Below are 47,441 nucleotides of genomic sequence, written 5' to 3'. Positions count from 1 at the left end.
TGCGAAGCGTTAAATCGGCAAATGGAATGACATAGCGACCCGCCGCAGTGAATTGCTTGCGGTGCTCTTGAAGGTCTACCAAATCTTGACCTGTCAGGTTGTACACTTCCTTGCCGTTTAGCGTGATACGCACACGCTCAATATCGGCAGGGTCAGTAATACTCGTGACCAGTTCAATGGATTGGTAAGTAGGACCACTCACCAAGCGAAGGCTTGCTTGGTTGCCCCAATTCACACCCTCAACAGGGTCTAAATCCAGTGGACGTGGGTTAAATGGTGTATTGAGTAGTTCCATAGCTTAAAACCACCCTGAATCACCGTTAACTTGCTCTTTAAGCGGCTTAAGCGCGCTCACGTTGTTGATGATTGCCAGCGCAACGAGTACCGCGAATACGGTCATCAACATAGTTTTGTGTTTTGCTTGCATGGTTTCCCCTGTTTCGCAACGTTAGAAATAAGTGTGCAAGCTCAAGCTATAAGGGAATATATAAAGAGAAAAGAAGGTGAAACCTATAGGTTAACCCATAACCTATAGGTTAAATGTAACGCTTTAGTATTCTTCTAGGAAGTCACTGAGTACTCTCTGATAGAAGACACTATCCGATGTGTATTCATCCATTTGTCTTTTGTAAACGTGTGACTGAAGGTGTATTTTTAGAGGAGAAATAGGTGCTGAGGCTGACTCGTAACGCTCTACTATTAAATCTAATATTTTTTCCAAAGGTAGACTTTTGTTATCAATAGAAGCATCAAACTTAGTTAGATTTATGTACGCCTTTAAGGAACTAGCTACGGCAGCTAAAAGGTACTCTAAGCTCCAAACCTCCTGATTTCTGTGAGACTCCAAAACTTTCGCCATATCATCTATAGACCCAAGGCTATTATCTAGTGTTGTCATACTGCAAATATTATAATTAAGAACCCAGTATTTGCTCGCTAAGAGAATATTTATCTCCTCTTCTCTAGTAATTGATTCCTCGGTCTTGTCAAATACATCTTGAAGTGACTTGGCAAAACTTCGTAATATATCTTTATCTATCGTGAAACAACCGTTGTTAATTTGATTGGGAAATAACTTTGAATGAACAACCCTAATATCTCTATATCTATTTCCTTCTGACAATCTACTAACATACTTTTCAAACTCTTCTAGGTGCCTGAAATGATTGGTAAATCTATCTTGAGCTTTTGACAATTCCATTTGCTCTCTCATTGCAATCACTTGTTGCAATGAGACATCTATTTGATTCTTTGTCTGCTCTGAGCGGTGGTTTAAGCTAACAAGGCCAATTACAGCGAGATAAGCTGCAAAAATCTTAGACGGGATGTCATACCAATTTAGGAAGGTTTCCCAACCTTCTTTTTGGAAATTAAAGCTAACCCCCATTTTCTCATAATATTCCATAGTGATAGAACATGTCGGAATAAGAAAAACTAATAAAAAAACAATTGTTGTGTATATGAATGGCTTGGTTTTAATGAAACTTGAGTTTTCTTTTAACATGTAGCCTCCTGATTTATGAATCATTATACCAAGAGGTTACAGATTATTGTATTTTCTAGATAGCTTTCTTCCTGTGACACAGTTCAAAGCCGCTCGCTCTACATTTCCTATACCGTCTCGAATCACTAGATATTCTGCTATGGGCTTACCAATACGAGCTTTGTTAACCTTGGCAGATTTAAGCGCGGTAATTTCATCTACCCTCACACTCTTTCGCTCGGCTACCCACTTTGCATCATTCACGGAGTTGACCGACCCTACCCACCACACACTTGATTGGTCGGTGATGGTTTTCGGGACTTCTTGACCACGTTGAAACACGGTATGAATCACTAAGCCATATTGACGGCCACCACGAAGCAACTCGCCCGTTTTACCTTTGAGTTTTGCAGAGGTTTCCGCGCAACTGGCTAACTCTTCAATCACAACATAAAGCTTAGGTGCTAGGCCATTGCCTAGCGCCCACGCCACTGCTGAGAAGAATTCCAATTCATTCATACAAGCCCCCTGCTTAGGAACGTACGCCACCTTAAACGGTTTGCCACTTTTACGAGCGTTCACCGCAGCGCGGATAAACTCAGACCGAACCGAGTAGCCATGGCATTGCTGGCCGTGAAACTTCGCCCCTGCATAGTTGCGGTACGGGTCAAAGAATAAAGCTTGTGCCCCTTTTGGCACTAAGCCTAAGTACTTAACGGCTGAGGTTTTGCCGCCACCCGTACCCGCTAGGTAAAGCGTATGCTCGGCATCCAGTGACGGATTCGAGTTAGTGGGATTTGGAAAGCGCGGTAGCGGTTGTGCTTTCATTCGTCTTGCCCTCCACTGATTTCAATCGTTTTACTTGAGTGACCGACACGGCCAACAAGGTCATTAAGGTGATAATCAGCGTTGCTTCTTCAACGTAACCACCAAACAATGCGCCCTTATCTTGTTTCGCCAGTACTGGATACGCAGCTTCAACTACCGCATCTTTGCAACTTGGTTCAAACTGGAAAGGTACGCCAGCAATCGCAGCCGTCATTTGCTCTAAACCCGCAAACAACGCATTAAGTAGCATCGCACTTGATACCTTTTCCCCTTCAATTTGCTCTGGTGTTTTGGTTTCGTATGAGTCATCCGAAGTTTGACCAGGCAACGAAGATTCACCCTCAAGCGGCTGTGATAGCGCGTCCTTTTCTGCTTGTTCTATAGCTTGTGTTTGCTTGAGCGAGTCTGACCATGCATCAATATCAATCGAATCAAAGCTTGCGGCACTTTCAACATTACTCATGTGCGTTAGCCTCCTGTTGCTCCGCTTTGGTCTTAAGCGCTACATGCAAACCAATAATGATGAGTAACACCACCACAAAACCAATGGCGAGTTTCATTCCTAACTTTGTCGGTGCGGGTTTCGGTGCGCTTGCCTTTGGTGTTTCGGACACAGCGGTTTCGTCATTGGCTGCAACGGGTAACGGGCTTAAATCATCGTTAGCAGCGCTGATTAATGGCGCTTCAATAGTGCTTATCGCGTTATCATCAATAACAGTTTGTGCCTTATCAGCATGGGTTTCGAGCGTTACCGATGCGCTTGCCGTTTCGGGCTCATCCTCGCTCATATGGTCGGTAATGTATTGGTTAACGCTTTTCGACATTTGACTGTTACCGCAGTTCGGACAACGGTAATACAGCAAGCCAAGATTGCGCGGGTTTTTAGGCGGTTCACCTTCGGCTAAGAGCTTTCCTTCACCAATCATATGAACCGTTGCGGTTTCACTGCATACTGGACAAGTGACATAACCGCGAACAGGATTAGGCACTTTACTCATCGCTTACCACCTCCGCGTTTTCGATTTCATCGACGAGTGAGGCTTTTTCTTCCATAACAAACGCTCGGCACTTATCGCGAGCGATACGATTAAGCATGGTAAGCCGTTCAACTTGCTCGAATAGCTTAGGGTCTAAGCCTAATGCCGCGAACGGGTCACCGCCACCAAGCAATAAACGCGGTAACGTAGACGCGATTTTACTTAAGTCCATATCTTTAATTTTCGTAATAGCCTCAGTGACCTGTGTTTCTAGGTTTTCAGCAAGGTCGAGTGCTTTTAAATCGCTGTTACATGCAGCTTCGGTGCGTTTCATAATGTGTTACCCCTGTTTCTCAACGTTGGTGTGGTTTAGTTAGTGTGTTTAAGCGCCCTTTTCCAAACGCTCTAAACGTTCATCTAGATTCTTGAGTGTGACTAATAGCATTCGAAAGAATGCCAACGGCTTTTTGAGTGCGTTTCCGTTTTTCACTTCACTCTGCATTTCCGAAATGATTTTGTTATCCATTGTTTCCCCCTAGCCATGGCGTTAAATAAACTCATGCGTCATAGCGCATGAACTGACAAAACTCTAAGCGTTCGGCCATTGCCTCACTGCGTACATAATCCAAGTCATAATCAATAAACTCATGTTGAAGCAGCGCTCGCCAGTAACAGCGCTTATCAAGGTAAGCCTGATACGCATCGCTGTATTTCTCTTTGGCGTAGTCTCTTAGCTCATTGATTCCGTCAATGTCTTTGCTTTGCATAAACCAACCGCGAGCGCCAGCCGCCCACACTAAGAAACTATCAAGACGCGTAGCCGCATCGTCACCACTGAACGTGAGAGCAAAGTGTTGGCGCGAGCTGGCAAACAAACCACGCTCTTTGATTTTGGTTTTAGCTTCACGGATTTCTAGCGACAACTTATCAATAAGACGCTTAAGTTTGATTTGCTTAACGGCCTGCTGGTTATTCTTGGCAATATCAAGGCCGCGTATCGCTTGCTGTTTAGCCTGTTGCTTTCTTCGTATCATTCGCTCAATCGGTTTTCGCCATTGTTCCAACTTGTAGCCACACTCTTTGATAATGGCGTGCATGTTGTCGGTATCGAATGACGCTAAGACCTCCCAATTTGGCGCACGAGAAGCACGAGCAATGTTGTAGCGGTTACCACGTATGAGCCCTTGATTGGCGTTACCACCTTTGGCCGCGTAACCCACCGCTTTGATAATGTATGAGCTGGCCGCTTCGGAATACTTGATTCGCTGTAGGTTCGCCATGCCATGCCCCCATAAACTTTCTATGCGTTTTGCCCACGTATCAAACGCCCAGCGAGGCACAGACCAATTAAGCAATACATGCACATGGGGATTAGGTTCACCGTCTTCGTTAGCGGGACATTCGGCCACCCAAATGTAATGAAATGGCGTGTCATGCCCTTCAATTTCACGGCATTCGGCGCATTCTTCAATGTGACCTTGTAACGCATTGACGCTTTCACTTTCAACAACCACATCAAAGCCGCGCTGATACAGTTTCTTAGCACCACTCAAAAAGCGTGACACTTCACTACCAATCGTAATCTCGCCCGTAAAAAGTTGCGCTCGCAGCTCTGGCGAAAACGTTAAGGTCAAAAACGTAGTAAACCCACCATGCACCGCCGCTACATAAGCCCCCGACTCAAAGATTTTCTTCACCGCTCTTGGTGTGAGATTGTCGGTATAACGTTCACCGTCATTGGCGTTCGGCGCTTCACTCGGCGCAGGTTTATATACGGTTTGCACTTTGTATTCGTTTGACCAGTCTCTTTGCATCAAATACACGCGAGATTGACCGTTATCATGCAGCCCTGACACGTCGAATAACTGGCCGCTTTGCGTCACATGGTCTTGCTCACCGACTTCCACTACTGAGCGCGTGCGTCGTGTATGGTTCGCCAACACGCCATTTAAGCGGTCAATCCGGTGTTTACCTGTTGTCCGACTTTTGCGCCCTTTGACGAGCCTAGTACTTTCGGCTTGCGCCGCCGCTTCGCGCCCGATTTCTCGAAGGTGTTTAGTGCGAGCCACATGAGCTTGTTCGAAATTCTTAAGTTTCCGTTGTTCGTCGTGTGGCCATTCGTTATCAACCGAACCAAAAAAACCGCTATCAAGAGCGGCGATATTGTTTCTTGTTTTGTCAGCGCCCTGAACCACGGACGCTGCAAAGATAATGTCTTTGTCAGTAATCATAAGCGCTCAAGGGAAACGTACTTCCCGCTTTGGGTGTCTCGAAGCGTGTTAAACGTCAAATGACGAAACTCACAACACGCGTCAGCTAACATTTTGAACTCGGATTCTCTGGAATCTGGCACCCAAAGCGTCACCTTGACTAAGCCTTGAGCGCGTTTCCTTGCCTCATAACGTTTGTTGCGACTCATACAAACACCTTTGCGCCCGATACGACACGTTTTGCCGCTTCGCTTTGGCAACCATCACAACCACACAATTGACCGCCACAAGTGCAAAACTCATCTTCGTTATGGCGTTCATCTGTATAGTGCATGACCTTTAAGCAATCTTGGCAAAGGACAAACGCTTTCATTGAAGAATCCGCGCCCATTTTGGGCGCTTCATCTTGCTTGCGGATTTGGTGGCTTTCTCGAATCTGCTTACGAAGTCCTGATAACGAACTATCACCCGTTTCATTTCGGTTACGCTGTTCTTTGATAAGCGTTCGTAGGCGGTGACTAACTTTCAAGTCCGCACGCTGCTCAAACGTTAAATACCCACTACGGTTTTGAATGATACGTTCGATAACACTGCAAAGGTTCACAGCACGAAAATGATAGGTTCCGAAGGTTTTATTAATCTCATCCAGAATATTCCATGCGCCATTAAGTGAGCCGGATTTGCATTGATTTTCGGTGTATAGCACCGCTTTTCTAAATGCTTTTGGTGAGTCAATCATAAATCACCCCCTTCAACATCGTGACCGAGTGCTTTAACTTCATCACGGCTACACGCTTGATTGAAACGAGATGGAATAGTGGTTTTTCGCTTTTTAGGGAAAGATGGTGCGAACTTAGCTTTAAGCTTTGCGACCATGTCGAGAGAATTTTTGGTTAGATTAGGGTCTGGATTCACGCACCCTGCCATATCAGGACAAGGCAAATGAATGGGGTCAGTAATGAGTCTTTCCATGGTCTAGCCTCCGCAAGCCGTTTCACATAAACACGAAAAAACAATACGGCAAATAATTTACTACCGCAAATGACTTACGGTACTGCAAGTTACAATATGTAGCGCTACAATTTAACAATTAGCATTCGGGGAACCATGACATGACGAACTACACCAATGCACTTTTGGACAGGGTCAAAGCTAGGTATGAATTGACCTCTGAGTACAAACTCGCTCAAAAACTTGAGGTTGGCGAGGGAAGACTGAGACATTGGCGAAAAGGTAGATGTTCTATGGATTGGGATATAGCTTTTCGAATTGCTGACCTTCTTGAGGAAGATGACCAAAATGTTGTGTACGGTTTAATCGAAGATAAGTACACAAACCCTCGCCTTATCAATGCATTACAAGAAGCGAGAGCTTCTTAGAGCAGATTTACCGCTTTATACATAATGCGCACTAAGGTTGTAATCGTTTAGTATCAATGAGATACAAAAAAGCCCGCCATATAGCGAGCTTCTCACGTTTCACGCTCTTTACCTAGTCATTGAATTTTACGCCTGATGAAGCTTTTATCAGTGTTATGAAGTTCGAAGCCTCTAGTGCGTTGTGCAGTTCTTCACTTTTGTCCATCAACACAGCACTTAGCTCTTCTTTAAAAGAACGTGTAAATGAATCGTTTACGAAATTTTGAAAATCAGCCAGTCGTTTACGTCTTGGGCTAAATCTACAATGTCTGTCATGGAATAATTTTGTGCAGTCATAATCAACTCTTCATTTGATACCTTGCTTGCATAGTCCAGCCAACTATATAACCAACCATCATCTAACTTTTCGTCACTTGCTGGTACTGGGTTTGGGTCATCTACTATGAACTGTCTTCCTCTATAGGCACTGATTTGGATCCATTCACCTCTATTCTTGTGGTCTTTAAGGATATCGCGCATCCATTTGATATCGACCTTAAGAGCAATAACGGTAGCCATGGCTGACGCACCGCCAGTCAGCGCCGATAATAAAAGTGCTTCTACTATAGCCATTATTTACCTTTGGACTCATTGCGAAGCGTTTCTCACACCCCAATGACCGCAATAACTGCCGCGCCAATAATAGCGCTAAGCCTTTATTTACTGATGCTTGTGATAAATCAATACATAGAAATTTCATATAACAACCCTACCATTTGTAATGCAGCTATGCACTTAACAACGTGATAATTGTAACCCAACACCTTTCTTTTTTATGCGAGTGTAACGCCCTAATTTTTTTAATTAATCCACTATTTAAATAAATTCTCTATATATTGACGATTATAAATCGGCTGCAATTATATTTTTAAATTAACTGAGAACTTAACATTTAATTTAAATCACTGGAGTATTTAAAAGCACATATCACCATAACTAGTGTCATACAGCGCCATTATTGCTCTAATTTATATTTAAACCACGAAAAACGATTAGATTCAGCAATGATAAAGGGAGATTATATATACGTACTTATACTTCACGCCACTTTGAATTCATTACATGCCACAGGACTGGAGACAATGGTAGAAACGAACCATTGACTGCGCAAATTCAATATCGAAAGCAATAGCGAAAAATGGCAAATTTAAATATAACAACACTATTATAAATAGAATCTGGTTATAGATTCAGATATTTATAGATTTTTATTGTGTTTTCCTAAGATATTCTCTTTACAAAATGATTTAGATGTTTAATTCTAATTTCACCAACGAGAGCAACTAAAATTATTAGAAAAGGAATATTCTATGTCTTTACCTATTGAGTGGTTTACAACTAGCTATACACGAATTCAAAAATGGGATATCGAAGGGTTATCATTATTGGAGGCAGAAGCTGCCTTAGAAACCTACCTAACAGATAACAACCCTATCTCACTAGAGATGGCTGATTACATTGCGGAGAACTGGACTTGTCGCCGTATACAAATGCTAGATTCTGAATCAAGGCGTACCCTAATGAAAATCTGGGATGAACGAGAAATAGCGGCGCACGGATAATTGTTTATCTTTATCGAGCCAAATTAAATTAGTTATAGTGCATTAGATGGGTTAAAATTAAGGCGCTACTTATAGCGCCTACACTTAAACCGATTGGATCTCATCGAGATTTCTTTTTGCCTTTTGACTTGAATCCTTGATGTGGGAATACATTTCGAATTCGTTGTTGGCATGCTTTCGCTACTGAGTCGCTAAATTTTAGCTTCATACCGGTGCGGGTTTGGTAGACTTTTAAAACACCTGTCGCTTGGTCACGCTCAACAATATCTTTAAGGTTATGCCGAAAAGATGGAGGAATATGACCTTTTACGTTACCTAGCTCACCGTTATCAAACTTTACAGTTAACACTGGGCGGTCAACAGCAACAAGCCAGAAAACAACAAGTGCACCTATCAGAACAACATATAACATCGCAACTACTCCCTATTCCCTGACTAATCAGACAGTAACTTACTTAAGTCCTCTTTCAGGCTACTCACTGTCTTAGTCGCTTTCTCACTGCGCGACGCTTCACTTAACAAGTACTCGATCGCTTCGGATAATGTACATCCGAGCTCGTTTGCTCGGTAAGACAGCTTTTCCCAGACTCGGTAGTCAAGATCGATAGACTTTTTCTTGGTATGAACTTGTTCTGCATTATAGTGACGCTTGCGCTTGGCACGAATTGCCTGCTTGAGTTTATTATCAAGCTCTGCAGACATATGCTCATCAATCCAATCAAGAACCAGAGTAGGTTCGTGTTCTAATGATTTAAAAGTCGCAACGGCCTGCTCGATTTCACTGGTATCAATATAGCGAGTGATGTTTTCACCCTCGCGCCACTTTTTAGATAAATACTGCCACTTCCAACCACATTCTAGGTTTTCAAGCTGTTGGTATTTCATTGGTTTGCGTCCCTACTCTGTTTACAGTGACAGCGTAACCCAAGTCACGTAACAACTCAATAAAAGAACACGAAATCTGAGAATCTGCTCCCGATTAACCGTGCTCTATTACTAACGTTACTTCGGGTTTCGTTGTATACTCCTTCCAAATTTTAAATAAGTAGCATCTTAATGAATCTAGTCCCTTGGCAAGACGTTTGTCCGCAGTACAACAACTATCAAACCACTATTGAACAAGCACCGAACATTGCACCTGCATCGCTGCTTGATTTGCAACCTCGTTTACAAGCCGCCCTTAAATTCTTCACATCACAAGCTTGTAAATCTAAAGTGTTAGTCGTTAAAGATGGTGACAATTTAAAGTACCGTGAACTAATAGCTGATTCACTCAAAGCATTAGGCAAACATGTTGTCGTTACAAAAGATACAAGCTCAGCGCTACTGTTTGATCATTACGCAAAGGTAGATAACCAACTTGAAGTTTCCGCTGGATTGATTTCTCAAGCCAATAACGGATTTCTTGTGGCTTCAACCCAAGCTTCATTAAGCACGTTAAGCGCTTGGGGCAATATTAAGGCTTTGCTATCAGGAGCTTCACTCAACAGTGTGGCCATTGATAAACAGTCAACTGTTTTATCTCCACCGCAATTCCAATCTGATTTTAAATTGATCATTCTTGGTGACCGAGACCAACTAGCGGAATTTGATTATGCTGATAATGATTTTCGTTCTGGCTTTATGCAATACACAGAACTGGAGAGTGACTTAAAGGTATCCGAAAAAACTATCTCAACTTACTTCGGTTTTGTAAACGGTCTACTAGAGAAGCAGCTTCCCGAGTATAGCCTAGATAGTTCAGCCTACCTTCGCCTTCTTCAAGCTGGAGCTCGTGAAACAGAAGATAAACAGTACCTTCCTTTGTCCATCGATTGGCATTCAGCACTGCTTGGCGAAGCGTCATCTTTTAGTCATGACAAAGTAATAACATCCGCTCATATTGAGGAAGCGATTTGTGCGAAACGAAGCAGAGAAGCCTATCTTCCTGAACGTGCAATTGACGATATTCTCGAGGGACAAGTTGTTATCGAAACTCAGGGACAACAAGTTGGCCAGGTCAACGGATTAACTGTTATCGATATACCTGGGCACCCAGTATCCTACGGTGAACCAGCTCGAATTTCTTGCGTAGTGCACTTTGGCGATGGTGATGTCTCTGATGTCGAGCGAAAAGTCGATCTCGGCGGTAACATCCACGCAAAAGGCATGATGATTATGCAGGCGTTCGTTTCTTCCGAGTTAGACCTTGATGCCCCGCTCCCTTATTCTGCCTCTATTGTGTTTGAGCAATCTTATTGCGAGGTTGATGGTGACAGTGCTTCGTTAGCTGAGTTGTGTTCTCTTGTAAGTGCATTATCAGGTTATCCTATCGACCAACAAATTGCGGTCACAGGTGCTGTCGACCAATTTGGCCGCGTTCAAGCCGTCGGTGGCCTCAATGAGAAAGTCGAAGGTTTCTACAGCGTATGCAAACACCAAGGTTTTACTGGTAAACAAGGTGTTGTACTTCCGAAAACCAATCTTCAACACCTAGCACTCAGTACTGAGGTAGTCGAGAGTATTAAGCAAGGTGAGTTCCATATTTGGTCAGCTACACACGTTGACGAAGTGGTTCCTCTACTTCTTAATAAACCTTTCAAGAGTGAAGATGAAGATAGCGTTATTGGAAAGATAGCCGAACGTATTGAAAATTTTGAAAAACTTGAACTACCGGAAACTTTGTTAGAAAGGGTTAAAAACTGGTTTGTCTAGTCGTGGTCGGACTTGTCTAGCGTACACCTGTTCACTAAGATGCTCATACCAAAATTTGGAGTAATTTAATAATGCAAAACAGACGTGAATCTTATAGCCGTGAAGATCTTCTAGCCTCTAGCCGTGGTGAACTATTTGGCGAAGGCTACCCTCAGTTACCAGCACCAAACATGCTGATGATGGATCGTGTAACTAAAATGTCAGAAACCGAGGGTGACTTTGGTAAAGGTTTAATTGTTGCAGAATTAGATATCACCCCTGACCTATGGTTCTTTGATTGTCACTTTATTGGTGACCCAGTAATGCCAGGCTGTCTTGGTCTAGATGCAATGTGGCAGCTAGTTGGCTTCTACCTTGGTTGGATTGGTGGCGAAGGTAAAGGTCGTGCTCTTGGTGTAGGTGAACTAAAATTCACTGGTCAAATCCTTCCTACAGCGAAAAAAGTAACCTATGAGCTACACATGAAACGCGTTGTAAATCGCAAGCTTGTTATGGGTATCGCTGACGGACGCGTTCTAGTAGATGGTAAAGAGATCTATGTTGCTAAAGACCTAAAAGTTGGCCTATTCAAAGACACATCAACTTTCTAAATCGAAGTTTTCAATAAACGACTCTCCGGAGTCGTTTATTTTACCCATATATATTTAGTTATAGTGCATTAGAAGTAACAACCACAAAAAAGACCTCAATATGAGGCCTTAAAGTACTTCAATTTTGCTCCCGACTTACTTGAAGAGTCCTGAATGTTTGTCATCTCGGGCATCACGCCAACCGCCTAGCCAATAAGACTTAGCATCCATTTGTTGATAGGGACAGGTTTCCATCGATCGACCATTCAATCCAGCTTTATAACCCTGTGATTGAGCTCGCTCTAGACGATCACGTTTTTGTCTCTTCATAGTACGGTCCTCATTATACAAAGCCAGTCTCCCAGACTTTCTACCATTAAAGATTTGTGGAGCTTTTGTTACTCCTCTTTAATAATTGCGCATTATTCCGCTGATCACAAGGCACAAAAAATCCCAGATTCAGAAGTGTGAACCTGGGATTTTTGTCACTTGTGACTATTTGTTACGGCGTAACCCTAAGAACCCTAGGAAAATCATTGCCATCCAACCGAGACTACCACCCTTACGCTCTACGGGTGCAGCTTCTAATGCGCGAGTCTGGATATCAGCAGATGTTGCATTTGCGATCGGGATCAACTTAACTGCTACTACTTTCTCACGTTTTTGACCACTGCCGCAGTATGAGTTGTGACCAGTAGTATCATAGCCGCCTTCACATTTTAATGCCGTACCAGAAATAATACCATCATCATTGATATCAGTGGCATCAACAACTCGGTACTGGTTATTTCCACCTTTTTGTCCGTCATTAGTCAAATCATCTAGTAACCAAGGCTTACCATCAAATACATCTAGGCGAGACTGCTTGCTCCCATATTCGAGATTATTGTATGGGTAAATAAAACCTCTTTGACGACGCTGCTTACCAAAATACTCTGTAGATTGTTCGGCGTCTACACGGCCAACTATTTCGTTATAGTTGTTTATAGCACCTGTCACACCACCAGCACCTCGAAAAAATATGCCGTTGTTATTGTTCAGTTCATCAAAATACAAAGCGGAAGCCTTGCCGTCAGCATCGACAGTAGCTAGGAACATTCTGTTAGGAGCAGCACCATTTTCTCGTTTATCACCACGCCTTTTGGCCTCACCAATTAACACCAAATTTTTGTTTATGCCTGTGGCTAAAGAGTTGCTATACACGAAATCATCGCCACTTTTAATCGTAGCTCGTGAAATTGTTTCACTTTTCCAATCGTCTGGGTTTGTCAGACTAGGGTTTTGGTTAGTAGGTGTAAATACTGTAGCTTGTAGAAACGAGTTTGAACTTCCATCTTTAGTGGTATTTATTCCAACGAATACAGGCAAGTTTTTAAAACTAATTGTATCTGACACTACTCCCGCTCTAAAACTACCTTGTCGAGCCTTTTTATCGATATTGCTTTCATCAAAACTATTTTTCCAGTTAAGCACCATTGAAGGATTAATTTGTTCAATCGCACCTGTTGTATCCCAGATTGCAGCTTTGGTTGCAAAGCCGAAGTTTTGGCAATCAGCGTACGCTGCTGGATCTGCGCTTATTGTTGAATCTTTTAGGCAGTTCGATACTGATCCTCTGTAATTCTTATCAGAATCGGTATCAAAAGGAGCAACAGAGGCACTTCCAAATACATAAGTCGTACCTTGATAGAGCAACGAACCATATGCCATCGTCCTGCCCATCAGCTTGGTAATGTTGTGAGTATCACTTACATTTGTTTGTAAGGGGTTTAGGATGATTGGGTTATCATCATTACCCCAGAAACCTCTTTGACGATATACAAGCGCACTATTTTTACCATTCCCGTAGTATCCACTACTAGTTATACCTATGGCGTTTCCAGATACGGCATCAAAAGCAGTAACTACCACGTTGCTAGAGGTATTCTGATAGCTAAAACCACTCGGTACATAGGCGGTATTGGGCTGCCCTAGTGCCATCATACTTGAGTTTATGAAACTTTGCGCGTTTGAACGGTATTCTGGAAAAAGCCAAGCATCTCGCTCACGCTCGAGTCCGCCATGATCACTGTAACTTAACCACATTTTATCTATCCAACCTGGTGAACAGGTTTGATAGCCAAGTTGACCAGAGCAATAATCTTTATTTCTGCCTTTACTAGTCAGGAAAAAGCTTTGATCGTAATTGAAAGGCACTTCTTGCGAATATGAATGACCTTCGGATCCTGCTCTAGTATCACCGGCTAAGACATAGTTACCACTATTACACACTTCACCAAAACAACCTTTCTCATTCGAAGTTTCGGTGTTGTGACCAATAGCCGACCCGTAGAATTCGGTGACATCTACGTTATTAGCAAACCCTTTTTCATACCCACTAGCAGGACCAATCTCAACAACCTTATACAACGCTGCCTGACTTGAAGTTGCAGCCATAACACTGGCTGCAATTAATGAAATTTTGAAATTAATACGACTCATGAAGACTAACTTTCCTGTTGCATTGCTTCGAGCTCTTCCCATCGCTCAAAGGCAATTTCCAGTTCCTGCTCTTTGGCAGACAAACTGTCTAAAATTGGTTGTGTCTCAGTCACAGGCTTGGTGAAAAACTCAGGGGTATTCACAGTTTCCTGCAGCTGTTCTAATTCTTGCTCTAGCTGCTCTAGTAACGCAGGTAGTGCCTCTAATTCCCTTTGCAGCTTATACGACAGCTTTTTAGGCTTAGAGTTCACAGCAGTTGTTTTCTTTTCGGGCTCAACTGCTTGCTTTTTAGTCTCTTTCACAGGTTCATAAGCTTTTCTTGCCTCGATGACCTGCATTCGTTGTTGTTGGGCATCATGATAACCACCAACAAACTCTTCTATAACCCCTTCACCTTCAAAAATCCAGCTTGTAGTCACAGTATTATCAACAAATTGACGATCGTGACTCACTAAAAGCAGCGTGCCCTGATAATTAGCAAGTAATTCCTCGAGCAACTCTAACGTTTCGATATCTAGATCGTTGGTTGGTTCATCAAGCACCAATAAGTTGTTCGACTTAAGGAATATACGCGCCAATAATAAGCGGTTTTTCTCGCCACCAGATAAGGCTTTAACCGGAGTTCTGGCACGTTTTGGGGCGAATAAAAAGTCTTGAAGATAGCTCAAAGCATGTCGTTCCCGACCGCCTACCATGACTTCTTGCTTACCGTCAGCAAGGTTATCAATCACCGTCTTCTCTGGGTCAAGAGCTTCACGATATTGATCGAAATAAGCCACTTCTAGCTTAGTACCACATTTCAACTTTCCAGATGTCGGCTGTAATTCGTCGAGGAGAAGCTTGATTAGAGTACTCTTCCCGCAACCATTAGGACCAATAAGCGCAATTCTGTCACCACGCTGGATGTTAAAGGAGAAGTTCTTAACTATGGTTTTGCCTTCAATCTGATAATTGAGATCATTAGCTTCGAAAACGATTTTTCCGCTACGAGCACTGTCATCCAGTTTAAGGTTCACTTTACCCTGAACTTCACGACGACCTTGGCGTTCCTCTCGCAGCTTTTTAAGCGCTCTTACTCGTCCTTCATTACGCGTTCTACGTGCTTTAATGCCTTGACGGATCCATACTTCTTCTTGCGCAAGCTTCTTATCAAATTCGGCATTTTGCATTTCTTCAACGCGTAATGCTTCCTCTTTCTCAACCAAATAGGTTTCATAACTACCTGGATAAGAAACTAATTGACCACGGTCAAGGTCAACAATGCGAGTCGCCATCGAGCGAATAAAGGCGCGGTCGTGCGAGATAAAGATAATTGAGCCACGAAAATCTTTTAGGAAAGTTTCCAGCCACTCGATTGTGGTTACATCTAGATGGTTGGTAGGCTCATCGAGTAGTAAAACATCAGGATCACAAACCAGAGCACGGGCTAACGCTGCTTTACGCTGCCATCCACCAGATAAGTCAGTTAACAGTGTGTTGCCATCTAACTTCAAAGCCCCAAGAATATTCTTAATACGGTCTTCAAAGCGCCATGCTCCAGCAACTTCTAAGCTCTCTTGAGTTTTCGCCAATCGATTTATGTTTCGCTCAGACGGGTCTTGCGCGACCAAATCCAGTTGAGCATGGTAAGTTTTTAATAACTCACCGACTTCTGCCAGTCCTTCGGCGACGTAATCAGCTACCGTACCGGCCTGATCACGCGGAGGATCCTGTTCAAGTCGTGATACCACGACATCTTGAGTGATCTGCAGTTTGCCATCGTCCATGACGATTTCACCCGCAAGCACTTTCATTAACGTTGATTTGCCCGCTCCATTGCGGCCAACCAAACACACACGTTCGTTTTCTTGAAGTGCGAAATCAGATTTGTCTAGCAATGGATGATCACCAAATGCTAGTTGCCCATTATGAATGGTAAGTAATGCCATTAGCTGTTAACCATTGTTTCAGTTGAGAAAGGTCAAAAGGCCAGTTAATTTCAGATTGTTCGCTTTTTACAACTGGTATAGTGACGCCGTAACGAGAAAATAGCTCATCATCAAAAGCAATATCAATCACTTGTAATTGCTCAGTTAATCCAACATGAGATATGAGCTCAAATGCCATCTCGCAGAGATGGCATCCTTCAGTACTGTATAGAATAAGTTCCTTTTCCATAATCCTTTACTTTTGGTGAGTAATAACCCAACAGTTATGAATATGTTTGTTACGAGCAAAATCAAGTGGCAGAGTTTTATCTGAAATGTTCTCGGCTTTAAGGCCAAGTTCTTCCAGCGCTTTCAAGTCCATCTTGAAGTGTCGTTTGTTGTTCGAAAATACTATCGTACCTTCTTCGCGCAGTAGTCGTTTCAAGTTCGTCATTAGCGTTACGTGGTCACGCTGAACATCAAATGATTGTTCCATTCGCTTAGAGTTCGAGAAAGTCGGTGGATCAATAAAGATAAGGTCGTAACTACCGTTGGCTTTTTCTAACCATTGTAAGCAGTCTGCTTGAATATATTGATGCTGACGGCCAACTTGGCCATTGAGTTTCATGTTCTCTTTCGCCCACTCTAAGTAGGTATTTGACATATCAACTGTTGTCGTTGATTTCGCGCTACCCAATGCTGCGTGAACAGTTGCAGATCCTGTATAAGCAAATAGGTTTAAAAAATCTTTGTTGCTCGCCATTTCACCAAGCTTACGGCGAGTGATTTTATGGTCAAGGAACAGGCCAGTGTCTAAGTAGTCGTAAAGATTAACGATTAGCTGAGCTCCGTATTCATTTACGTGAAGCTTTGATGACTTAGCCGCCAGTTTGTTGTACTGCGATGAACCTTTTTTCTTTTCACGTACTTTAAGAACCACGTTGTTGGTATCAACACCGGTTACCTTGATACTGGCACGAATAACATCCGTTAATCGACGCTTTGCTGTCTCTTCAGGAATGCTTTTGGGAGCTGCGTATTCTTGAATAACCAGATAGTCTTGATAAACGTCAACAGCAACATTGTAGTCAGGTAGATCAGCATCATATATGCGATAGCAATCTAAGCCTTCCTTTTTAGCCCACTTTCCAATCTTTCCAATGTTCTTCTTGAGACGGTTAGAAAAGTCCGGAGCTACAACTTGTGCGTCCTTATTGCCGACTAACTCGTCTTCGGAGCGTTGAGAAATTGAATAGTTTTTTTGGTGACACTGTAACGCACCATTGTTCAGTTTAAATTGTTTTTCTGCTCGCATACGTAAGCAACTTAACAAATCGTCTGAACTAGAGAAGATAGAGGCTTGGCAACCGCCAAATTGAGTTTTTAGTTGGTTGCCAAATTCGGTATAAAGTGCGATAAGCCCTGGTTCCGTGCCCAAGCGCTCGCCGTATGGAGGGTTACACACCACAACACCTTCTCCGAACTCGGCAGGTTTAGTCACTTGGCTCGCATCGCCAAGCTCAAAGTTAATCAACTCTTCAACGCCTGCACGTTTGGCATTTTCTTTAGCGGTTCTCAACACTTTAGGGTCGTTATCGAATCCCCAAAATCTGCTGTCAGTCTTTTTGACACCGCGTCGAGCTTGGACATTAGCTTCTGATTTAACCTCTGCCCATACCTCCGGTTCAAAATCTTCAAGTGCTTCAAAACACCATGTTTGACGCTTAACACCAGGAGCCATATTTGCAGCAAGCATGGCCGCTTCTATCAGCAGCGTACCAGAACCGCACATAGGATCGAGCATGTTTTGCCCTTCTTTCCAGCCGCTACGAGCAACAATGGCAGCGGCCAATGTTTCTCTTAAAGGCGCTCGGCCTGCTTCTGTTCTATAGCCACGTTGGTGTAAGCCTGAGCCAACCATATCTAAGCCAATAAGCGCTTTATCTCTATGTAGGCGCACATGAACACGCACATCCGCGCGGTCTTTACTGATATTTGGGCGAGGCAAATTCTTCTTATTGAAGCAATCTACTACGGCGTCTTTGACTTTCATCGCGCCATACTGGCTATTGCGAATCTCACGGTTGGTACCGTTAAAGTCTACGATAAATTTCTTTGAGCTATGGAAGTGATTAATCCAGTTAATAGAAGACGCAGCCAGATATAGGTCCATATCATCTTGGCAAGTAAACTCCGAAAGCACTTTAACAAAGCGAGAAGCATATCTGCTCCATAAACAAGCTCGATAAATCTGCTCATTTGACGCTTTAAACTTCACTCCCGCTTGTACAGGTTTTACTGAAGTTAAACCCAATTGCTCAAGCTCTTGAGCCAGTAGGTTTTCGAGTCCATTAGAAGTAACGGCAAGATATTGGTTCATAGTGTTCATCTGACTGTGAAAAATGGTGTTGATTATACCTGACAAACGGCCTTCTCACTAAACAAACCTACTCTAATCCCTTAGTTATTCGTTTATTCGAACAAGCTTTAACCGAATGAAACTCATAAACACCGTCACCATCATTACATTAGTCATTGTTAATATACCAGTCGTATTTATTGACCAAGGGACGAAGTGAATACTTATTTACATTAATATTGGTCTATACCAGTCGGCTTTTTACTGTGTAATTTTATTACATTTTTAGTTAAAGGAGGAATTTATAGTGGTAAAACACCCTGTTTTAAGCAGAAAAATAGTCACTATTTAGATAAAAAAATATGCGAAATATCACCAGATAGGATTCAAAGGTATAGGTTTCTTAGAGACAAGATAGGAAGATGGTGGGAAATACGAGGTGTATCCTCTAGGATTTAGGTAAAAAAAATCGGCCATGAAGGCCGATAAATTTCTACGAGGAACGTTTTTGGAATCGTTGTGTACTACTAAAAGCTGCCACTGCTTTTTCTATTTGGCGCATTTTGCGCTCTAATTACCCTACTAAGCTCTTAACCGACAAGAGCAATGGGCTGGTTAATTCTCATAAATTGGTGCGCACAAGCCATTCTGTCATGCATGACTTTAATGCTCTGGCCAAATTGAACACCTTTACTTGGAGTCAAACTAAATGACTCTAAATCTACTAAGGCACATAAGCTAGCGCTCTCACCGACTTCTAGGACAATAAAGAAACCTTCCGAATGTTGATTAACTAATCGGACTAAATCGCCTTCTTGAGGTTGATAGCTGCCATTTTGATGGTCAAAGAACCAACTCTTTGGCTGAACGGGCTTATGGAAGCGCTTGGCTGCAACACAATAGAGTGTGAGTTCAGCCTGTCGAGGCTCAGATAGCCCCAATATGCTTATTTGGTCTTTAAAGGTTTGGAACGCGGATGCGTCATCTACAGTAAAGTTGTTCTGACCCATCGCGCAGTCGACAAGGAGTTTTCGGGAAAGATTGGTTTTAAAAACCATCTCATCTCCCAAATCCAGCATGAGAGAACCTTCGTCCTCATCCATATACCAGATCCATGTATCGCTGGGTTTAAGCATCGTTCCGTCTCTTATATTTAAAGAATAATCAGACTGTTAGGTAAAACGCTTAATTACCTTTTTTGTCAGTTGAATATAATTCTACAAACGATTACGCAAAAAAAAAGGGGAAAACAATTTTCCCCTTCTCTTATGTTAGACCCAGTAACTTTTCAGTAATTACAGGTTTTTAACGATGTCTTTGACAAGTTTTGGACCATGGTAGATGAAACCGGAGTAAACTTGGACGAGTGTTGCACCTGCCATCAACTTTTCCTTCGCAGAAACATAAGAATCAATGCCGCCAACACCGATAATTGGCAGCTTACCTTGCAAATTCTCAGCAAGTAGACGCACTACTTCTGTACTACGTGATTGAACTGGACGGCCACTTAAGCCACCAGCTTCATTCGCATGCTTCATTCCTTCTACGATAGAACGATCCAATGTAGTGTTCGTGGCGATCACACCATCAATCTTATTTTTGATCAACGATTCACAGATTTGGCTAACCTCATCGTCACTAAGATCCGGAGCGATCTTTAGTGCCAAAGGTACATATTTGTTATGTTTTTCAGCCAGTTCCGCTTGTTTCGCTTTCAGTTCTTCTAACAGCTCATCAAGTGCTTCACCATATTGAAGGCTGCGAAGTCCCGGAGTATTTGGAGAGGAAATGTTTACGGCAATATAACCAGCGTGCTCGTATACCTTTTCCATACAGATAATGTAGTCTTCAGCACCCTTTTCGATCGGAGTGTCTTTGTTCTTGCCGATATTAATACCTAGAATACCGTCAAATTTTGCTTTCTTTACGTTCTCTACAAGGTTATCGACGCCTAGGTTATTGAAACCCATGCGATTAATAATCCCTTCTGCTTCAACTAAACGGAAAAGACGAGGCTTGTCGTTGCCTGGTTGAGGACGAGGTGTCACAGTCCCTACTTCCACGAAACCAAACCCCATAGCTCCAAATGCTTCGATGCATTCGCCATTCTTATCAAGACCTGCAGCAAGACCTACAGGATTCTTAAAAGTCAGCCCCATGCATTCAACAGGACGATTAGGAAGTTGTTGACGATATGCTAGATCAAGAGGAGTGCCAGTAAAACGTTTGAAGTTCTGAATAGCGAGATCATGAGCCTTTTCGGCATCAAGTTGGAAAAAGCCAGTTCTGGCAAGACGGTAAAGCATTGTGCCTCCGATAGAAAACCCGTGTAAACGGGGTGGTATTATTTACTTATTTGTTTGAACATGCAATGAAGTTTTTAGTTTTCTCGCGAAAACGCAAACGATTAGGCGAATAAAGACACAAATTATGTGACATTGTCACTCATTATTCTCTCGACAATAAAAAAGCGCCTATAAAAGGCGCTTATCACTTAATGAAACCGGTTAGCAGTATCTATTTATTGTGTGTTTGCACAATTTAAATTTAACAAGCTCAATTCTCGGAGTGCTACAGAGAACTTAGCAAACTCATGAACATTACCTACTTTGAACTCGTTGAGTATATTTTCCCAACGAAGCAAACTACTCGCATTAGTTTCCATCCAATTATTAAGTGACAGGATAACGTCTTCGTTATCGCCACCGCAGCCACATTTAAGGACTTGCGCAGTCAATAAACGTTGCTGCCAGTCTAGATCTTCGCGGAATGCCGCCCTCGCGAGAGCTTGCCAATTATTATCAACGCCTTGACTGTTTATTTGGTTTAAGAACCAATGCAGTGATAGACGATCGCCAAGATGGAAATATAGTTTAGAAGCTTGCTCAACACTAAAGTTAGCTTCTGCAGCGATTTCCGAAATATCAACAGCGGATAGTAAGCTAGATAAACGAGCTACATAATTGGCCAGCTCTTTCCCTACTCCTTGCTCCACCCAGTTTTCAGCTTGTAGACGATGTTCCGCTACTTCTTCAGCTACTAGGCAAGTTTCAAGTGTTTCCTCTACTTTCATAACATCATCACGGTAGCGCGCAACGAGTTGCTCAACCGACTGTTTGCCAGGTCGATTTCTCAAGATCCAACGGGCAAGTCTGCGTAATGTGCGACGTACAATAAACAGCAGCTCATATTGCGCTTCTGAACTGGCAATATTATCAAGTTTACGTATTTGCTCGAAGGTGTATGCAAAACCATAGATCTCTCTAGATGCTGCGTATGCATTGGCAATATCAACCACTGTGGCACCCGTCTCTTCTTGTAGACGAGTCACGAAATTACATCCCATTTCGTTAACCATCTGATTTGCAAGCATTGTAGAGATGATTTCAGCCTTCAGAGGATGCGTTGACATACTTTCTATGTAGTTGCGGCGTAACTCAGATGGGAAGTATTGTGTCAGTTGCTGCTGATGATACGCATCGGCCGCGATCTCATCAGTCACCAATTCTTCTTTCAATACCATCTTACCGTAAGCCACCAACACTGAGAGCTCAGGTCTTGTCATTCCAATGCCTTGTTTCTCGCGCTCAATCAGCTCTTCATCAGATGGAATATATTCCAAACCACGATCCAAGTGACCTGCTTTTTCTAGCGTATGTATAAAACGAATCTGTTCTTTGACTAACGATACGCCTTGGAATTCTGTTACTGATATAGACTCTGACTGGCAATAAGCATCATCTAGTACAATCTCGCCAACCTCATCTTCCATTGACTCAAGGATTTCATTACGTTGTTTGACCGTCAGATCACCGTTAGACACCAGACCATTCAAGAAGATCTTAATATTAACTTCGTTATCGGAACAATCTACACCACCTACATTGTCAACAAAGTCAGTATTAACACGACCACCAGTTAAAGCGTACTCAATACGCCCCAGTTGAGTCATACCTAAGTTACCGCCCTCACCAACTACCTTGGCTTTCAATTCGTTGCCGTTGATGCGTAGTACGTCATTAGCGCGATCACCTACATCAGTATGCGTTTCAGCGCTAGACTTGACGTAGGTACCGATACCGCCGTTCCAAAGTAGATCGACTTCCATGGAGAGAATCATCTTGATAAGATCATTTGGTGCCATGGATGCTTTCTTGGTCCCAAGCATTTTTTGGATCTCAGGAGTTAACGTGATCGATTTTGCTTTGCGAGCAAAAACACCACCGCCCTTTGAGATCAATTTCGGATCATAGTCTTCCCAACTCGAGCGTGGGAGATCAAATAATCGTTTACGCTCTTCCCAACTTTTCGCTGAAGATTGTGGGTTTGGATCAATGAAGATATGCATGTGGTTAAACGCAGCTTGAAGTTTGATGTGCTTCGATAACAACATACCGTTACCAAATACATCCCCTGCCATGTCACCAACACCAATAGCAGTAAAGTCTTCGTTCTGACAATCAATGCCCATTTCACGGAAGTGACGTTTAACTGACTCCCAACCACCTTTGGCAGTAATACCCATTGCTTTATGGTCGTATCCGTTGGAACCACCGGAAGCAAACGCATCACCCAACCAGAAGTTATATTCATCTGATACCGAGTTGGCCAAGTCAGAGAACGTCGCAGTCCCCTTATCCGCAGCTACTACTAAATACGGATCGTCTTCATCATGTCGAACAACACTCTTCGGTGGAATAATTTCACCTTCGATAATGTTGTCGGATACATCCAATAACGCTCTGATGAACTGTTTATAACAGCGTTGACCTTCAGCAAATATCTCATCACGTGATGAAAGTTGTGGTTGGCGTTTACAAACAAAACCACCTTTTGCCCCTACAGGTACGATCACCGTGTTCTTAACTTGCTGCGCTTTCACCAACCCAAGTATTTCAGTACGGAAATCTTCTTGGCGATCCGACCAACGCAAACCACCACGAGCAACTTTACCACCACGTAGGTGTACACCCTCAATGTCCGGCGCATAAACGAAAATTTCAAACGCAGGTACTGGAGCTGGAATTTCTGGAATGTTCTTTGGCTCAAGCTTTAAAGATAACCAAGGCTTGTTAACACCATTGTTATCTTTCTGATAGTAGTTTGTACGCAGCGTAGCCGAAATCATTTCGACATAGCGACGGATAATACGGTCATCATCCAAGCTTTCTACTTTATCTAACTGTTTGTGGATCTTATCAATAACACGTTGTTGCCCTTTCTTGCTTCCTTTTAGAGAAGGCATAAAGCGCTGTGCAAATAACTCAACTAGGTCTTTTGCTAGATCTGGGTAATGATTCAGAGTGTCTTCAATATAGTGCTGGCTGAATGGGAAACCGACTTGACGCATATAACGCGCATACGCCCTTAAGATTGACACTTCACGACCAGTTAAACCGGAACCTAGTACCAGACGGTTGAAACCATCACTTTCCAAACCACCAGACCAAATTGCAGCGAATGCTTGTTGGAATCGATCGCGAGCTTCTCGAAGATCGACAACCGCATCACTCTTATGTAGCATCGCAAAATCTAGGATCCAGTATGTTCCGCCGTCTGACTTAACGATCTCATACGGTGATTCACCGATCACTCGCAGACCAAGATTTTCGAGCATTGGCATTACATCGGATAAGTGTATTGGTTCATCACGATGATATAGCTTCAGTTTAACTTCTTTGGAATCCGCCGCCGCTTCTTGTGGTCGGTAGAACAGCATGCCCAACTTATTATCTTCATCAAGGGATTCAAGTCGCTCAATATCCGCCACAGCAGAGGTCGGCATCATGTCTTCTTTATATGAACGAGGGAATGCTCTTGAATACACTTTCGATAACGGTAGCCCTTTGCTCTCACCAAAATTAGCAACAATAGCTTCCGAAAGACGATCATCCCAAGACGCTGATACTTCCATTAGGTTTCTTTCTATCGCCTTCACATCCATATCCATATTATTGTTATCAACCCTTACGATGTAATGGGTTCTAGCCAGAGGGCTTTCGGAGAAATAAGTCGTAAACTCAACCTCTTGCTCACAGCCAAAGTAGTTTTGAAGGATCCGTTGTGTATCTTTTCGAAGCTGAGTGTTATAACGATCTTTGCTAACATACACCATGCAGCTAAAGAAACGACCAAACGGATCTTTACGAACAAACAAGCGGATCAAGTCACGATCCTGCATTTGAACCACACCCATACCTATCTCAAGCAATTCTTCTTCTTTTGCTTGAAGTAGTTCATCGCGCGGATAGTTTTCTAATATATTACGAAGCGCTTTATATGAATAAGATCCATTTCGGTATCCACTAGCATCCAAGATACGATCAACTTTTTCGCGAATTAGTGGAATGGTGGATACACTTTGGTTGTACACGGCTGATGTATACAGGCCAGTAAATCGATGTTCTCCCACAACCTTTCCATTTGCATCGAATTTCTTGATTCCGATGTAATCTGTATACGCGGGTCTGTGGATACGACTTGCTTTATTACCTTTGGTAAGAATAAGTAGGAAAGGCTTTTTCGCTTCTAGGCGTGCCGAGTCGGAAAACTCAGAAATTTTTACCGAACGGACACGTTCTTCACTGGCGAACAGGCCTAAGCCTTTATCTTCGGTAGGTTTGAGTATGGAATCACCCTCTTCATTGATGAGATCAAACTCTTTGTAACCCATAAAGGTAAAGTTGTGGTTACCAACCCAATCTAAGAACGCGATGGTTTCATCAAAACGATCGGCTTCCACTGGAAGTTTCTTCTTGTTCTTAACCAGATCTTTTGTGATTTGCTTAAGCTTATCCGACATCGCCTCCCATTCGTTAACGACCAAACTAGTGTCTTCGAATATAGAGACCAACTCATCCTTAAGCGCTGACATTTCAGCTTTGTCACTTAAACGATCGATTTCGATATGGAAAATCGATTGTAAATGCCCTTTCCCTTCATTAACTGATGTTATCTGCCCTTGTTCATCGCGCTCAAATTGAGTCGGGCCATGAAGCATAATGTGACAAGTCAAATCCACTCGATTAAGAGCCATCTTTACTGAATCAACTAAGAACGGAGAATCTGGCACGGCGATTTCTAATATAGTGTGAGTTGATTGCCAACCATGACGACTTACCGCCGGGTTGAATACTCGAACCGATACTTCATCGTGTTTTTTCTCATTGAGATGATGCCATAAACTAACAACAGCACCGTAAAGATCTGATTCATTTCTCTGTAGCAAGTCATCGGGGGAAACATTGCTAAAAATATGTTTGGCGAGTTTAGTTACTAAAGGCTGATTGCTCCCTTCTACTTTGGATTCAATCAACTTGTATACTTTCTCCAGTAGAACCGGAACAACTGGTTCGCGCGTGGTCATAGAAACGCTCCACTTTTTGTTTTTATGAGGGATGTAGGCTTGTTCTATATTGTAAAAGTTTTATTGAGAAAGAGTTAATAAAAAATGGAAGAAGTTTCAGGGAAATGTTTGATAGTGTGACTGATGCACTTATTCATATCACTATAATTTGGAGCAGTTACAGTGATTCTAACCGTATAAACTTGTTGTTCTGGTCAGTTATCAATCTAAAGCGACCTTTAATACCTAATTGTGTCAAATACGGTCGAAACCGACTTGCGGGAAGCTGCAGTTTTAAACGCTCATCGGTCACCACCAAAATACTGGATGCATAACCAGTATAATGAGAAAGGTAATTCTGATATGAAATATTGAGATTGAAGCAGTACTGTTTCATATTGTTTGAATGTTGCGCAATTTAGGTGGTTTTCCTTAGGTTTATTAAAGAAAACAGCCAATACTGTATAAATATACAGTATTGGCTGTTTGTAGATTATGACTCTAATGCTTTTGTGACTTTCTCAAATAAGTCTTTAGCTAAGTTGTCCAAACTACGTAACTTATTCAACTCGACTTTGATCAGTTCCTGACGTTTCTCGTCGTACTTTTTCAACTTGAGCAACGGATCAATTAAACGTGACGCTACTTGCGGATTTGATTCATTTAACTGAGTCAATATCTCACCAGCAAACTGATAGCCCTCACCCGAGATATCATGGAAGCGACGCGGGTTCATGTTCAAGAAAGACCCTATCAAACTTCGAGTACGATTTGGATTACTTAAACTAAACGCTTTGTGTGACATACAATATTTAACATTCTCTAAAGCGTTGATTGCTGGATTGGCACCTTGTAAGGCAAACCATTTATCCATAACCAGTCCATCATGACTCCACTTCTCACTGTAGTCATCCATCAATAGCTGACGACATGAAAGTGATGCACTATTTGCCGCAGTCATTGCGGCGATCGTGTCCGTCATATTGTTAGCATCGCGATATTGTTGCTCAGCCAAATATTGGTATTCATCAACGTTTACCAAGTACTGTAGACAAAGATTTCTTAACGAACGTTTACCAATTGCGTCATGTTCAATCGAATAATCAGCTTGAGTTAACGTGTGGTATAGTGCAGAGAGCTCATCTTGTAACGCATCTGCTAGCAGTGACTTGATATCTTTCAACACGTCGCAGACTGCATCGACATCTACTGTTTTATACCAACCGGCTACCTCATTAAAGCTTGGCAAAGATAATGCTTCAGCAATAAACGCTTCTTCTAAATCCTTGTTCAGTAGTACACCTTTAAATGCATCAATCACCAGGCTCGGTAGTTCTACACTACTGCCACTTTGAACAGAATTAACATTCGACTTAATGTACTTTGCCAACAACATTTGCCCAGCATCCCACTTAGCAAAATCGTTTTTAGCATTGATCATTAAAAAGGCTAATTGCTCATCGCTGTAATCGAATTCGAGACGAACCGGAGCTGAAAACTCGCGAAGCATTGAAGGCACTGGTTTCGAAGGTATGTTCTCAAACACAAATTCTTGTTCACTCTGAGTCACGTTTAACACGTTATTCAACTCGATTCCGTTACAACGTAACTCTAGAGAATTTCCTTTCTCATCATACAGTTCTACGTCAAACGGAATGTGTAACGCTTGCTTTTCAGTTTGATCTTGAGTCGGCTGAGTTTGTTGAGAAACGTTAAGCGTATAAGTCTTCGCAGATTCATCGTAGCTATCGGTAACCGTTAATGTTGGCGTACCCGATTGACTGTACCAAAGACGGAATTGTTTCAGATCGATTCCCGATGCATCTTCCATTGCAGAAACAAAATCTTCACACGTAGCAGCAGTACCATCATGTCTTTCAAAGTACAATCTCATACCTGCTTGGAATTTGTCTTCACCTAGCAGCGTATGCATCATTCGAATAACTTCACTTCCCTTTTCGTAAACCGTCAAAGTGTAGAAGTTATTCATTTCAATTACTTTGTCAGGTCTGATTGGATGTGACATTGGGCTAGCATCTTCAGCAAACTGAGGGCCACGAATAATACGAACATTATTAATACGGTTAACAGAGCGAGAGCCTAAATCCGAAGAAAATTCTTGGTCACGGAATACCGTTAGACCTTCTTTTAAACTCAACTGGAACCAATCACGACAAGTCACTCGGTTACCTGTCCAGTTATGAAAGTACTCATGACCAATAACAGCTTCGATTCCCAAGTAGTCAGTATCTGTCGCGGTTTGGTCGTTAGCCAAAACAAACTTGGAGTTAAAGACATTTAGGCCTTTATTCTCCATTGCACCCATATTGAAGAAGTCGACCGCAACAATCATATAAATGTCTAAATCATACTCAAGACCGAATCGTTCTTCATCCCACTTCATCGAATTAATTAGTGAAACCATCGCATGATTAGCACGATCAAGATTGCCTTTGTCTACAAATATTTCAAGAGCAACATCTCTACCTGAACGTGTTTTAAATACATCTCGCAGTACATCAAAATCACCGGCGACAAGAGCAAAAAGATAAGAAGGCTTTGGATGTGGATCTTCCCAGGTAACAAAGTGTTTACCACTTTCCAATTCACCTTCTTCGATTTTGTTGCCGTTACTTAGGAGATATGGGAAAGCCGCTTTGTCTGCGATGACTTTCGTTGTGTATTTAGCAAGAACATCTGGTCGATCTAAGAAATAAGTAATACGTCGAAAACCTTCGGCTTCACATTGAGTGCAGTAAGCACCGTCAGAAATATATAAACCTTCAAGAGCAGTATTTGTTGACGGAGAAATGTGGTTTTCAATCACCAATTCAAACTCTTTTGGTAGATTTGAAATCTCCAAACCGGAATCAGTAGTAATGAAATCACTCCAGGCTTCTCCATTCACGCTGACTTGAATAAGTTCGATATTTTCTCCATCAAGTACCAAGGTTGTTGCCTCACCAAGTTGCTTAACTTGGGAAACGGCGGTCACTTTAGTTTGGGTTTCATGAAGGTCGAAAGTAAGATTTACATCTGTGATAGTATGCGACGGAGTTTGATAGTCGCTACGGTATTTGGCTTTAGGTGCTGACTCGGTCATCCTTTGTCCTTATATTATTATCGTTAGCATAGTTAGCTTAATCCTCGACGATTATATACCTTAGAACTGTTACTGTGCAGAATTGGATACAAAAAAAGCGTCAAACTAAGTTGACGCTTTTGACTAACTGCCTGTGTTGCTAGCGAATACGGTTGAGGACAGCAAACATATCACCGTCTTCTACCTCTAAAGTCAGTTCATCCTGATTTAATGTATACGTTGCATCGTGTTCACCATCTTTATAAAGCAACACGATGTGGTCATTTTCAGTGTAGTAAACGCCACTATGAATCGCTTCATCCCCATCGCTTGAACTTACACGAAACGTAAACACAAAATCTGGCTGAAGAATTAAATCCATTCTCGCAATTTCTTGAGCATGTTTGTCATCACCACTCACACTCACTGAAGACCAGATACCAGCAAGTGCATTAGGCAACGCTTTGGTAAAGACGACTCCATTCAGATTGAGCATATTGTGGTTGCCGCTATAGTTATAGACCTGAGGTTCATCACTGTTTAGGCCGAGAATGATCGTATCATCATTGGCGGTAAACAGCCCTTCCCAATGTTCAATACTGTAGTCTTGTTTTTGAATGTCTATCGAAAACGTGTAGTTGGAACCCAGTGATAGCTTGATTGCTAAAAAGGTGTCCGGTCCTTCTTCTGGACTCGGGTTTACTAAATACCAATCTCCCAACAGAAACGGTTGGTCAAACTGAGTTAAGTCATTGTTATCTTTACGTGTATCCGACAGCACCCCAAACGACAAAACACATAAAAGTAGTGTAATCCATCTCATATGTATCCCCCTCACAGTTATATTAAGCTTAGGTGGGTTAATACGAGATTGCGAAATTTTTTGATCTAAATCACGATTTTTAATTTTGAGTATCAAATACGAGGCAAGCTAGAACAAGCATTAAAAAAGCGAGCACTAGGCTCGCTTTTGTTCAGTTTGAAGAGATTATGATTTAGCATTAACCATATCGACCATGATGGCCACTGCTTCATCTAAGTAAGCATCTGGGACTTCATAATCTTTCGGGATATCATCCAAAGTTTTGTAAGGCTCTTCTCCCGCCGCTTTTTGACGCAAGTTGACACGCTCTAATCTAAGCTCATCATTGTTATCGCTTTCCGCTTTACGTGCAGATTCACTCAAGGATAACGTTTTGTCGTCTTTTTCGGCTTTGTACTTAGCAATGTCTTCTGCAATAAATCCAAATTCCATATCCGATTTAATGCGTTCTTCATGCTTAGTCGTAAGCGATGCGATCATCTCATCGTTACGTTGTAACTCACTATATTTCGCTTTATCTATGCTGTCCCATGGTAGTGCGTTATCTTCAACACTCTCACCAGTTTCAGCAGGATCGATTGGCGTTGGGAAGGCAATATCTGGTACTACGCCTTTGTTCTGCGTACTACCACCATTAATTCTATAGAATTTCTGGATGGTATATTGTACGTAACCTAACTCTTTATCGAATAGATCATAGATATGGTTTAGTGAGCGATGTTGCTGAACTGTACCTTTACCGAATGAGTTCTCGCCTAATACAATTGCGCGACCATAGTCTTGCATTGCAGCAGCGAAAATTTCAGAGGCAGAAGCGCTATAACGATTAACGAGTACAGTTAATGGGCCTTGATAACTGATTTTTCCATCAGTATCACTGTTTACATTAACTCGACCGTAACTGTCTCGTACTTGTACAACTGGACCACTTTCAATAAATAAACCCGACATTGCGGTTGCTTCCGTCAAGGCACCACCACCATTGTTGCGTAAATCAACAATAATGCCGTCGACGCCTTTTTCTTTCAGCTCTGTAATTAGTTTGTCTGTGTCTTTAGATAAGCCAACGTAGAAACTTGGTACTTCAAGAACACCTATTTTCTTACCGTCTTTCTCGATAACTTCAGACTTAACAGCTCTGTCTTCTAAACGAATCTTGTCACGGACGATTTCAACAACGGTCGCCTTAGCGTCTTTGCCATCAGGTAGAATCTGTAACTTAACCTTGGTGCCTTTTGGACCTTTGATAAGCTGTACGACATCATCAAGTCGCCATCCGATGACATCCACAATTTCTTCACCATCTTGTCCGACACCAATGATCTTATCACCTTCACCTAGTTGCTTACTCTTAGATGCCGGACCACCTGCTACTAGAGAACGAATAACAGTATAGTCATCAGTGAGTTGAAGAACGGCACCAATACCTTCCAGAGACAGATTCATCTCAGACTGGAACTGTTCTGCAGAACGAGGAGATAAGTAACTAGTGTGAGGATCAACTTCTCGAGCGAACGCATTCATGTAAATTTGAAATGCATCTTCGTTGTGTGATTGAGTTAGGCGTTTGATTGCGTTGTTGTAACGTTTACCAAGCGTTTCTTTTATCTCGTCCCAATTCTTGCCAGCTAACTTCAGATTCAATGCATCATACTTAACGCGTTTACGCCAAAGCTCATTAAGCTCCGCTTCATCCTTTGGCCAAGCCGCCTCTGAACGATCTAACGTAATATTTTCATCAACATCGAATTTCATCTCTTTGTCTAACAGAGATAACGCGTAAGCAAATCTGTCATAACGTTTCTGCATCGAAAGGTTATATACATCAAACGCAATTTGGTTGTTACCAGCTTTAAGTTGATCATCAAGTTGAGTCGACCAAGACGCGAACTTGTCAATGTCGGCTTGTGTGAAGATATTTCGGTTGTAGTCGAGCATTTCCAAATAACGTGCAAAAATCGCTTTTGAAAATTCGTCGTCTAAAGTGAAGTGTTTGTAGTGAGAACGAGTAAAACGAGAAGTTACGCGTTTACTGGCTGTTTCATGTTGTACTTCGGGAGCCAAGGTAGGAATATCTGATTTTTCAAATTTCGCTTCCAAAGCGTGAGCTGATGAAGCTGCTAGCCAAAGGCTAGCAGCAACTATCGATAATTTTGAACGGCACTTCATGCGTAGGAATTTCTCCTTTATGCGCGCAGGTGCTCCGCTTTAACAACCATTTGTAGGCCATTTACTAGCTGAACGCGCACATCTTCCTTATTGATTTCAACAATGGTCGCAGCCATGTTCCCTTTGCCCATGTTTACGTTTACTTGCTTACCGATGATCATTTCATCTGCATTCAAAGCGCGCGTTTCAACTGGCGTATTTACTTTCGCTGGTTTCTTAGTATTGTTTTGTGGCTTACGTGTTTGAGGCTTTTTAGCTTTAGGTTTTGCTTTGCCTTCTTCACGAGCTTTCTGAGCTTGTTCTTTACGACGAGCTGCAACTTTAGCTTTACTTTCAGCTAGTGTAGCTTGCGCGTGTTCAACATGCTCAGCTTCTAGTTCACCACATTCATTGCCATCTAGGTCAACACGTACTGCACCCGGTTTTACACCGTGTAGATAACGCCAAGAAGAAGTGTATTGTCTTAACGCTGCACGTAGCTGAGTCTTGCTGACTTTCTCGTCATCTTTTAAACGTTCAGCAAGATCTTGAAAGATACCAATTTTAAGTGGTTTTGCTTCACCTTCTACAGTAAAGCATTTAGGGAAACATTCAGCAATATACGCGATAATTTCTTTGCTGTTCTTCAACTTCTCAGTGTTTTCCATGTGGGTTCCTGGTTAATGCGGTTATCCGCGAAGCATTAAGAAAAATATTCTTGGTATTATAGTGACCTGCACTAGAAAAACCACAGGCAAATTTCATTTTAAGCCGCGTTTGTATGTGAATTGAGCACCTTTTCTACCGAATTCATGAAGTTTTGTAGTCCTTCTTCGTCTATTTCACTGAATCGACCAATTGTTGGGCTATCAATATCTAGGACGCCGACGACTTCACCACCCATAGAAAACGGAATTACGATCTCAGAATTGCTTGCAGCATCACATGCAATGTGACCCTCAAACGCGTGTACATCGTATACACGCTGTATGGTGTTGGTTTCTACTGCAGTGCCACAGACACCACGGCCGACAGGAATACGGACGCACGCTGGTTTTCCTTGGAAAGGTCCTAACACTAACTCGCCCTGTTTCATTAAATAAAAACCGGCCCAGTTAAGATCTTCTAACTCCATGAAAAGAAGTGCACTAATATTAGATAGGTTAGCAATAAAATCCGTTTCGGATTCAATGAGTGCCGTGGCCTGTTTTGCCAAGCGTTCATAGTTTTCTAGATTCATGATATGTCCATCAATAACACTTTCAATATCTTACAATACCAGTACAATGCCCAAAAATCGTAATAGGAACCATTCTCAAAAGCATGACAAGTACGAAAGACACTATTAGCCGTTCCTGGCTAATAACTCAAGTAAAAAATCATAAGTCTCGGCTTATCGCAGCGAATATCATCGCTATTATTGCCACACTCATTAGCGTCCCTATCCCATTATTGATGCCACTGATGGTCGACGAAGTTCTGCTTAACCAGCCATCCACTGGTTTGCAGTATATGAACATGATCATGCTAGACAGTTGGCAGACACCTATCGGCTACATCGCTCTTACCTTAGTACTCGTTGTTCTTATGCGTACTACCAGCCAAGGTCTTAATATTCTGCAAGGTCGCCAATTCACGCTGGTTTCCAAAACCATTACTTATAAAATCCGATGCAAGATGATAGACAAGCTCGGTCGTATCAGCATCAAACAATATGAGACTCGCGGTAGTGGCGGTATTAATGCGCATTTAATTACTGATATTGAAACCATTGACCAATTCATTGGCTCAACGTTAAGCAAGTTTATTATTAGCTTCCTAACCGTTTTAGGTACTGCTATCGTCTTGCTATGGCTAGAATGGCGTCTAGGCCTGTTTATCCTATTGGTCAATCCAATCGTCGTCTATTTCTCCCGAAAATTGGGCGGGATGGTTAAGCATCTCAAAAAACAAGAAAACCAAGCGTTCGAAAAGTTTCAAAACCGCCTAGTTGAAACACTGGATGGTATTTATCAACTTAGAGCAGCCAATCGAGAGAGAGATTTCTTACAGCAGCTCAAAGAACAAGCCAATGAAGTTCGCAGTAACGCCGATAAATACGCGTGGCAATCAGAAGCCGCAGGTAGATTGTCGTTTCTCCTTTTCTTAATTGGCTTTGAGCTATTCAGAGCTATAGCAATGGTTATGGTGTTATTTAGCGATCTCACCATCGGGCAAATCTTCGCTGTCTTCGGTTACTTGTGGTTCATGCTAGGCCCTGTTCAGGAATTATTAGGCATTCAATTCTCTTGGTATAGCGCAAAAGCCGCACTGACAAGAATCAACAGCTTACTCGAATTGGAAGAAGAGCCGCGCGCCATTAGTAAAGTCAACCCATTCGAAGCTGATCGAGAGGTTGATGTCGCTGTTGAAAACGTCTCTTTCTCTTATGATCAAGATAAAGACGTACTCAATAGACTCAATTTGCATATCCCAGCGGGTAAGAAGGTCGCTCTGGTGGGAGCAAGTGGCGGGGGCAAGTCAACTCTCATTCAGTTACTTATCGGTGTTTATAAACAACGCAGTGGCATCATTCGCTTCAATGGTGTTAACACTGACGACATAGGTTTCGACATAATTCGAGATAAAATTGCTGTTGTTTTACAGCAACCTATACTTTTTAATGACAGCTTAAGGCATAATCTGACACTTGGCAGAGAGTATGACGACTTCTCCATTTGGAATGCGCTCAAAGTTGCTCAGCTACAAGACGTCACTGACAAGTTAGTCGACGGTCTGGAAACACAAATTGGTCGCAATGGTATTCGGTTGTCCGGAGGACAACGTCAACGGCTTGCTATTGCTAGAATGATATTAAGCGATCCGCAGTTCGTCATCCTTGATGAAGCGACGTCTGCACTCGATACTGCTACCGAAGCGGCTTTACACACCGCATTGACTGAGTTTTTGAAAGGCCGTACCACGTTGATTGTCGCGCACCGACTATCTGCGGTAAAACAGGCCGATCTCATCTATGTTTTGGAAGACGGGCAAGTCACTCAATCGGGAACGCATTTCGAATTGGTCGAAGCAGAAGGACTGTATCAGACACTTTATGGCTCAGTGCAATCAGCAAGTTAACTCAACACCTACACACTCATCTTTGATAGGTAATAAAAGATGAGTGCTTGTTCTCACGCGCGAACGCCTACCCAAGTTCGTTTGTGCCAATGCTGTGAGCTGCCTGTTGACATCGTCGACCTAAAAAAAGGCTACAGTGCTGATTGCCCTCGTTGCGGTACTCAACTCTATCGCAGCGAAAGTTACTCTATTGGTGGCAACCTCGCTCTAGCAATAACCTGCTTACTTCTGTTTATACCGTCTCATTATTTCGACTTTATAACTATCCGACTCGTAGGAATGATGATTGAAGGTACCTTAATGGAAGGGGTTTATGCGCTCATTAAGGAAGGCTACCCTGGGCTTGCTTTGTTAACCCTGTTTTGCCACACCATTGCCCCACTCGCTATGTGCGCCACAGTGTTAACTGCTCATGTCGCACTGAAGTATCGTTGGTTCAATACACTTAAAATATCGCTCAGCATTCTTTCACACAGTAAGCATTGGGTAATGTTGGATGTCTTCCTGATCAGTGTCGCTATCTCCTGTTTTAAGCTCCAAGATTATTCGGATATCTATGTAGGTAATGCACTATATAGTTTGGTGATTCTACAAGTACTTACCATTGTTCTAGTGAACCGAGTGAGCACACGACGTTATTGGGAAAGTTGGCAAGCAGAAAGCTCCTTGCCAGTAGAAGCAAAAGAGATCCACTGCCACACATGCCATTTGTCACAACCCGAAGCTGAATTTTGCGTTCGTTGCCACAATCCATTGCACCATCGAAAGCCCAACTCCATGCAAAAGACATGGGCGTTGCTTATTGCCGCGACCGTCGCAATATTCCCAGCCAACCTTGTGCCCATTTCAATCCTAATTACCAATGGACAACGCCTAGAAGACACCATTTTTTCTGGGGTTGCCTCGCTTATTAACAACGATATGCTCGGCATTGCCATTATTATCTTTGTGGCGAGTATCGTAGTACCCGTAGCTAAGATTATTGGCCTCAGCTATCTGATGTTTTGCATTCAGTTCGACAAGGTTAAAAACCACAAAGTCGAAATGAGCATTTACCGAGCGATTAAATGGATCGGAAAATGGTCGATGACTGATTTGTTCGTCATTTCAATCATGCTTACGTTAGTAGACCGTGGCCAGATTTTGAACTTCACCCCAGGGTTTGGTGCCGTTGCCTTCGGTATAGTGGTTGTATTAACCATGTTTGCGGCCGAAACATTGGACCCACGATTACTGTGGGACAGACATAATTCGAAACCTTCCTTGCAACCTGAAACCAAAGTTGAGTAGTAGCTTTAATGAGTAACGAGAATCAACAGCAACCATCCTATAGCCCAGAGATTAAGAAAGATCGACGTATCTCTCCTCTCTGGATCTTGCCTGTTTTGACCATCGCCTTGGCGGGTTGGTTATTAGCAAAAGCCGTTCATGACGCCGGTCAGCGAGTGCAAATCTACTTCTCTGATGCGCAAGGATTAATAGCAGGTAGAACGACTATTCGCTATCAAGGTTTAGAAGTGGGTATGGTGCGAGACATCAATCTCTCAGAAGATCTGAGTAACATCTATGTCGATGCTGATATTTATCCTGAAGCAACCAAATTACTGGGTGAAGACACTAAATTTTGGTTGGTAAAACCTTCGGCGTCGTTATCTGGCATTTCTGGATTAGATGCTCTTGTATCCGGTAATTACATATCGATATTCCCTGCTACCGAATCCGATAGCGCGAAATCTAAATATGTGGCTCTTGAGTCAGTACCTCCAGAACTGGCAGTTAACGACGGGTTAACCGTTACTTTAAAAGCAAGAGACTTAGGCGGCATTTCAGTAGGCTCAAAAATTGTCTACAAGAAAATTCCAATAGGTGAAGTCTATAGCTTCAAGCTTGATAATGATGCTGAAACCGTCATTATCAAAGCATCTATTCAAGATGAGTTTCGTCATATCATCACTGACAAAAGCCGCTTTTGGAATGTGAGTGGTATCGGGGCTAACGTTGGTTTTCAAGGTGTCGACATTCGTCTTGAAAGCTTGAGTGCCATTCTTGCAGGCGCCATAGCCGTAGACTCTCCAGACGGCGGTGAGCCAGTCAAAGCTGGGACAGACTTTAGACTGTACAAAGATCTTAAAACCGCTGGTCGCGGTATTCCAATTCGCATCGCCCTACCCGATAACAGCAATTTGAAAGCCAATGGCTCACCGATTATGTATCGTGGTCTTGAGATCGGTCGTATCAACAATTTAGCACTAAGCGGAGAACGAGACTCTATAATTGCTTCAGCATCTATAGAGCCAGCCTTTAGTGATATGCTTAATCAGGGCACATTGTTCTTATTGGAAGAAGCCAAAGTGTCGTTGTCTGGGGTTGAAAACCTATCAAATCTGATTACTGGAAATTTTTTGACGCTCGTTCCTGGCAGTGGTGAACAAGCACGTGACTTTGTAGCCGTTAAACAAGACGAACTCGACCGCGTTCAAGCGAAATCGATCTCTATACGTCTACTTTCTGAGAACTCATTTGGCCTTGAGCCTGGCAGCAGCGTCCTTTATAGAGGTATTCCTGTCGGCACGCTAAATAGCGTGGAACTAGTGGACGACCAAGTGGCAATGGATATCTCCATTGATATTGAGTACAAAGATCTGATTCGCTCTCAAAACCGCTTTTTCGTAACAGGCAGTGCCACCGCTGAGTTAACTAAAGCGGGACTCAACGTTACTGTCCCGCCTGCAAAACAACTTCTCACAGGCTCTATCAGTTTTGTCAGTGAAGGTGCTAAAACAGACCGCGCAGAATTTGCCTTGTTCCAAACCAAATCATTGGCTGAGTTAGCAAAACATGACCAAACTGGTTCAATGCGCTTGACACTATTTGCTAATGAACTTCCACCAATCCAAGAAGGTAGTCCCGTTCTGTATCGAAATATGCAGGTCGGTAGCGTATCAAACTACTCATTGACTGATGGAGGAGTCTATATTCAAACGAGTATCGATAACCAATACAAGCACCTCGTTACACCACAAACCGTATTCTGGAACCGCTCTGGTGTTGAAGTTGAAGCCTCTTTATCTGGGATCCATGTTAAAGCTGCGCCACTCAAAACACTCATCGACGGTGGTATCGCATTTGATAGTATGCCGGGTATCGACAACAAAACTGGAAAGAACTGGAAACTATATCAGGACTTCAACTCTGCTCGTAAATTTGGTCAATCTATTACTCTCTATACCACGACAACAGACCAACAAGTCAGTAAAGGTATGCCGCTAAAATACCAAGGAGTAAAAGTTGGTGAAGTGATGCTTACCGTTCCAGATTTCGATAAAGAGCGTGTTGAAGTAATAGCGAGGATTCTGCCGGAATATGTCAATCAGTTAACGACATCAGGCACCTATTATTGGATGGTGAAACCGCAAATCGGTCTTAACGGTGTGAAGAATCTAGGCGCTATTGTTAGTCAATACATAGCTGTAGAACCCGGTAAAGGAAAATCTTCTAAGGTTTTCGAGCTTAACGATTTTCCTAAAGTAGAGAACGGCGTTGAGTTTACGCTGCAAAGTGAAACTCGCGGTTCAATTAAACCAGGAACACCTATCCTATATCGAGACATCGAAGTAGGTCGTGTCACTGAGGTCGAGCTTGGCACATTCGCTGATCGTGTTGTCTCCACCATTCAAATTGATCCTCACTATGCGTATTTAGTCCGTTCCAATAGCGTGTTTTGGAATGTATCTGGTTTAGATGTGCAAATTGGCCTCTCAGGGGCTAACATCAAGGCTGGTACGGTTGATAGCCTGATTCGAGGAGGGATTACTTTCTCTACTCCAGAAGGGAAGCAGCTTCAACCTCAAGCAGAGGCTGGACAGTCGTTTTATTTAAACACCTCTGCAGAAGAAAACTGGAAAAAATGGCGCACGCCGATCCCTACTCCTTAATCGAACAAAAGACGCCTTTCCTAAGCCCGCAATAGCGGGCTTTTATTTGCTTTGATTAACGCTAGGTATATAATTCGCTGCTAAATAAACACAGCTATCGAAAGGCATCATTTTGCACGCCAATGTTTACCTCCCAGAAGACTTCTTAAGACATGTTGAAACGTTCCTCCCTAGCACTCTCAACATGGAAGACTTCATCGCCGCTTGTCAAAGACCCTTAAGAAAGAGTATTCGCGTTAATACCCTTAAGATCTCAATTGATGACTTTTTACAAAAAGCGCAGACAAATGGTTGGGCATTAACGGCCATTCCTTGGTGTGAAGAGGGATTTTGGATTGATGCTGACGAAAGCATCGTTCCTCTTGGCAACACCGCCGAACATATGGCCGGATTATTCTATATTCAAGAAGCCAGTTCTATGCTGCCGCCTAGTGCTTTATTTTGTGGTGATGAAAAATTTGAAGCCGTTTTGGACATGGCCGCCGCTCCCGGCTCAAAAACGACTCAGATTGCCGCATTGATGAATAACGAAGGGGTATTGGTAGCGAATGAGTTTGCCGCTAGCCGCGTTAAAGTATTGCACGCCAATATCGAACGTTGTGGCGTCAGTAATGTTGCAATGAGTAACTACGATGCTCGCGTGTTTGGCGGATGGTTGCCAGAACAGTTTGATGCCATTCTCTTAGATGCACCGTGCTCAGGGGAAGGAACCGTTCGTAAAGATGCCGATGCGATGAAAAACTGGAGTTTAGCGTCTACCAAAGATATTGCTCAAACCCAAAAAGACCTGATTGAAAGTGCATTTCACGCCCTAAAAGTAGGTGGTTCTCTGGTCTATTCTACTTGTGCTTTAAGTCCAGAAGAAAACCAACAGGTTGCTCTTCATCTCACACAAACGTTTGGAGATGCTGTTGAAATCACGTCATTGCAACAGCTGTTCCCTGATGCAGAGAAAGCGACAACACAAGAAGGGTTTCTGCACGTTTTCCCGCAAACCTACGACAGCGAAGGCTTCTTTATTGCCAAGTTTAAGAAAACAGGAACTCATCCTGCTCCAACGGTAAAGAAACGGCTCGGTAAGTTTCCTTTTCAGCCATTAACTCGAAAAGAATCAAGTGACGTTGTCACTCAACTACAGCAAGCTATGAGTATTTCCGTTCCACAACACAGCACATTATGGAAGCGTGACAATGACATTTGGTTATTCCCAGAAGCGCTAGAACCAATGTTGGGAGAGTTTCGTTTCTCGCGCATGGGTATCAAGATCGCGGAACAACATAAAAAAGGTTATCGCTGGCAACACCAAGTCGCAACGGCTCTGACTAATACTGATACAACCGCTGTTCCCCTATCTAAAGAGGACGCAAGAGAGTGGTTTATGGGTAGAGACGTAAGGCCTGAGGGCTTATCTGGCAAAGGTGAAGTGTTCGTTAGTTATAACGGTTTTATTATTGGTTTGGGGAAATGGGTTGGAAATAGAGTAAAGAATGGCCTTCCAAGAGAGTTGGTGCGCGACAAAAACCTGTTTTAAGCCAAATACATAGCGGTTTTAGCTAGCTAAAACCGCTGGTCACATCGCTTTTTTCCTGTTCTGTACTACACTTTAAAGGTTATCAACACATAGGCAATTAAACGCAATAGCCGTTTAAAGTAAAGATTCTAAGCACTGACATAAAGAAGCATAGCGACGCATTCTTGAATGCAGGTTTGTTTAAAACAGTTAGCGTAGGCTCTCCATGAGCCATTCCCCTAGGCCCAAATCAGGATCAGTTTTGGGCCTCTTTTTGATCTGAACTTTTGTCGCTAGTTTTGATTAGTCTTGAATCAAACGAATACCATCTTTATCAATACTGATCTTACCTTGCTTATATAGACCACCGATACTCTTCTTGTATGTACCTTTACTGGTTTTGAAGGTGGCAAAAATCGCTTCAGGCGTAGATTTATCGCTCAATGGTAAGAAGCCACCTTTCTTCTCTAGTAAACTTAGGATTTTTTCACTTAAATCATCCATTTTCGCAACGCCCACTTTTTGAAGCGTCAAGTCTATCTTACCATCAGAACGAACTTGCTTGATAAAGCCCTTCAACTGCTTACCGATAAACAACTTACCAAATACATCCGAAGGGAAAATCATTCCCCAGTGTTCACCATTAATGACCGCTTTGTAACCCAAGTCACTGCGTTCAGCGATGAGCAAATCAACTTGCTGGTTCTTTGTATATTGTGCAGGTGTTTTGTCTAAAATCTTGTTGAATTTCGTGGTGCCAACGATACGGCCGGATGCTTTGTCGGTGTACACGTAAACAAGAATCGTTTGTCCTGCTGACAGGCGACCACGCTGTTCGCTAAAAGGAATAAGTAAGTCTTTCTCTTTAATTCCCCAACTGGCAAATGCGCCGATACTATTTACGCCTTCAACTTTCATCAGACCCCACTCACCAACTTGTGCAATTGGTTTTTCAGTGGTTGCGGCAATTTGGTTGTCCGCATCAAAATAGAGAAAAACATCAACAACATCACCAACCGCTACACCCTCAGGAGCGTGCTTCTTGGTTAATAAAATTGAACCGTAATCTTTTCCGTCTAAAAACCAACCAAAATCCGCTTCTTTCGTTACTTCTAGCTGGTTGATACGACCTACGTTAATCATTGTGTTTATCTCTATTGGGGTAATTGGCGCGATTATACCTGACTCGCTTTAAGATGCTAGTTTACCTTGGTTCTGATATGCTTAACGTTATCAAAGCACACGGAGAAGTTGTTTGATCACCGTCGACAAGCAAGACGCCATTACACTCAAAATTGCACACGTGATGGCAAATTCAAAAAGATTAGATTTGGATGTTTACTTATTCGTCCCGAACGAGCTAGGGATGAAGTCACATTTAGTATCCGAAACAGATTTCTACTACGATTCAATTTCGCAAAAGCGAGCCTACTACAGTAATGAAACACTTCTGCCGCTCGTTCACTCGCGATTAGCAAAGCGAGGGCGCCTTTCTAATACTCAATACCGCGTCAGTTTGAGCCTATTCGCCTACCAATACGTTATCGCTCTCGATAAAGCCGTTGCAACCTTAAAAGAAACAGCGAAGGAAGACGTCACCGCAGATGAAATAGATGAAGTCATTGAACTCGCTCTTGATATTCTTAAGAAGATGCGCCGTTCGATTCCTTATGAAGAAAGCCTTAAACGTCACTATGCCAACATTGATAATTACTTATCTTGGTATACCGGGCAGAAATTTCTCGAACTCGTGGTCTATATCCCTAACGGTAAGACATACACTCCTTTAAAAGATCGACTTATTACCATTGTAGAGAAAGAACAGGCACATCGAAATCTTAACAACTATAACTCCGAAAAAGTTCGTAAAGACCCTACTCGTCTTAGCAATAAAATGAGATTGTTGCGTCGTTTGATTGAACACCCTGTTGTGCTGCAAGAGAAATCAACCTCAGTCGGCAGTAATACCAAACGGGTTATTAAAGGTACTGCGACTGGACTTGTGATGTTATTCGTAACGTCCGCGGTCATATTGGCACGCGATTATCTGGGCGAGATTACCGCTTCGTTTATTCTTGTTCTCTCTGTTATCTACGCATTGCGGGAAGTATTTAAAGATGACCTGCGCGATATCATGTGGCGCTGGATACAAAGAGGAAAACCGAAGTGGCGCAGACGCTATATCGATGCAACCACAAAGAAAGATGTCGGCAGGAAAATTGAGTGGCTGGATTACACCACGTTCGAAAAGATGCCCGATAGAATTAAGTCTATTCGTAAGAAGCGCGTGGTTCAAAGAGAAGAAGAAATCTTGCACTATCGCGCACTGACCGACATGGCGACCTCTAAATTTACCAGTGGTTATGATCAAACTCGCGAAATCATCAATATTAACTTCCGAGCGTTGACGAGATTGATGGACAAATCCAACAACCGCTTTTATAAGCTCCAAGACGGTCAAGTAGTGAAAGAATCGTTAGAAAAACGTCACTTGCTCAACCTAATTGTGAAGGAGCACAACCATGGTAACGAACCCGTTTACTATCGTTGGAAAATTGTGCTCAGCCGTTCGAAAATTGTCGATATAGAACAGATCCCGCTGTAGTACTAAAAGTTTGAGTACACACAGTTTGGTTGGCTAGGTTACGCAGCCTTAGCTTTTAATGACAAGACCAACGAAAACTCCGCCATTGGTTCGTCGCCATGTAGTGATGGACAGATGGCGGTAATCTTTACTGGTCTGTTCACACGCTCTCCCGTTCTTATCGTCTCATCTAACATTTCATCAATAAGCTTTCCGTCAGAACATACAAATTGAACATCAGCTTCTGGACGTTTCAGAAATTTGCCCTCGACCTCTTTGAATGCCAACGACACTTTATTACCGCGTTTTTGCGCCTTGTTCATCGCCATAAATCCGCCGGCCACATCAGCACCAACCGCTAGCACGCCAAAATACATACTGTTTAAGTGATTCTTCGTACGTCGCTTTAATGGAATATTAATTACGACCTTTTCTTCGTTCAACTCCAGTAATTTTGGACGGCATAACCAAATTAGCGGCACCTTCATAAACCCGAACGCGTTAAGGTAAAAATTAGCCTTTTGTAACGGCGATAACATACGACTTCCCTCATTTATACTTGTCTGACCAGTAAACTAGAAAGCCAAGGGGATGTCAAAAAATTGTTAATAAAAAGCTCCTAACTTCGTAAGAAGATAGGAGCTTTTCACTTTAATACCGCCGTGATTAAGCTGCAGTAGAATACACGTCGAATCTACCTAGCTCAGCAATGAAGTCTTTAAGGACTGGATAATCGTCAAGTGCTCCAATTGTCAGCAGAACCGGTTTTCGTGCTTCTTTTGAGGCGGTAACCGCTTCTTTAATTAGCTTTAGTACCGCTTCGTTTTGAGGGTCGTATAGATGAACCAGTTCTTCTTGATTGATGTCGACACCTAAGGTCAATTGAGTCAAGCTCTCAGCTTTAATTACCAATCCATCGAAATATTGAAGCAAACGTTCAGACAACAGCACTGCAGAAGGAGTATCGCAAGCAAACAATACTTTTAGACCATTAAGGCCTCGTGGCAAGCCCTGCTCAGCGAGTCGATCAATGATTTTAGCGGCATCGCTCAAGGCGCGTACACAAGGCACAACGATTTCTACATTAATACCGTCTGCTCTCAAACGCTTTATCACCTCGCATTCAAGCGCAAAGCACACTTTATAAGTGTCAGAAGCAAATCGAGAGACACCACGGAGTCCGAGGCAAGGGTTCACCTCATCAGGTTCAGCACCTCCACCTAGTAAAGCACTCATCTCGTAGCTATTTGCATCGTTGAGTTCAAGACGTACGGTGTCGTAAGAAGTAATATTCGCCGCTTTAATTGCATTCACCAACGTCTCGACAAAAAACTCTGAAGCACTTTGCTCACCTAAGATAGCATTTATTGCGTCGAGCTCTACGGTATCGAGAGAGTCAGCTATTGAGGCGTAGTTAGGGTGAAAAAATATCTTTTCCATAATGAGCTCAGAAATAGATACATAAAGATGGGTAGCAGGTTGCTGCTCACCAAAACTAGGTAATACATTTCCAAGGTTTAGATTGGTTGTTGATTCGGCTTCTTCTTGGCCAGTTTGGATAGTGTCGTACCCCATTGCTGCTCCGTGCTATTGTTATTTGCTTTAAAGGGAAAATACCGACTCCCGCCAATGAATACAAGGGATTCCTTTTAATTAAATGTGACCATTGTTTTTGTAGCACGAAGATAAAGCCAAACTTTGATTCTAATTTAACCAATGTGTGTTTTCTGAAGGATGATTCAATGCAAATGATGCGGTTATCTCGGGATTAGAGGTTTATTCTAACTGTCATTTCGTTTATCTTTACCGCTTCGTAATAAATTTGCAGGCTGCACCATGCCATTAAAGACAGATGAACTAAGAACACAGGCATTAGGTCCAATGCCGACTCCGTCAGAATTGAGTACGAACCACCCAATTACGGATGACGTTGCAGAGCGCATTGCTAATTCTCGCCGTCAAATTGAAAGTATTTTAAGTGGAGAAGATGATCGTCTTCTTTGCATCGTGGGCCCTTGTTCAGTTCACGACACCGAAGCTGCTCTAGATTACGCTAAGCGTTTGAGTGCAATTCAAGATGAGTATAAAGACGAACTATTTATCGTCATGCGCACCTACTTTGAAAAGCCACGCACAGTTGTTGGATGGAAAGGCTTAATTACTGACCCTAATCTTGATGGTTCTTATGCTCTTGAGACTGGCTTGAACAAAGCTCGTGGTTTGCTTCTCGACATCAACAAACTTGGTTTGGCTACAGCAACTGAGTTTTTAGATATGATTACCGGCCAATATATAGCCGACCTTATCACTTGGGGCGCAATTGGCGCACGTACTACTGAGTCGCAAATTCACCGAGAAATGGCTTCAGCTTTATCTTGCCCTGTTGGTTTCAAAAACGGTACCAACGGCAGTATCAAAATTGCTATTGATGCGATTCGCGCCGCAAGAGCACAGCACTATTTCTACTCACCAGATAAACATGGTCGTATGACAGTATACCGCACCAGTGGTAACCCGTATGGTCACGTGATTCTCCGCGGTGGTGACACAGGACCAAACTTCGACCAAGCTTCTATCGAGCAAGCATGCGAACAGTTAGCATCATTTGACTTGCCAGCTCGCCTAGTTGTCGACTTCAGTCACGCAAACTGCCAAAAACAACATCGCAAGCAACTCGACGTTGCGAAAGATATCGCTGGTCAAATCATCTCTGGTTCTAACAAGATTTCAGGCATTATGGCTGAGAGCTTCATAGAGGAAGGTAACCAGAGCATGGCGGACCTCCATAACTTAACTTATGGGCAATCAATCACAGATCCTTGCCTTAGCTGGAATGATACCGTTCAAATGCTAGACATTCTTGCTGATGCTGTAAAACAACGTAACGAGAAGGAAGGTTAACATGCCGTCATTTGATATTGTTTCAGAAATCGACACAGTAGAACTGCGTAATGCTGTAGACAATGCAAACCGTGAACTGGCGACGCGTTTTGATTTTAGAAACGTCGAAGCATCGTTCTCTCAAAACGATGAATCCGTAAAACTGTCATGTGAAGGCGATTTCCAGCTTAAGCAAATGCGCGATATTTTGCGTGGTAACCTGACTAAGCGCGGCGTTGATGTAAACGCGATGGAATCGCAAACGGCTGAACAATCTGGTAAACAATGGCACCAAACAGTATTGTTCAAACAAGGTATCGAAACCAACGTTGCAAAGAAAATCGTGAAACTGGTTAAAGACTCGAAAATTAAAGTTCAAGTCGCTATTCAAGGTGACAAAGTCCGCGTAACAGGTAAGAAACGCGACGACCTGCAAGCAACTATGCAGTTAGTTAAGAATGGCGAACTAGGTCAACCATTCCAGTTTAATAACTTCCGCGACTAACTCGAGTGAGTAGTTCCGAATAAAAGGGCGTTAACGCCCTTTTATTTTATCTGCGCCAAGCCAATTTCCTCATCGCCCTCTTTAAGAAGCCTGTGTGAAGAAGATTGCGGGTCTACAAACACTACGATTCGTTCTTTGTTTACTTTGCGTTTCAGAATGTCTTGAGAGACTTGTGCGATATCTTGAAACTCTATGCGCTCTGCGTCTCGTCGAACCAAATCAACAAATCCGAATGGACAACACTTATCAAAGAATACCACTTCAGCCTCTTGCATAATTCTTAGTGCTTTAATCGGTAGAAGTTCAGGGTCAACACCAAACTTAATCCACGTACAGGCATTGGAAAACTCTGCGTCACTATTTATGAGCTGTTGGTAGGCGAGCTCTAATTCATGGTTATTCTTGCATTCCACTACCCTAGGTTCGTTGAAAAACAGCTCCCAGAACTTACGTCGTTCATCGACAGTATCGAAATGCTGTTTAATATCACCACGTTTGCTAGCTGCAAAATCCGCCAGCTGAGCCGTATTCATGGGAAGTATGGACTCAAGCTTTTCTCGAATACCTCTAATTAGAACTGGCGAGGCGCCACCACTTGATATGGCAATTTGAACGCGGCCGCGATTAATTATCGATGGAGTAATAAAGTCGCAATACGGGGTATCATCAACGACATTTACCAAAATACCCATTTTTTTAGCATCTTTATGCACCTGATGGTTAAGTTCTGGGTTATCAGTTGTCGCCCAAACTTGTACAAAGTCCTGATGCATTAATTCAGCTTCGTAGAAACGCTTTACCCATAAACATTTACCTTGCTCGACTAAATCATCAAGGTAAGGCTCTAGTTGAGGTGATACTATTGTTACGCGAGCCCCTGCTCTCGTTAAAGTATCCACTTTTCGGCACGCGACCTCTCCGCCCCCTACGACCAAAACTGGTCGATCTAGCAAATCCATAAACAGTGGAAAGTAACGCATAAATTTCCTTTTCTAAACGAAATAACTATTCATTCATATTC

44 protein-coding genes are annotated in these 47,441 nt (G+C 42.7%); 11 read left to right on the top strand and 33 right to left on the bottom strand.

Annotation, left to right across the window (positions count from 1 at the left end; all coding sequences use genetic code 11):
- From AWH66_RS16550 to AWH66_RS16505, 12 genes are all read right to left on the bottom strand, one after another.
- The coding region (locus tag AWH66_RS16550; protein WP_240495629.1) for a major capsid protein P2 at positions 1 to 295 on the bottom strand (295 nt) is incomplete at its 3' end.
- 3 nt (positions 296 to 298) lie between these two features.
- Positions 299 to 427, bottom strand: coding sequence for a hypothetical protein (locus AWH66_RS26235; protein WP_269458167.1), 129 nt, complete (start codon positions 425 to 427; stop codon positions 299 to 301).
- 123 nt (positions 428 to 550) lie between these two features.
- A complete protein-coding gene (locus tag AWH66_RS16545) occupies positions 551 to 1,504 on the bottom strand; it encodes a hypothetical protein (RefSeq protein WP_063606392.1) in 954 nt (317 codons plus the stop codon).
- 36 nt (positions 1,505 to 1,540) lie between these two features.
- On the bottom strand, positions 1,541 to 2,311 hold the full coding sequence (locus AWH66_RS16540) for a hypothetical protein (RefSeq protein WP_063606391.1): 771 nt from the start codon (positions 2,309 to 2,311) through the stop codon (positions 1,541 to 1,543).
- On the bottom strand, positions 2,271 to 2,774 hold the full coding sequence (locus tag AWH66_RS16535) for a hypothetical protein (RefSeq protein WP_063606390.1): 504 nt from the start codon (positions 2,772 to 2,774) through the stop codon (positions 2,271 to 2,273). Before AWH66_RS16535 ends, AWH66_RS16540 begins: the two co-directional genes overlap by 41 nt.
- On the bottom strand, positions 2,767 to 3,309 hold the full coding sequence (locus tag AWH66_RS26160) for a hypothetical protein (protein ID WP_063606389.1): 543 nt from the start codon (positions 3,307 to 3,309) through the stop codon (positions 2,767 to 2,769). The genes AWH66_RS16535 and AWH66_RS26160 overlap by 8 nt, the downstream gene beginning before the upstream one ends.
- Positions 3,302 to 3,622 (bottom strand): hypothetical protein, encoded by a 321-nt coding sequence (locus AWH66_RS16525; RefSeq protein ID WP_063606388.1) that lies wholly within the window; start codon positions 3,620 to 3,622, stop codon positions 3,302 to 3,304. Before AWH66_RS16525 ends, AWH66_RS26160 begins: the two co-directional genes overlap by 8 nt.
- Positions 3,623 to 3,670: 48 nt before the next feature.
- Entirely contained in the window at positions 3,671 to 3,814 is a 144-nt protein-coding gene (locus tag AWH66_RS25975) for a hypothetical protein (protein WP_161493958.1), read from the bottom strand.
- 31 nt (positions 3,815 to 3,845) lie between these two features.
- Positions 3,846 to 5,519: a rolling circle replication-associated protein gene (locus AWH66_RS25970; RefSeq protein WP_063606387.1), complete on the bottom strand. Its 1,674-nt coding sequence runs from the start codon at positions 5,517 to 5,519 to the stop codon at positions 3,846 to 3,848.
- A complete protein-coding gene (locus tag AWH66_RS16515; protein WP_063606386.1) occupies positions 5,516 to 5,707 on the bottom strand; it encodes an antitoxin MazE-like protein in 192 nt (63 codons plus the stop codon). Before AWH66_RS16515 ends, AWH66_RS25970 begins: the two co-directional genes overlap by 4 nt.
- The gene (locus AWH66_RS26070) at positions 5,704 to 6,237 is read right to left on the bottom strand and encodes a hypothetical protein (protein WP_063606385.1); all 534 of its coding nucleotides are present in this window, start codon (positions 6,235 to 6,237) and stop codon (positions 5,704 to 5,706) included. Before AWH66_RS26070 ends, AWH66_RS16515 begins: the two co-directional genes overlap by 4 nt.
- A complete protein-coding gene (locus AWH66_RS16505) occupies positions 6,234 to 6,470 on the bottom strand; it encodes a hypothetical protein (RefSeq protein WP_063606384.1) in 237 nt (78 codons plus the stop codon). The genes AWH66_RS26070 and AWH66_RS16505 overlap by 4 nt, the downstream gene beginning before the upstream one ends.
- A 140-nt stretch (positions 6,471 to 6,610) precedes the next feature.
- Between AWH66_RS16505 and AWH66_RS16500 the strand changes: the two genes are divergently transcribed.
- Positions 6,611 to 6,877, top strand: coding sequence for a hypothetical protein (locus tag AWH66_RS16500; protein WP_063606383.1), 267 nt, complete (start codon positions 6,611 to 6,613; stop codon positions 6,875 to 6,877).
- 252 nt (positions 6,878 to 7,129) lie between these two features.
- On the opposite strand, the gene AWH66_RS16495 is transcribed toward AWH66_RS16500, so the two are convergent.
- Positions 7,130 to 7,489 carry a hypothetical protein gene (locus AWH66_RS16495; RefSeq protein WP_063606382.1) on the bottom strand — a complete coding sequence of 120 codons (360 nt, stop codon included), beginning with the start codon at positions 7,487 to 7,489 and terminating at the stop codon, positions 7,130 to 7,132.
- 737 nt (positions 7,490 to 8,226) lie between these two features.
- Between AWH66_RS16495 and AWH66_RS16490 the strand changes: the two genes are divergently transcribed.
- Positions 8,227 to 8,478, top strand: coding sequence for a hypothetical protein (locus AWH66_RS16490; RefSeq protein ID WP_006075457.1), 252 nt, complete (start codon positions 8,227 to 8,229; stop codon positions 8,476 to 8,478).
- A 100-nt stretch (positions 8,479 to 8,578) separates the two neighbouring features.
- On the opposite strand, the gene AWH66_RS16485 is transcribed toward AWH66_RS16490, so the two are convergent.
- Both AWH66_RS16485 and matP read right to left on the bottom strand, forming a co-directional pair.
- Entirely contained in the window at positions 8,579 to 8,890 is a 312-nt protein-coding gene (locus AWH66_RS16485) for a DUF3634 family protein (RefSeq protein WP_063606381.1), read from the bottom strand.
- A gap of 23 nt (positions 8,891 to 8,913) precedes the next feature.
- On the bottom strand, positions 8,914 to 9,363 hold the full coding sequence (gene matP / locus AWH66_RS16480) for a macrodomain Ter protein MatP (RefSeq protein WP_006075455.1): 450 nt from the start codon (positions 9,361 to 9,363) through the stop codon (positions 8,914 to 8,916).
- A 171-nt stretch (positions 9,364 to 9,534) separates the two neighbouring features.
- On the opposite strand from matP, the gene AWH66_RS16475 reads away from it, so the two are divergent.
- Complete coding sequence (locus AWH66_RS16475) at positions 9,535 to 11,172, top strand: S16 family serine protease (RefSeq protein WP_063606380.1); 1,638 nt, start codon at positions 9,535 to 9,537, stop codon at positions 11,170 to 11,172.
- A 71-nt stretch (positions 11,173 to 11,243) separates the two neighbouring features.
- Positions 11,244 to 11,762 carry a bifunctional 3-hydroxydecanoyl-ACP dehydratase/trans-2-decenoyl-ACP isomerase gene (gene fabA, locus AWH66_RS16470; protein ID WP_038230501.1) on the top strand — a complete coding sequence of 173 codons (519 nt, stop codon included), beginning with the start codon at positions 11,244 to 11,246 and terminating at the stop codon, positions 11,760 to 11,762.
- Positions 11,763 to 11,897: 135 nt separating this feature from the next.
- Here fabA and rmf read toward each other — a convergent pair whose 3' ends face one another.
- The 14 genes from rmf to AWH66_RS16405 form a co-directional block, all read right to left on the bottom strand.
- Positions 11,898 to 12,071, bottom strand: a complete 174-nt coding sequence (gene rmf, locus AWH66_RS16465) for a ribosome modulation factor (RefSeq protein ID WP_006075701.1) — start codon at positions 12,069 to 12,071, stop codon at positions 11,898 to 11,900.
- Positions 12,072 to 12,236: 165 nt separating this feature from the next.
- Positions 12,237 to 14,222, bottom strand: a complete 1,986-nt coding sequence (locus AWH66_RS16460) for a DUF3466 family protein (RefSeq protein ID WP_063606379.1) — start codon at positions 14,220 to 14,222, stop codon at positions 12,237 to 12,239.
- Positions 14,223 to 14,227: 5 nt separating this feature from the next.
- The gene (locus AWH66_RS16455) at positions 14,228 to 16,150 is read right to left on the bottom strand and encodes an ABC transporter ATP-binding protein (RefSeq protein WP_063606378.1); all 1,923 of its coding nucleotides are present in this window, start codon (positions 16,148 to 16,150) and stop codon (positions 14,228 to 14,230) included.
- A complete protein-coding gene (locus AWH66_RS16450) occupies positions 16,128 to 16,379 on the bottom strand; it encodes a glutaredoxin family protein (protein WP_081875895.1) in 252 nt (83 codons plus the stop codon). The genes AWH66_RS16455 and AWH66_RS16450 overlap by 23 nt, the downstream gene beginning before the upstream one ends.
- 6 nt (positions 16,380 to 16,385) lie before the next feature.
- Positions 16,386 to 18,509: a bifunctional 23S rRNA (guanine(2069)-N(7))-methyltransferase RlmK/23S rRNA (guanine(2445)-N(2))-methyltransferase RlmL gene (rlmKL, locus tag AWH66_RS16445; RefSeq protein WP_063606377.1), complete on the bottom strand. Its 2,124-nt coding sequence runs from the start codon at positions 18,507 to 18,509 to the stop codon at positions 16,386 to 16,388.
- A 569-nt stretch (positions 18,510 to 19,078) separates the two neighbouring features.
- Positions 19,079 to 19,624, bottom strand: coding sequence for a cell division protein ZapC (locus AWH66_RS16440; protein WP_038230493.1), 546 nt, complete (start codon positions 19,622 to 19,624; stop codon positions 19,079 to 19,081).
- A gap of 159 nt (positions 19,625 to 19,783) precedes the next feature.
- Positions 19,784 to 20,794 (bottom strand): quinone-dependent dihydroorotate dehydrogenase, encoded by a 1,011-nt coding sequence (gene pyrD, locus AWH66_RS16435; RefSeq protein WP_062459801.1) that lies wholly within the window; start codon positions 20,792 to 20,794, stop codon positions 19,784 to 19,786.
- A gap of 215 nt (positions 20,795 to 21,009) precedes the next feature.
- A complete protein-coding gene (locus AWH66_RS16430) occupies positions 21,010 to 25,854 on the bottom strand; it encodes an NAD-glutamate dehydrogenase (RefSeq protein ID WP_063606376.1) in 4,845 nt (1,614 codons plus the stop codon).
- Between the two features lie 157 nt (positions 25,855 to 26,011).
- Complete coding sequence (locus tag AWH66_RS25475) at positions 26,012 to 26,230, bottom strand: DUF2835 domain-containing protein (protein ID WP_083400055.1); 219 nt, start codon at positions 26,228 to 26,230, stop codon at positions 26,012 to 26,014.
- Positions 26,231 to 26,326: 96 nt separating this feature from the next.
- Positions 26,327 to 28,936 (bottom strand): aminopeptidase N, encoded by a 2,610-nt coding sequence (gene pepN / locus AWH66_RS16425; protein WP_063606375.1) that lies wholly within the window; start codon positions 28,934 to 28,936, stop codon positions 26,327 to 26,329.
- Between the two features lie 139 nt (positions 28,937 to 29,075).
- A complete protein-coding gene (locus tag AWH66_RS16420; protein ID WP_006074536.1) occupies positions 29,076 to 29,738 on the bottom strand; it encodes a hypothetical protein in 663 nt (220 codons plus the stop codon).
- A 165-nt stretch (positions 29,739 to 29,903) separates the two neighbouring features.
- Positions 29,904 to 31,907, bottom strand: coding sequence for a carboxy terminal-processing peptidase (gene prc, locus AWH66_RS16415; protein WP_063606374.1), 2,004 nt, complete (start codon positions 31,905 to 31,907; stop codon positions 29,904 to 29,906).
- Between the two features lie 17 nt (positions 31,908 to 31,924).
- On the bottom strand, positions 31,925 to 32,554 hold the full coding sequence (gene proQ / locus AWH66_RS16410) for an RNA chaperone ProQ (protein ID WP_063606373.1): 630 nt from the start codon (positions 32,552 to 32,554) through the stop codon (positions 31,925 to 31,927).
- A gap of 98 nt (positions 32,555 to 32,652) precedes the next feature.
- Positions 32,653 to 33,126, bottom strand: a complete 474-nt coding sequence (locus tag AWH66_RS16405) for a GAF domain-containing protein (RefSeq protein ID WP_063606372.1) — start codon at positions 33,124 to 33,126, stop codon at positions 32,653 to 32,655.
- A gap of 83 nt (positions 33,127 to 33,209) precedes the next feature.
- On the opposite strand from AWH66_RS16405, the gene AWH66_RS16400 reads away from it, so the two are divergent.
- The 4 genes from AWH66_RS16400 to rsmF all read left to right on the top strand — a co-directional run bounded on the left by AWH66_RS16400 (position 33,210) and on the right by rsmF (position 40,472).
- Positions 33,210 to 35,006: an ABC transporter ATP-binding protein gene (locus AWH66_RS16400; RefSeq protein ID WP_063606371.1), complete on the top strand. Its 1,797-nt coding sequence runs from the start codon at positions 33,210 to 33,212 to the stop codon at positions 35,004 to 35,006.
- A 39-nt stretch (positions 35,007 to 35,045) separates the two neighbouring features.
- On the top strand, positions 35,046 to 36,296 hold the full coding sequence (locus AWH66_RS16395) for a paraquat-inducible protein A (RefSeq protein ID WP_063606370.1): 1,251 nt from the start codon (positions 35,046 to 35,048) through the stop codon (positions 36,294 to 36,296).
- Between the two features lie 8 nt (positions 36,297 to 36,304).
- On the top strand, positions 36,305 to 38,941 hold the full coding sequence (locus AWH66_RS16390; protein ID WP_063606369.1) for a PqiB family protein: 2,637 nt from the start codon (positions 36,305 to 36,307) through the stop codon (positions 38,939 to 38,941).
- Between the two features lie 112 nt (positions 38,942 to 39,053).
- Entirely contained in the window at positions 39,054 to 40,472 is a 1,419-nt protein-coding gene (gene rsmF / locus AWH66_RS16385) for a 16S rRNA (cytosine(1407)-C(5))-methyltransferase RsmF (RefSeq protein ID WP_063606368.1), read from the top strand.
- 282 nt (positions 40,473 to 40,754) lie between these two features.
- Here rsmF and AWH66_RS16380 read toward each other — a convergent pair whose 3' ends face one another.
- Positions 40,755 to 41,594 carry a CvfB family protein gene (locus AWH66_RS16380; RefSeq protein ID WP_063606367.1) on the bottom strand — a complete coding sequence of 280 codons (840 nt, stop codon included), beginning with the start codon at positions 41,592 to 41,594 and terminating at the stop codon, positions 40,755 to 40,757.
- A 112-nt stretch (positions 41,595 to 41,706) separates the two neighbouring features.
- Between AWH66_RS16380 and AWH66_RS16375 the strand changes: the two genes are divergently transcribed.
- Entirely contained in the window at positions 41,707 to 43,056 is a 1,350-nt protein-coding gene (locus tag AWH66_RS16375) for a hypothetical protein (protein ID WP_063606366.1), read from the top strand.
- Positions 43,057 to 43,094: 38 nt separating this feature from the next.
- Here the strand turns inward: AWH66_RS16375 and AWH66_RS16370 are convergent, their stop codons facing one another.
- Together AWH66_RS16370 and AWH66_RS16365 are read right to left on the bottom strand one after the other, a co-directional pair.
- Entirely contained in the window at positions 43,095 to 43,574 is a 480-nt protein-coding gene (locus tag AWH66_RS16370; RefSeq protein ID WP_063606365.1) for a PaaI family thioesterase, read from the bottom strand.
- A 127-nt stretch (positions 43,575 to 43,701) separates the two neighbouring features.
- Entirely contained in the window at positions 43,702 to 44,610 is a 909-nt protein-coding gene (locus AWH66_RS16365) for a putative PEP-binding protein (protein ID WP_063606364.1), read from the bottom strand.
- Positions 44,611 to 44,871: 261 nt separating this feature from the next.
- Between AWH66_RS16365 and AWH66_RS16360 the strand changes: the two genes are divergently transcribed.
- Together AWH66_RS16360 and AWH66_RS16355 are read left to right on the top strand one after the other, a co-directional pair.
- Complete coding sequence (locus AWH66_RS16360) at positions 44,872 to 45,936, top strand: 3-deoxy-7-phosphoheptulonate synthase (RefSeq protein WP_063606363.1); 1,065 nt, start codon at positions 44,872 to 44,874, stop codon at positions 45,934 to 45,936.
- Position 45,937: 1 nt separating this feature from the next.
- Entirely contained in the window at positions 45,938 to 46,420 is a 483-nt protein-coding gene (locus tag AWH66_RS16355; protein WP_038230458.1) for a YajQ family cyclic di-GMP-binding protein, read from the top strand.
- A 41-nt stretch (positions 46,421 to 46,461) separates the two neighbouring features.
- Here the strand turns inward: AWH66_RS16355 and AWH66_RS16350 are convergent, their stop codons facing one another.
- Positions 46,462 to 47,400: a siroheme synthase gene (locus tag AWH66_RS16350; RefSeq protein ID WP_063606362.1), complete on the bottom strand. Its 939-nt coding sequence runs from the start codon at positions 47,398 to 47,400 to the stop codon at positions 46,462 to 46,464.
- Between the last annotated feature and the right edge of the window lie 41 nt (positions 47,401 to 47,441).

The organism is Vibrio barjaei (assembly GCF_001639065.2).
Taxonomy (GTDB): Bacteria; Pseudomonadota; Gammaproteobacteria; order Enterobacterales; family Vibrionaceae; genus Vibrio; species Vibrio barjaei.
The sequence above is the reverse complement of the archived record's forward strand: the minus strand, read 5'-3'. Positions and strand labels throughout refer to the sequence as shown.

Excerpts from the sequence above, each read along its gene's own strand:
- AWH66_RS16455 (WP_063606378.1), bottom strand. The coding sequence starts at position 16,150 with ATGGCATTACTTACCATTCATAATGGGCAACTAGCATTTGGTGATCAT.
- AWH66_RS25975 (WP_161493958.1), bottom strand. The coding sequence starts at position 3,814 with ATGGATAACAAAATCATTTCGGAAATGCAGAGTGAAGTGAAAAACGGA.
- pepN (WP_063606375.1), bottom strand. The coding sequence starts at position 28,936 with ATGACCGAGTCAGCACCTAAAGCCAAATACCGTAGCGACTATCAAACT.
- prc (WP_063606374.1), bottom strand. The coding sequence starts at position 31,907 with ATGAAGTGCCGTTCAAAATTATCGATAGTTGCTGCTAGCCTTTGGCTA.
- AWH66_RS16360 (WP_063606363.1), top strand. The coding sequence starts at position 44,872 with ATGCCATTAAAGACAGATGAACTAAGAACACAGGCATTAGGTCCAATG.
- rmf (WP_006075701.1), bottom strand. The coding sequence starts at position 12,071 with ATGAAGAGACAAAAACGTGATCGTCTAGAGCGAGCTCAATCACAGGGT.
- AWH66_RS16545 (WP_063606392.1), bottom strand. The coding sequence starts at position 1,504 with ATGTTAAAAGAAAACTCAAGTTTCATTAAAACCAAGCCATTCATATAC.
- AWH66_RS16390 (WP_063606369.1), top strand. The coding sequence starts at position 36,305 with ATGAGTAACGAGAATCAACAGCAACCATCCTATAGCCCAGAGATTAAG.
- AWH66_RS16400 (WP_063606371.1), top strand. The coding sequence starts at position 33,210 with ATGACAAGTACGAAAGACACTATTAGCCGTTCCTGGCTAATAACTCAA.
- AWH66_RS16485 (WP_063606381.1), bottom strand. The coding sequence starts at position 8,890 with ATGTTATATGTTGTTCTGATAGGTGCACTTGTTGTTTTCTGGCTTGTT.
- AWH66_RS16450 (WP_081875895.1), bottom strand. The coding sequence starts at position 16,379 with ATGGAAAAGGAACTTATTCTATACAGTACTGAAGGATGCCATCTCTGC.
- fabA (WP_038230501.1), top strand. The coding sequence starts at position 11,244 with ATGCAAAACAGACGTGAATCTTATAGCCGTGAAGATCTTCTAGCCTCT.
- AWH66_RS16395 (WP_063606370.1), top strand. The coding sequence starts at position 35,046 with ATGAGTGCTTGTTCTCACGCGCGAACGCCTACCCAAGTTCGTTTGTGC.
- AWH66_RS16535 (WP_063606390.1), bottom strand. The coding sequence starts at position 2,774 with ATGAGTAATGTTGAAAGTGCCGCAAGCTTTGATTCGATTGATATTGAT.
- AWH66_RS16440 (WP_038230493.1), bottom strand. The coding sequence starts at position 19,624 with ATGCTTAAACCCAGCGATACATGGATCTGGTATATGGATGAGGACGAA.
- AWH66_RS16495 (WP_063606382.1), bottom strand. The coding sequence starts at position 7,489 with ATGGCTATAGTAGAAGCACTTTTATTATCGGCGCTGACTGGCGGTGCG.
- AWH66_RS16430 (WP_063606376.1), bottom strand. The coding sequence starts at position 25,854 with ATGACCACGCGCGAACCAGTTGTTCCGGTTCTACTGGAGAAAGTATAC.
- AWH66_RS16405 (WP_063606372.1), bottom strand. The coding sequence starts at position 33,126 with ATGAATCTAGAAAACTATGAACGCTTGGCAAAACAGGCCACGGCACTC.
- AWH66_RS16490 (WP_006075457.1), top strand. The coding sequence starts at position 8,227 with ATGTCTTTACCTATTGAGTGGTTTACAACTAGCTATACACGAATTCAA.
- AWH66_RS16525 (WP_063606388.1), bottom strand. The coding sequence starts at position 3,622 with ATGAAACGCACCGAAGCTGCATGTAACAGCGATTTAAAAGCACTCGAC.
- AWH66_RS26160 (WP_063606389.1), bottom strand. The coding sequence starts at position 3,309 with ATGAGTAAAGTGCCTAATCCTGTTCGCGGTTATGTCACTTGTCCAGTA.
- AWH66_RS26235 (WP_269458167.1), bottom strand. The coding sequence starts at position 427 with ATGCAAGCAAAACACAAAACTATGTTGATGACCGTATTCGCGGTACTC.
- AWH66_RS26070 (WP_063606385.1), bottom strand. The coding sequence starts at position 6,237 with ATGATTGACTCACCAAAAGCATTTAGAAAAGCGGTGCTATACACCGAA.
- AWH66_RS16350 (WP_063606362.1), bottom strand. The coding sequence starts at position 47,400 with ATGCGTTACTTTCCACTGTTTATGGATTTGCTAGATCGACCAGTTTTG.
- proQ (WP_063606373.1), bottom strand. The coding sequence starts at position 32,554 with ATGGAAAACACTGAGAAGTTGAAGAACAGCAAAGAAATTATCGCGTAT.
- AWH66_RS16500 (WP_063606383.1), top strand. The coding sequence starts at position 6,611 with ATGACGAACTACACCAATGCACTTTTGGACAGGGTCAAAGCTAGGTAT.
- pyrD (WP_062459801.1), bottom strand. The coding sequence starts at position 20,794 with ATGCTTTACCGTCTTGCCAGAACTGGCTTTTTCCAACTTGATGCCGAA.
- AWH66_RS16365 (WP_063606364.1), bottom strand. The coding sequence starts at position 44,610 with ATGGGGTACGACACTATCCAAACTGGCCAAGAAGAAGCCGAATCAACA.
- AWH66_RS16515 (WP_063606386.1), bottom strand. The coding sequence starts at position 5,707 with ATGAGTCGCAACAAACGTTATGAGGCAAGGAAACGCGCTCAAGGCTTA.
- AWH66_RS16505 (WP_063606384.1), bottom strand. The coding sequence starts at position 6,470 with ATGGAAAGACTCATTACTGACCCCATTCATTTGCCTTGTCCTGATATG.
- rlmKL (WP_063606377.1), bottom strand. The coding sequence starts at position 18,509 with ATGAACCAATATCTTGCCGTTACTTCTAATGGACTCGAAAACCTACTG.
- AWH66_RS16420 (WP_006074536.1), bottom strand. The coding sequence starts at position 29,738 with ATGAGATGGATTACACTACTTTTATGTGTTTTGTCGTTTGGGGTGCTG.
- AWH66_RS16540 (WP_063606391.1), bottom strand. The coding sequence starts at position 2,311 with ATGAAAGCACAACCGCTACCGCGCTTTCCAAATCCCACTAACTCGAAT.
- AWH66_RS25475 (WP_083400055.1), bottom strand. The coding sequence starts at position 26,230 with ATGAAACAGTACTGCTTCAATCTCAATATTTCATATCAGAATTACCTT.
- AWH66_RS16475 (WP_063606380.1), top strand. The coding sequence starts at position 9,535 with ATGAATCTAGTCCCTTGGCAAGACGTTTGTCCGCAGTACAACAACTAT.
- AWH66_RS16380 (WP_063606367.1), bottom strand. The coding sequence starts at position 41,594 with ATGATTAACGTAGGTCGTATCAACCAGCTAGAAGTAACGAAAGAAGCG.
- AWH66_RS16370 (WP_063606365.1), bottom strand. The coding sequence starts at position 43,574 with ATGTTATCGCCGTTACAAAAGGCTAATTTTTACCTTAACGCGTTCGGG.
- AWH66_RS16355 (WP_038230458.1), top strand. The coding sequence starts at position 45,938 with ATGCCGTCATTTGATATTGTTTCAGAAATCGACACAGTAGAACTGCGT.
- matP (WP_006075455.1), bottom strand. The coding sequence starts at position 9,363 with ATGAAATACCAACAGCTTGAAAACCTAGAATGTGGTTGGAAGTGGCAG.
- AWH66_RS16460 (WP_063606379.1), bottom strand. The coding sequence starts at position 14,222 with ATGAGTCGTATTAATTTCAAAATTTCATTAATTGCAGCCAGTGTTATG.
- AWH66_RS25970 (WP_063606387.1), bottom strand. The coding sequence starts at position 5,519 with ATGATTACTGACAAAGACATTATCTTTGCAGCGTCCGTGGTTCAGGGC.